The following is a 57,671-nucleotide window of genomic DNA, read 5'->3' on the forward strand; positions in this document are numbered from 1 at the left end:
GTTATCTATGCTCCTGGGGATGCGTTCTCTTGCCGCCGCACTGCAACTTAAAATCTATTGGGTATATTATCCCTCTTAAAAATAGTTTTTAAGAAAAACAATAATTGTTCATTCGCATAATAAGTGCAAATAACAATTCAATTTTTCCGATCTACGAATATTCCCTTTATCCCTACGAGTTCTCTTTAATGAATAATCTCTTACCAGAGAAATCGATTAATATTGCGTATTTATTAAAGAAATTATTCCCGATTAATCCATCAGTATTTAACTGATTAAATTCCCCATCAACCAATACCGAATTCAACTTGATTCCCTTCGCGCCCATTTCGTCAAGTTGAAACGTCGATGCAACGCACCCTTCATTATCCATCTCTTGAACCACAGCCTGGCAAGAAATGTTAGCTGGAGGAGACTTTAACCTTTCTTTCCAAAAAATCGAAACCGATGCGCCAGTATCCAATACCATGTTGTAGCTCTTAAAGTTTTGTGAAACTTTGACCGCAATGCCTTCTTTAGTCAGTCTCAACGGTAATTTTATCCAACCCTCATCCACATTGACCCCCAATGCTTGTAAATGATCAGAAACTGATAATTTCCGGCTTTTATAATCAATAAGAACAACCTTTTCCTTGAATAAATCAAGGCCAATTACCATCGAAGACGGAAGATGATTATCTCCCATTAATGTCATCCCCCATGGTGTTAACGAAACTCCTGTCACATCCTTAAACACCATGCCATTTATCGAAAGCTGTGGAATATTAAATTTGTCATTTAAAAAAATCTTACCCGTAAGGTCAGTAGAACGCGCTTTTTCAGGTTCGATAACTAAGCCGGAAATTTTCGACATCAGGTTTTTAGATAAATGGAGACCTATAATCGAACCCGTATCGATCATAAGATTTTGAGTTTTCCCATCAATTTCAAGATTTGCTATCGGTAGAGAAAATTCATCAAATTGAAAATTTATATGCATGACTTTTTCAGAAGCCACGGAGTCTGTGACAAACAATGACATCATGGAAGAAAAAGCAACAAATGCAGTCACCTTGATATGTTTACTTAGAGAAAAATGCATGGGGGTTCTCCACTTCTGCGTTCATACTGAGATCAAAAACCCTATCCGCCATTGCGATCATTGTCGGACGATGGGCTACAAATACCCTGGTAATTTTTAGTTCTCGGATTGAGTCATTAATTTTTGCTTCGTTATCGATATCCAGATCACTCGTTGCTTCATCAAGAAATAATATCTTTGGACGTTTGTACAATGCCCTGGCAAGAGAAATACGCTGCCGTTGTCCGCCTGACAGCGCGCTGCCCATATCTCCAACCATGGTTTCATATTTCATCGGCATCTCTTCTATTTCAGTGTGAATTGAAGCAAGACGAGCACACTCATATATCCATTCATAGTCAGGCTTAACGTCGAATGAACTAATGTTATCCAAGAGCGATCCTGCAAATAATCTGTCCTCTTGTAAGACACAAGCAATATGGCTACGGTAGGCCCCAAGCCCTAATCTCCGCACATCAACTCCGTCCAAATAAATAAAGCCACTTTCTGGCGATACTAATCCACCGATTGTTTTAAGAAGTGTCGATTTACCACAACCTGACGGCCCGACTATAGCGATACTTTCACCAGCCTTGATAGACAGAAAAACATTCTCAAATATAGCGGGTTCGCCATCACCATAACGATAACTCAGACTTTTAATTTCAATGCTTCCTGAAATTGTTTCAGAACACGATAGAACAGCCTCCCCTTCATGATGTTCAGGTTCGGCTAAAGCCACTTCTGACAGTCGTTCGCTATGCATATCGATCAAGCGAAGTTTAATAATCGAGTCAACCACTCGTATGGTTCGATTTACGTACATATCAGAGTAAATTAAGAAAGCAAACAGCATACCTGTGGTTAAAGCACCGCCATCAATCAATTTAGCCCCTAACCACAATATGGATACGGAAGTAAGACCAATTAAAAGCTGTGCCGCTGTCTGCGTCACCAAGTCAATTTTAAAGAGGTATATTTTTGCATTGGTTTCATCAATAACAAGATTGAGCCAGTCAGATCGTCTGCGATCTGCTAAGTCAAAAATTTTAACGCAAGTGATGCCACGAACTGTTTCAAGGAAATGTGACTGCTGCTGAGATTCATGAGCTATCGCCTCGAGATTAGCAGAACGATAGGCTCGAAAAAGAAAGAATTTTAGCGAGGCGTATAAAATGGATATCGAAATTACCACTACAGCAAGGTAGCCATTATAAACCCACATTAAAAAGAAAAGCCCAATCACCACGACAATATCTAAGAGTGAAGCTATCATATCCGCAGTGAAGGCATCTTGTACTACCGACAAAGAGTTAAATCGCGAGGTGACGTCACCGATATGACGTTTTTCGAAGTATGAAGTAGGTAATCGGATCATATGACTAAAAAGTCCAGAGCTCCATTGAATACCCAAAGTATACTTAATCGACATAACAGACCATGAACGCACAATACTAAGTAAAGCTCTGAATATTAATAAGCCAATAATTCCGCACACAATCACAGAGACAAGATCAATATCGCTAGACCTCAAAGCCATATCTATAGTGAATTGAGCTGCCATCGGCACGGCCATAGCAAGAAGTTCAATACAAAATGATAAAGCCAATACTTGAACTAAAGCCCGAGATAATCCAGAAACGTTTTTAAACATATCCAGCAATCGAATTGTTTTCTTTTCAGTACGTTTCTGAAAGTCTTTATTTGGCCAAAGCTCAAGTGCGACACCCGTAAATTTTTTAGATAACTCATCGACAGAAATTCTTCTCTCGCCTTTTGCCGGATCATGAATAATGGCCCCCCGGCGTGAAAATTTCTTCAATACAACAAAGTGATTAAAGGACCAATGCAAAATACAAGGCGTTTTTACCTGACTTAAAGAATCAAGATCAGCGCGAATTGGACGAGAAGCTAATGAGAGACGATCAGCTAATACGATAATATCGCGCAGGTTCATACCTTTTAAAGACACCTGATAGTATTTGCGGAGCGCTTGCAGATCCATGTTAAGTCCATAATAACCTGCAATCATAGCGACACAAGCGAGTCCACATTCCGTAGCTTCTGTTTGCATCACAACAGGAAGACGGTGCTTGAATGCTTCAAAGTAGCCTTTCATTGTGACATTCATACATCATCTCCAGATTTACCTTGAGTCGCGACATGAATTCTTTTTAGAGGTAATAAAATCCATTCGTAGATTGGCCTTTTTCTGATAAAAATATCTGTTTCGACCCCCATTCCGGGCCGTAAAGGATGCATATTTCCAGCTAAGAGTACACCGTCGCCTTTGGGGCGGATATGAACTTGAAAATACCGTTTCTGTTGCCGATTATTCTCATCCCTTATTCCTAAACTCCCTTCAACTGAAGTCGTGGAAATTGCAGTAACAATACCATCATGCTGCCCAAACCACTGGTATGGATAGGCATCAAACCGTAATTTTACAGATTGTCCTTCTCGCAACTCTCCAATAACTTCAGAGGTGGAAAAGATTTCTACTTTGGGGCGGCCCGAAGTAGGTACAACACTCGCTAATTCTTGGGACGAGCGAATTCTTTTGCCAACTAATCCAGTAATTCCCGTTAACTTACCGTCAATTGGAGACGTTATATAGAGTTCCCTTCGTTCTTCCGTAGAGACTAAGTCTTGATCTAGCCGCGCAATATCTCGACGTAACGTTTCACGTGAGGTTTCAAGTCCAATGTGGATTGTTGCCAACCTCGCCATGATATCGATAGATTCACCTTGCAACTTAACCTTTTCTCGTTTGTAAGCCGCCAGTTGAACAGAAGCAGTATAATAATCAGAGCGGCGTTCTATATGATCTATTTCAAGTGCTATTCCTTTCCCAACTAATTTATTGAAAAGCTGAGCTTTGTCAAATAGCCATGCGACTTGTTCAGTTGATTTTGTGATCAAGTTGTCTAATTCTAGAATCTCCGCTTCCTTATTCTTAAGACGCTGGGTAAGAAAATCACTTTCCTTATCAGACGCCTCTGATTTCAGCATGATCTCTCGTTCAATTGCCGTCTTCTGTGACTTTAAGGCAGAAGTAATTTCATGACTTGTACGCCCATATTCGGTTTGAGTTTCCATGTTAACGATAAAAATAACATCTCCAGCGCGAACTTCTTTCCCTTCAACAGCAAAACTACGAACAATGGTTCCATTACCCGCTGCTTCTATTCTCGCCACCGCAGGCTCGTAAATAATTTCCCCTATTAGACGAACCTTCTGTGTGTAAGTCCCCATTATCATGAACACAACAAGGCTGACAACAATAACAAGCGCTATTATTGTCCAAACTGAGGCACCTACAGGCATAATAACCCGTGGATTTCCTAACCAATGATGAGTTCTGTGTTCTATTGCTTCGGATCTGAAAATAGAGTTTTTATTTGGCAATCTAAGGCATACCTCACATTGAAGTAAAATATTCAGCAAAAGTCTTTTATTGAATTACCGACCAATCGCTTTCATAATTCGATCTTCCTCTATACCCATATTGAGAAGATGAGCAGAAACACGACCAAGCAGGCTTCTCATAGAATAACAATATACTGACTTGCGTTTAAATCGCTCTTCATTCGAGAAACGATTAACTATACGTCCACCAGCACAAACTTTTGCCCAAATACAGTCTTCGCATTCTGTTGGCAGAGATTCCCCTATAGACGAATATTCCTGAAACTGTGGGCTATTTAATACTTCAGATAGGCTGATTTCAGAAATGTGACCAATGATGTCGAAAATACGGTCAGATGTTGATCTCAAGGTATCATCGACACGGACAGAACCATCTGAACCAATAGTAAACGCATATATCCCAGCTACGCTTGGGTTATGCCCCAAAAATCCCGTATTTTCCGCGCCAAGAAGACTGGCAATATGGGTATTGAAAAGACGTACAAAAATCTTAGGGTTATTGTCATTCACCCACTCGTCTAATGCCTCGTTGAGGAAACGCCCAACGCCAACCGGATCAACCTGGGCATCAGTGTAACAGTCGTCTGGGACTAGAAAATCAAAGCCATAAACGCCCAGGTTATCAACAAAGTGTCGATATATTTCAGCACCACTTGCTTTAGCATTCGCGACACACAAAATACCCGGTTCTGACGGAAGCCGGCCTTCTTGATAAGCTTCTTGAAGTTTACGGAGACCTTGCACAGTACCTTCGTAAGTACTACGCCCTTTTCTATCTAAACGATGACGATCGTTAATATGCTTCGGTCCATCAATGGAGACACTCACACTGACAGAATATTTTTCGAATAAAGATATCCATTCATCATCAATAAGGATGCCATTAGTCTGTAATGCAAATTTGATATTAGCACCATGGTAATTACCTGAGGCTAGTCGCTCACACATACTGGCAAACTGCTGCTTTTTCATCATAAGAGGTTCTCCTCCATGAAAATCAATTTGCAGAGTATCAATATCATATTCTTGACTTCCCCGCTGAAAGAAATCCACCAGGTAATCAATATTCGCATGAGAGATCCTAGCGGGACTATCATTAGCCACCGAATTTCCTTTATTGAATACGTAGCAATAGTCACAATTGATATTACATCGCTCGCTTATCTTTAATATTACTTCAAGATGTTGAATTTTTTTCTTAACTAATGAATTAACCATCACTCGAAGCTCCATTTTTTACTTTGTTAGACTCTATGCCAGTAATACGAAAATGGCAGGTTAAGTTCCAACTACGAACGTTGCTCAGATCGAAAGAATCAAATGGGGGCAATTAAGCCCCCTGATTTTAATCCACTGAATTTAAATGCGTTTTGTCCATTTTGCGAAAGCATTCACCCAACCGCCAGAGATTTGGTCGAGCAGATCTTCTGTTAGAGGTTGAGGTTGATTATTTTTAACTTTAGTACCTTTAATTTCAGTTTTAGTTTCTGCGATTTCTTTTTTCAAGCTAGACATAATGACTCCTCCAATGATTTTTTAGATATCAACAGATGATATCCATCGATATTAATTTAAATAAACTTATGAATATTTAAATTATTTTTCTACTTTTTAACGTAAATCCCCATGTAAATGAGGTGTCGAATTTTCCGACATAAGAATTATTGTTCAATTTGACGGAATGGCTAATAAAAATTTTAATTGTTGAGATCAAACTCGCAAAAATAACCTTACATTCATAATATTGATAAAAATAACAAATCCACTCTATAAAACAGAGAAAATAATGGGTCTGCACCACATACAGGAATTTATTAAACAACGAACCGTTTCATCTTGGTTTAATAATAAAGCCTTATACTTCACAATAAGTATTTTTAACTTATTTAAATAATATTTTCTTGCTATTATTATTTCAAAATAGCCTATCTTTATCCTTCGCAATTAAATTATTAAATTGGATATTGTTTTTAAACAAAACAGAACAACCAAATAGATCTGATTAAACTCATATAATCAAAAATGGTGGTCTTCTGAACGGTCTGCAAAGTTCCATTTTTTTATGATAGTGTCCCGCATTTCTACCTATTTTTTCCTACCTACGGTTAATTATTTTTTAACTGATGGTGATTATTTGCATACCAGGAAATATAATCATTACTCGATATCGGTGTCTCAATACCAATCTTATCCACGCCAAAACTGGCAATATAATCATTTATTCTGTCTGCATGCTGACGTATATATTCAATACGTCTCTCGTCTATTTTTTTAGCTTCCTGTAAATTGATCACTTCACTTCTCAGGAGATTGCTCATGGTACGATGAATACAGTCGAGAAGATAACCTTCGATGATCATATAAAAATCATCATCATTATCGTAGTATGCATCAATAGTTGTCGTCACCACGGATAAAATGGCATATGTTTGGCTTAGTTCTAGAAAATCTCCACTATGCTGATTAAGCATGTCGAGATTTATTTTTTTATTGTTACTCACTATTAGACTATTCAGTTTTTCATATAAAAAATTCATATAATCATGCAAAATAGGAAATAAATCATGCTGGAAAGATGTTTTTTCATGTATTTTTTTCATCTTATTGAGAATAATCGTCCCTCCAGCCTTTAGTGATAATACCAAATTATCACCTTCCGAAGTAATCGCGCCAAAATTAGATATTAAATAACTGGATATCTTGTTGACAGTAAATAATCCATGTGCACCACAACGTTCACGACAATTAATTAATATTTCTTGTGTGCGCCATGTACACAGTGACTTAGCAATCGAGATTTCAATAAGTAGCTCATCTGGAAATTTAAAGTTTTTAACTGACGCTGACAATATAACTGAAACTTTTTTTGTTAACTCTCTTAAGTATAACGCGTAAATGATCGTACTCAAAGTATCCCAGGCAATACCCTCTTTGAAATGAGAATAATTAATTATTGGCATAGCACCTGAGTAGCCAAATGTTTGTCGTTTATTTCCATATGCGTTGGTTATATGCAGCGCTGATTTGGCCGCCGTAATTGAGCTCATTGCCATGCATAACTTCCCTGAATGTACTCTATTTGTAATTAACGAGAATCTTTCTCTTAATTTTTTAGCCTGCAATGATATTTTTCCATCTCTGGTTAGGGTTATCATATTGCCAGCGAGGAGTCCTTCAAAAGGAATTTCGACATTATCAAATGAAGTGATTGCGTTATCTAAATAAAATCCTGGTTTATCGCCAAGTGGAGTAATTTTAACACCCGGCGTTAATTTGCCATTTACCGACAAGGGGAGAATAAATGGTAAAATACCATATTTCTTTCCTGATACATTTAGCTGAGCTAAAATTACAGCTATTTTGGGTAGTTCACAAGGTGTAGTATTAGGCATAAATTTATATGCATTTTGGCTTGGTGAATTCAACATGAATACACCTTTTTCCGGGAGATAATTAGCTTGTGTTTCGATAGAAATGAGATCATTACCGTGAGCCAGCTCAGTTGCAAGATATACGCCAATGGCACGACCTGAACAAAGTTTTTGGTAAAGATCTTCAACATAGGGAGTTTGCAATCCTAAGTTCGCAATAGTGCCGATGGCTAAATTAAAATGAATTGACAGCATAGAAACTACAGCACAATCATGCGGGGCTACAAGTTCATGAAGGGCAACTAATTCATTAAATGATTTCGTATGAATATTATTATTTCGAATATATTTAAGCAGTTCTATAAACTTTTTTACTGACGACTGATAACTACCACAAGTGCTTTTAAGTAGTTCTAAAAGGTTATCAGACACTTCTGTATTTCCTATGCCTAAATAAGACGTTAATTTTGATTTTGAATCGGACAATGATCTATTCATATCGATGAAACCTTTATCAGAATAACAATTTTAATAGTGTAATGTAATACACCCGAAACATATACCTCTGTTTTAATAAATTTACTAATAGAAGTAACCTGTTGAAAAAATTTCTTATAGCTCAGTGGAGAAAGCCATATTAAAATATTTTTATCAAGTAAATAGTTCGTTGTCGTTATTCCCTCCGAATAGGAGATTAATCATTTCATCATCATCAAAATTATCTGGATATGAATAGTTTGCCTTAGTATTTGATGATTATAGTACCAGATGGTGGTAATCAGTTTACTAAATAAATAACTGATAAATTAGTCGAGGAGGAGAATGGCTCTGCAATAGAATATTTAATTTAACGATGAAAATATTTACTTTTCAGTAGAATTTTTCTAAACAATATTGATATTGTTTTTTATAGATAAAAATCACCACATTGCTTTTATTAATCACTTAGTTTTAATGAAAAAAATCCCTAGCATTATTTATCAGAATAGACACCTATTATATTAATATGAAGTTGATGCAAAGATTATTTTAATAATCTACACTTCAAACACGTCAGATTTTCTTTATATTATTAACCAGGAGTAAATTATGAAAAAAATGATATCTATGCTATTTATTTTAATTGGTATGATCAGCACCTCCGCATTCTCAGCTGAACCAAATAGTGGTGTTGTTAAAGTTGCAGAAATTAGAACTGATTGGGACAATCCTGCACACTATTTTTATACATTTAGCGGAGTTTTAGCCAGTAACTGTGGAAAACCGAGTTATATTTGGTCAGGTTCAAGTTCTGAAAACATCAATAAGATATTAAGCCAAGCTTACGCACAAGATTTAAGTATTAAAGTTGGTATAGACAACATAAGTTGTAATATAACGACGGTTTATGTTATTAAACAACGGTAATTAATTTTCACATTATTATTAATGGGATTAAAAGATAGATAAGCATTGACTCCCTAACCCTATAATAAAACCCTCTATTGTAATAATAGAGGGTTTTTAATTGACACAAATCATAATAATTATATCATTATTGCTCTCTTATTTTCTATACAAAGATAATTTTCATGAAAAACACACATTGGCTTTAATAAATAAAAATTCAGGTATTATTTATCAGGCAAATCACTTTTTATATTAACAAAAAATTAATGAAAATATTACCTTCATCATCTACACTCCAAACCTACCAAAGTACTTTTATTATTAACCAGGAGTAGATTGTGAAAAAATTTATATCTATGTTGTTTATTCTTATTGGCATGATTAGTACACCTGCATTCTCAGCAAATGTTAATAGCGGGGTTGTCAGTGTTCACGAGATTAAGGCTGACTGGAAAACTGAAACAAATAACTCTGAACTTTATCTTTATACATTTAAAGGAAACTTAGCCAGTAACTGTGGAAAACCAGGTTATCAGTGGTCAAAATCAAGCGATAAAAACATTAATAAACTATTGTATTCAGCTTATATACAGAGATTAGAAATTAGAGTGGGAATAGAAAACACAAACTGTACTATAACTACTGTTATGATAGTTTTAAATTAAAAAATTATATTCAGTTAGATTAAGCATCTGCGATCAAATCCTCTACTACATCGTAGAGGATTTTTTAAATTAACTCAAACAACATTTTCTTTGTAAAATTATCTCAGTGTAACATCTATTTATTCACAATATATTTCAGTGGCAAAACTTGGTGCATTCTCGATAGTGTCGTGAACTGGGCAGGTTTTATTAATAAAATCGACAAAGGCATGAATTTCTTCTTCACTATTATCAGCTTTAATATAAAATTTTGTCACTATTTTAGAGAAACCTAATTTCGCTTGTTTATTTCTACCAGTGAAACCATCCGTATCAAGTTCACCTTCCAGATCAACATGAATATCAATTAAATTAATTTTATGCAGTTTAGCAAAAGCTTTTGCTACGATGCATTTACAGGCCCCCAAAGAACAGAGTAAAGCTTCAACGGGATTCATCCCCTGATCAGTACCCCCTAAATTACGCGGCTCATCTAAATAAAAGGAGAAATCTCTTGATGTACACTCAACTTTCAATCCAGCTACAGATTTTACTTTGGCAGTATATAATTCTTTCGGCATAATCTCACTCCTTATATACCTGTTATCTTTCAAGTTGCCTCTTTGTTGGCTGCACTCTCTCACCCCGGTCACATTATTATAACTTTTAATTTTTCTCCATTTTGTTTTTAAAGTGCTTATCTTTCAACTATTCTTTCCCAACGTGTTCCTCTATGGCTTGGCTGATATTTCCATTTTAATAAATGAGCAATTAATACTGCCATGCGGCTAGCCAACTCACGTTGTTCACTCTTGCCCACGTCTTCGATCTCCTCTGATTATATCAATCTCAGACAATTTACCGGCACGTAATAATGCTGCCTGCTCATTTGCCCAAGCGACCACATCAGTTTCGTAACGAGTGTGAGTCATCATTGCCTCCGCTAGTAGGTCTGTTATGCAGATGGTTTGTATCGTAGCCTGTCAGAAAATGCGCTTTAGGTCAAAAATGAACTTATCTTCAGGACCAGGTGCTCACCCTACTTCGGGCAACATTCCGCTCACTATTCCGATCTGGATTGCGATTACTGCAATACCGCAGGCAAATACCAGCAATAGTGCCAGTTTACCGCCAAATACTCGATAGCGGCGTTCATTTTGCTGACGGGATTTATATGCCAAGAGACTAGGCAATAATAATGCCAAAATTGACAACGCGACTGCGGCATACCCTAACGCCATCACAAAGCCTTTTGGGTAAAACAGCGCGAAAATCAAAGGTGGAGCGAAAGTTAACAAACCCGTCTGCATACGCCCGCTTACATTATCTTTGCGTTTAAATAGATCACCCAAAAAATCAAACAAGCCAAGTGCGACACCGAGGAATGAAGTTGCGAGCGCCAGATTGGCAAACATTTGTACAGCCAGCTCAGTTTTCGGTGAAGCAACAACTTCACGAATGCTGTGTAATAAACCATTCAACCCTGCATTTTCAGCTAAGATATCAACGAATGTCGTGGAATTAATACTACCGAGAGTCGCCAATTGCCAGAAAATATAAGCAAGCAACGGAATTGCGCTGCCGATAATAAATACCCAACGCAACCGACGTATATCTCCATTCATATATTTCACAATACTGGGAACACTGCCGTGAAAACCAAACGATGTGAATATCACAGGAATGGAAGATAATATTAATCCTTGCTCTAATGGCATGGTCAGTAGGTTAATATTCTGAACATGCGGCATCATCATCCCCAACATTAATATCAGGAAAATAATTTTTGCAGTAAAGATAACCCGATTAACCATATCTACTGAACTGGTGCCAATGCAAACAACGCCTCCGGCAATTACCGTAAATAGGGCAACACCGACGGAAGCTGGAAAAGATGAATTAAACCATTTATTAAGGCTGGTCGTCAGTAATTCCCCTGCCCCACTGATATATGCCGCAGTCAGTGCATACATCAAAAACATCATACTGCAACCCGCCAATATTTTACCGCCATAGCCAAGATAACGCTGAGCAAGTGTTCCTAGCCCCGTATCCGGCGACTCAAATTGATAAGCTTCAACCAGCAATAATGCGGTGTAACTCATCACAATCCACAACCCCACCAGCATGATCAAACTGACACCAAATCCCACACCAGCGGTTGCTAATGGCATGGCCAGCATTCCCGCGCCAATGGTCGTCCCTGCTACAATAAAAGTGCTGCCAACAGTACGATTCTTCACGTTTTTTTCCCTTCAAATAAACAGCAAGTGTTTAATAATAGAAAATCAGACAATTTTCTTTTTTTCTTCTTCATCAACAATCTGAGTAAGTTTATTAATAAAAATCTCCTGGAGCCTTTCCCAATATTCATCAAAATCATCAGTACTACGTAGGCAATGGGTCATCACTGCTGCACGCAATACATACACGCTGTGAACTTTATCCCACTCTTCCCGGCTAAAACCGCAACTTTCAACATAATGCCAGGGAGTATCGCCATATTCGCTATAGCCAAGCGACGTGGAAGAAGTCAGAAAATCATTAGTATAAGTACGACCTGTGGCATATGAACAAAGCTCATACATCCTCTTGTTAAGACAGTTGTGATGCCCCAAATCGCCATTATCCCGCTCTTTAAACGTAAAATTGACCATATGGAAATCAGGATGTGGCATAACATGAATTTCAAAATAACGTTTGCCAACAATAAGGGGTTCTGTAGTTAGAAGTTTTTTAATCATCCAATTTGCTGTCACAATGCCGGCAGCAATCACTTTTCCGTATCCACTGATATTAAGTGGAACTAATCGGTGTGAAGCCCAAATTGCAGCGGCGATAGCCCCGGCTTTAGAACCCTCCATAATAGAAGAACCAAGTACCACATGCCGATTAGCCGGTTGATCCAGTTGATCATTAATATCTTCAAAAACATAAGCAGCACGGTAGGAAATCAAGTCAACAATACGTTTATCTTTCATGCATACAGCACCAGCCGCATACTGAATAAATCCAACTTTATGGGGGTCTACAGTAATCGAATCAGCCTGGCACATTGCCTTGAAACTTTGATAAATTTCAGGTTTAGGCCAAATTACACCGTCAGGAATAATTTCCAATTCGCGATAACGGCGGATAAGTTCATCATATTCCATAAACTCACCCTGTTCATTAAGGAACATTGCACTGGCATAACCTGCATAAGCAGCATCAATATGCACATAAAACGAAACGCCATAACGTTCCTCACATTCTTGACGCAATGCAATCACTTCATCAACTCTATCGATAGCTCCGACTTCCGTCGTTCCAACGACTGTCACCATTGCCAAAATCGGTTCGCCCTGTTCTATCAGGCTGAACGTAATTTCACGCATTTTTTCAACATCAGTACGATAATATTCATCTACCGGCAATGGCACGATATGCTCTTGACCAATCCCAAAAACATCCATTGCTTTCATCCATGAATAATGTTTTGACTGCGGAACTAAGACTTTGCCAAATATTCCCTGCTTTATCCCGACACCTCGGCAAGAAAGTTCACGAACTTCTTCGAAAATGCCACGCCTTTTTAATTCATCAGTCAGATCCAAAATATCTGATGACGACATATTTAACAGTTGTTGTTGCGATTTATTCTCAACTAAATCACGGGATTGCGGATGTTGTGCAATGGCAATCGGCATGGTTTTTAAATTACGAGCAACCCATAACCCTTCATAATTGGCGACAGTTCCACCTGATGTAATATGCCCCCAAGCCCGGCGAGTGTCATAACCAAACACCCGGCACAGATCCAATCCGGCTTCAATTTCCAGCTCGGTTGTTGTTGGGGATGACTCGTGAGCACAATTGTTTGGGTTGTACATCATCGCCATAACATACGCGAGACTGGAAACCATCAAGGTGTCAGCATTCATATGCCCCATATAACGGGGGGAAAACCAGGGAACAGAAGTGTTTTTCAATTTGGCAGAGAGTTGGTTCAGAATACCCTCGGTTCGATAAAGGGTTTCTCTGTAATCAGGAGCATAACGATCAACTGAGGTTACTAAGGCTGGATCTTCTGGATGAAAATCAGAACGCCAGTGCATATGCTCACTTACAGCGTATTCCATCATTTCTCTAAAAAAGACTGCATTTTCTGATTTAGGGCCTAAAAACAACGCATCAATATTTAAGTGCGAAGTAAACTGCTTAGTCATAATCACATACCCTTTTCCAACTGACAAAAACGACTGCCAGCAACAGAGAGATTCCGATCTTCTTTACTTATTAATGAAATCACTATCATTCTCTGACAAGCAGGCAGAAACTTTTATGTCACCTGACTTACTAATGGCTGTTCATACCCCATCATTACAGACATTAAGGAAAATCCTATCAGGTGAAAAGACTAGCCATTAACATATCTATAACCGATCATTTGTTAATAGATATAGACCACATTCGTTAAAATATTAACAATTATGTTAAATATAAATTCCAATTTTGTGCGCGAGGGCAAATAACAGATAAAAAAACAAGCCGAAATAATAACTGCCTATTCATTATAGCTCATTAATTATAAGGGTTTTTTCTAACACGAAGCTGTTAATAGGAAGTTTGTTAATAGACAGAATGCAGGGCTACAAAAGTTGAAATAGCCCCGATTCAAAAGGCAGTATTTTCAAGACGATACATTTACCAACATAACCTTGCCGAGAACATCACCGGCTTCCATCATCCGATGTGCATCAGCGGCATCTTTCAGATCAAATACTTTACAAATTAATGGACTGACTTTTCCTGATTTCAACAATGGCCAGACATGTTTTTCTAACTCTCTGGCTATCTCAGCTTTTTCTTCCACGCTGCGAGAACGTAATGTAGACCCTGTATGTGTCAACCGTTTTAACATTAAGGGCATCAGATTAAGATTTTCAGGGTTTCCCTTCATCATACCAATCTGAATAATTCTCCCGAATTTAGCCGCAACTTTATAATTTTTATTGACATAATCACCACCGATTAAATCAACAACCATATCAACGCCCTGCTTGTCAGTAAATTGCAATACCCGTTCAACAAAGTCTTCTTTCCGATAATTAATCACAAAGTCAGCGCCTAAACTATATGCAACTTTAACCTTTTCATCAGAGCCAACAGTGGTAATCACTCTGGCACCAAAGGCTTTCGCTAACATAATGGTGACACTGCCTATTCCAGAAGTGCCGCCATGGATCAGCAAACTTTCTCCTTGTAGCAACTTGCCAGTCTGGAAAACATTAGCCCAGACTGTAAAAAAGTTTTCGGGTAATGCTGCCGCTTGAACAAAATCCAATCCATATATCGGTAAAGCAATGGTGTCATGGACCAGGCAATACTCAGCATAACCACCGCCAGCAACAAGTGCGCAAACCTTATCGCCAATATTCCAGCGTTCACAACCTTCACCTTTGGCAACGACTTCGCCTGCAATTTCTAATCCAGGTAATAACGATGCGTCAGGTGGTGGTGGATAAGACCCCATTCTCTGAAATATATCTGGCCGGTTAACTCCAGCCGCAGCCACTTTAACCAACAGATAGCCTTTTTCTGGTCGCGGTAACGGAACCTGAACCAGATGTAATTTCTCTGGACCTCCAGGCTTAATGATGCTGATCGCTAACATATATTGGGGCAATGAATTAATTTGGCTATGCATACATACCTCTTATTTCTTCTGATGATCCTTTTTATGGATTCTGTTTAATATGATAAGTGGGAGTTGAAGTGCCGTAGAGCGAAAAAACCGTTAAACAATGACCATAACAGAAAATTATTATATGACAAATATGTAAGTAGCTCAGATAAGCTATTACAAGCACTATTGCTGATTTTCCATTTGTTTTTTTCTCGCTAATCGTCTTTATATTAAGCTTGAAAATAAAACCTGTGCACTCCTACTCAACACCAGATTGCAAAAGAAATCAGGATTAACTCGGCTGATCCCATTTCACAAGCGATTACCGCAAAGTGGCAGAAAAACCGTGCTGCGTGTTAGAAGGACAGAATCGCATCACCGACCAGTATGGCTTTTTAAAAAGAGATTGGTGAAAAAACTTTCCTATTTTACAATTCCATGTAAGCTAATTTTTCGAAATTGCAAAATATCACTGAGGTGCTGATGGAGACAACAACAAAAGAATCCAAGAACCGGGTAAAACCGACAAGTGGATTCGATCAGTCTGAACTTATCAAAGCACGCATCACCAATCTTGCTGATCATTTTATTGATGTACTTAGAAAAAAAGATCCAGATAGTCTTTCCCTATTGTTAACTCTACCCGACGACGAATTTTGGGCAGAAATTAAAGGACGAGTCAACTATATTGAAATAGTAGAAACTGTTACACCGGAAAAGAAAAAACACGAAGAATTTATCGAAAACAGGAATGCTTTTCTTGCTCATCTTGGGAAATACGGCGGCGTCTACAAGTCCAGCAAGGTTGCGGATATATTAGGAGTGACTCGCCCGACAGTCAATAAATATGGTGAAAGTCATAAACTCATCGTATTAAATTGGGGAATAGAGAATTTATATCCTGTTTTTCAATTTTCAGTAAATAAAAAAACCTGTAATAAAGGATACTTAAAAGGTATTCCAGAAATACTGGCTAATTTAGGTCCGGTCAGTGGCGTAAAAAAATGCCATTTTTTCATTCGTAAGATTAATACATTTAACCTTGATATAGATCTGGCTGAATCTACAACAGTACTGGATATCCTCAAAAATGGCGCATCCCATGATGAAATTGCTCAATTGGTAAAACTTGCGAGGATTTTTGACGCTTCTGATTCCATATAAAGACCCTTAATCTATGCTTAAAGAGTCATTATTTTACCCTATTCCCTCCAAATACACGCAAATCTCCCTATATACCCATTATCTTTCAAGTTTCCCCTTTATTCCACCTTGCCTAGATAGGTAACCTAGCCAGACCTCCAGCTACCATCAAAAAACGCTGGAGGTCTATTTTTTCACAAAGCGTTTATTTAGGATTTATCCTTATTCAGCTAATATCAAATCGCCGGTTTGATAAATAACATAAACTTTCGTACCCATTCTAACTTCGATAGTACAATGATCATCTTCTGTTAAAGTCATGTTAGTTGACCAGACTTTATTTGATAAAGATGAATACGCTGGCTTACCCTTATTTATTTCTGATTGATAAGCGTTATTCTTTATAGAAACATATTTATTATCCCGGAAATTTTCGTTCGCAAATGTCACTATCAATTTATTTTTAGCCAATTCAACTCTGGCTATAGTTTGTTTTAAGAACATAAATTGTGCATCATCTACTTGTGAAAGATAAATATCCTTCTTCTTATACGATATTCCACTATCATTTATATCTTTAATCAGTTCAGATAAAGTGCTTTGAGTAACATTATCATTTATTTTAGATTGGGATGCATCCGTATATAAACCAGCTATTCTTTTCTTTATATTTTCTTCTGCGAAAGTTGTTTCAAATATTACATAAGTTCCATTAAGTAATCTTGCTTGAATAGCTAATTCATTAGCATCATTTAAATTTTTATTTGTTACCCACGTTGATGGTGGAATAAAGCTGGAGTAATAAGGCTGTCCTTTATTTATTTCCGATATATATTTGTTATCTTTCGTTGCAACATATTTATAACTTTTAAATAATTCATCCTTGAAATTCACTGTTAGACGATTAGAATCGATATTTGTATTTATGATGGTATTTATCAAAAACATCTCCTGTGCATGATGAAATACAGATGACATTTTGTTACTGTCATTGGCCTGCTTGATAGCCTCAAATATATTATCTAACTCGCTCTGGGTTACATTATCATCAATTTCTGTATGATTTTGATCTTTAAATAAATTATTCAATCTTTCCCATAATTTAAAATCATAAACTGTCATGTTATAAACAGTGTATCTCTCTCCATCAAGTCCTACTTCAATTTCAATGAGATCATCTAAGGTAAAATTATGCGAGACTTTAACATTCAAACCACTTTCATCCAATTTTGCGTTGCAATAAAATGGCTTACCATCTTTTATTTCTGCAAGATATTGGCTATTCTTTTTGATGACATATTGATATGGAGTATGCCAATCAAGATCGATAGTAAATTCAAACTTACTCTCACTTAATAATGTTTTACTTATACTCTTCATAAAGTAAGCCAACTCAGGAACATATTTCTGCTGTGGCATCTCTATTGTAATTGAATTTTTATCATCATTTTCCCAAATATTTTTCTCTAATGATGGTAATGTTTTTAATATTTCTAATGTTTTTTCATCAGGTGTAATTCCCCATTTATCAAAAAAACCGGCTAAATTAATATTGGTCAGTTGAGATGAGGATATTATAAGTTGTTGTTTTTTATCATCATTGCTAACAGGCAATGAATCCATTAACCTATAAGCTTGATGAAGCTGAGGGTAAAATCCGTTGCCGAATGTTAGTCTTAACTGCCATAGCATTCCTAACTTTATATTAATATCTTGAGCGTCAAAATTCTTTTCTTCAGCAACTAAATATTCTTTGATTTTAGGATAGTATTTATCAATGAAACTCGCTCTATCATAAAAGCCTTCTTGTACAGCTAAAGAATACAAGTTGACTGTAACCTCAGTCATTCCTGTTCCACCACTCCAGGTATAAGGAGATTGTTGCCTTTGATGACCACTTTCATGCCAAATTCCCCAGCCATTATTGGTCGCTAATAATCGTTGCAGGGCCGCATTGCCATTAAAACCCATATGTCCATTAGTTGCAAACATATATAAACGATCCGCTTCTACATATAATAATTTATTTGGATCAGCCCTGTAGTCTACTTTCCCATCTTCTAATATTCCCGATATGCTATCCTGATGACGAATAAAGTCATCATAATATTTCATTAACGCCTTTGGATCAGTCAGATATTGCTTAGCACTATTATATCTTACAACAATTATTGCTCGTTCACTGCTAAGTTGAACCACAGGTGCATCAGAATATAAATCCATCATATCTTCCCAATCTGTATTATTGGTTTCATTCAATTTAAATGATGGAACTTTCTGTAACTCTGATTGAATAATAATCTTCACATAACCATTATTATTGTTGTTGGTAAAACTGAGTAAACCTTCATTTTTTGAGGTAAATTTATTTAACCCTTCCGTTAACAAATATTTTTCTGGTTTATTAAGTTCAGGAACGCCAATCACTGCATTGATAGAATTATTTGTTTCTCCTTCAACATTAATAATAATTTCCTGTCCGAAAATAGCGTAAAATCCCGTTGGTTGCAGTTCACTGTGTGCAAAAGATCTTCGCTGTATTTTTTTGTATTCATTAGCAGATCCATTACCATGTAAGGTTATCGATTTCTTATTATCTATCATATTATTACTACCTTCTAGTTTGGGTTGGGAACATTGCAAAAATGCAGAGTAATTGAATCACGAATTAATGATTTCGTTTGAAATAATACCACTGTAAAAAAATTACCCAACAACTATAAAAGTAAAGTCGTCCATCAAGAAATGATTCTATAACACCCCAAAATCCCCTATTTCAAATAAAACAACAACTCCTGCGGTAAAGGTACTATCTTCAACTTATAAACTAGGGCCTTTAGATTCGGAATATACCTGTTATCTTTCAAGTTGCCTCTTTGTTGGCTGCGCTCGCTCACCCCGGTCACATAGTTTGCTATGCTCCCGGGGATTCACTCCCTTGCCGTCGCGATGCATCTTGAAATCTATTGGGTATACATAATTAAATCCATTATTTAAATCTCATGACATTGATGAAGCTTCACTAAACATTTTATACTAATACTTCATTGTAGTTATATCCATCCCATTTAAAATAGGATATTCAATATAATCATATAATTTTAATCTGAATTTTATCAACCAATTGATTCCCCTGAATTAAATACCAAAAAATGAGATCCTCCTGGAGAACAAACAATGGCGAAAACAATAAGAAATATATCTTTACTCACAGGTATTATACTTGGCAACTTGACATTATCTCATGCAGCAATTATTCCATCTGGTACACAACTGGCAGTTAACCAAGATATTATTCGTAATAATGGCTCAGAACCCGCATCTCTTGACGTCCATAAAATCGAAAATGATGTCGAGTTTAATATTATTAACGATTTTTTTAGTGGATTAGTCAGTACAGATCGTGATGGCAAGTTAACCCCTGATTTAGCTGCTCGTTGGGAAACCAAAGATAATAAAGTATGGTTATTCCATCTAAGAGAAGGAATAAAGTGGTCTGATGGTTCACCGATTACTGCGCATGATGTGGTTTTTAGTTGGCGTCGTTTAGTTGATCCGCAAATGGCGTCTCCATATGGCAGCTATATTGAAAATATGCATATAGTCAACGCCAAAGATATTCTCTCTGGAAAGAAAAAAACCAATGAATTAGGTGTAAAAGCACTGAATAATCTGACAGTAGAAGTAACGTTAGAACAGCCCGTATCCTATTTTTTACAGATGCTGGCATATCCTATTATGGTGCCAATTAGCCAAAAAGCCGTTGAGAAATATGGCGAGAAATGGACTCACCCAGATGTATTTGTCAGTAGTGGCCCATTTAAATTAGCTGAATGGATCGTCAATGAAAAAGTGGTTGGAGTCAGGAATCAACAATATTGGGATAATGTACATACCGTCATCAATAAAGTCACCTATCTCCCAATATCATCAGAAACAGCAGATATAAATCGATATCTGGCAGGAGAAATCGATATAACAAAGAGCATCCCATCGATTTTATTTAAATCTTTAAAAGCAAAATTAGGTGATCAGGTTCACATTACACCCGCATTAGGTGTTTATTATTATGATCTGAATAACCAAAAAGCACCTTTTAATGATGTTAGGGTCAGGCAGGCATTAAATCTAGCTTTAGATAAAACCATTATAGCAAATAAAGTATTAGGGCAAGGTCAAGAACCTGCTTATAACCATACTCCACCGAACACCGGAGGAATGAATCTAGAGCAACCTGATTATGCATCGTGGACACAACAGTCAAGGATTGAAAAAGCCAAACAGTTATTGAATGAAGCCGGTTACAATAGCAATAATCCATTGAAATTTAACTTGCTTTATAATACATCAGAAGAGCATAAAAGAATTGCGATCGCAGCAACATCAATGTGGAAAAAAAATCTGGGTGTAGATATTGTCTTACAAAATCAAGAGCGAAAAACAATGTTAGATGCAATACGTCAAGGTAATTTTGATATGGTGAGATATGCACGGATTGCTGATTACAATAATCCGGCGTCATTTTTAAATAATTTTGTTACTCATAGTTCCAATAATACATTTTTATACCACAATGAAATTTATGATGATTTGGTGAGAAAAGCCAAAGCAACAAATGATCAGAAATATTTCCAGCGAGCAGAAAATATTCTGGCAAAAGACGTCCCTGCTATTCCTGTGTTTTATTATGTTGGTGCCAGACTGGTAAAACCTTATATTGGCGGATATTATCTGAGTCCACTCGGCTTTATGTCATCGAAAGATCTTTATGTTATTAAGCACTAGTGTGATATTAATGTAGTGTTTTAATAAGCATTAACAATAAAAGGGAAATCAGTGTTCGACTTCCCTTTTAAATGACGATTTATACCCAATAGATTTCAAGTTGCAGTGCGGCGGCAAATGAACGCAGCCAACAAAGCAGCAACTTGAAAGATAACAGGTATATTCATAAGTCTTTATCATTCTATACTAACAAAGTCTACAATAGTATGATCAAAAACATGCACATCTCTTCTAACAGCCATCTCTAGTGCAGCAATATTTCCACCATTAAAAGGGATTTTAATTACTGTCCCGCTACAATCAACTTGATTCCAATCTACTTCCCAATTTACGAGGGATTCCTCTCTCCAATTATCTATCCATGCACGAATTGTTATCGGACTTGGATTATATCTTATCGGAATTCTCACACGCGGCATAATCTTACCCTATAGTATTCATGTGGAATACAGTTGTTTATTACCCATCATTATCAATTTTTTGATGACATGACAAATTAATGGCATAGAAAAATATACTAACTTGCAGTTGGTTGATGTAATTCCTGTTTTTTTAGAAAACAAACCTATCCTGCTAATTAAACAATAGTATAATTATGTAATAAATCAATCATCAATATAAATCTTGGCAAGTGGTTTATTATTCCATTTTATTATTAATGATTTCTCTGCCACAAATTAAACAGGGATAAATCTAAGTGTGGATATTATTTTACAGAATCAAAAAAATAATATTAACTACAATATATCGAGGTTATTTTGATATCGATTGAGATTATATAAGCCAATCTTATTTTACATCGTCGAAAAATCTTCTGATGTTATTAGTCAATGTAAATTCAGGATGTCGTTACGCTATCCGAGTGAGTTAATTCTCACATTTCACTTTATTTATCAAAACATGTCCCACTCCCCCTTGTGCGATCCCTTTTCTATAATACACTTTTAGTTACTGGACAAATGCCCGGCGTTACACGTTTGTCGTAACCAGACCGGAGACAACTTATAGCTGAAACAGGTAGGAATAAAGGAATGTTCAATGGTAATAAAATCAGGTGAACCCCCCGATTTGGTGGCAAAGAAGATCAATACACTCACCATCGATAAAATCACGCAGAGTATCATCATCATTTCAGCCGGCACGATTTTTTACCGACTGCAAGAAGGTGAATATGGAGGCAATGGCGTGTTCTTTAACCACAATGGAGAACATACCCGATACGGGTTAACAAAGGGTTTAAATGGCAGCCTGTATTTAGCCAACTCACCGAGAACGTCGATGAAAGAGGTATTTCAAAACCTGCCGGCTATTACAGACCGAGAGCTAGACGAATACTATATGGCTACATTGGTAACAGAAAAGGACTTGCGCGTTGTGGACATTACCCAGCTTGCGCCGAAAATGCACGTAACCGCCCATCAACTAACCGGAACGGACTACCGGGACACCCAGAAGCTTGCCGCACAGCTATTACCACACGCGAACGAGCTAGCTTACATGTCTAATGTCACACTCGAGCCTTGCATAGTACTTTGGCATAACGATCCGTCAGGTAAAGGCGTGATACGCACCGCTGAGTTAACGGTACTCAGAGATTTTGAGTACGAAGGGCAAATAGCCGAAGACATTCTGGTGAACGATCTGGATATTCCAATAATATGACAGATGCGAAATCTTTTATTGTATTGCGGCGATTATGCGGTGTCTTGAGTACCAAATAACTTAGCCAAGCGAATAATTGCCTGAAGTTTATCATCCGAAATACCCTCTCGCAGTATATCGATGATAGTGAATTCTTGATCCGCCGACAGGCGACAATCCAATACGTCACGTTTCTGCGCGAAAAAGCCGTACTGCATCACACCGCTGAAACGACTAAGGTGAGGCAGAATCTCCGCCATTCCTCTCAGCACACCTTTTTCGCTTTTATTTTCATCCTCTGAGAACTGAAAAGCGGGATAGATGAACTCACCATCATGTTCAAGAGCCAATAATTTACCAGTGTCCTTTTTCTTTTTAACCGTTACCTTGCTAACACCCAGCAGCTTTGCTACTTCAGCAGAACTTAACACCCCACCATTTTCACGTACATTGTCAAAAAAGCGCGCGCGACTACGTACACGGTTGAATAGCCTTCTCTTTTCTGGCGTCAGCTCAGACAGCGCCCACGACGGCATAGCCTGAAATAACATGCTAACGAGAAACTGGTTATCCGGCAGTGCTAACTGACGCTTGATACCAGCATTACCCTGACTACGGATATTATTTGCCAGTTCTTTAACGATATTTTCAAGACGATCAGCCGCTGCATCAGCATCATCGTACTCATGATGAGAAACCGCCGCGTTACTATCGAGCCTGGTTCTCCTATATAAAACTTGCATAATGCACCTCGTGTTAACGACTGACAATACAAAAAATATATACACAATCGTTAACCAATGCAAATCTTATCCATTTGTACCGTGATCAAAAATGTATTCCTATTTCTACCCTTTCCTTATCAACTGATATCACATTGCAACATAACCCATTGGCTATCAAAACCATTACGCTATTGCTGGTATCAAAGAAGCCAACCAATAGATTTCAAGTTGCAGTGCGGCGGCAAGTGAACGCATCCCTAGGAGCATAGATAACTATGTCATAGAGAACTCTGTGACCGGGGTGAGAGAGTGCAGCCAACAAAGAGGCAATTTGAAAGATAACAGGTATATCTATAATTATCCCTGTTTACTTACCTAGACAGAGTAATTTACAGAAAAGCGAATATCAGGTATTGCTCAATTTGCAGTACCAATCTTAAAAAATGTGAGCTTATTGGAGAAATGATGATGAAAAAGGCGATAAAAAATATATCTTTATTCACAGGAATAATAATTGGGAGTTTGACATTATCTCATGCAGCAATTATTCCACCAGACACACAATTGGCAATTAATCAAGAAATTGTCCGTAATAATGGTTCAGAACCTGCTTCTCTTGATGTCCATAAAGTTGAAAGTGATGTTGAATTTGATATTATTAATGATTTTTTTAGTGGATTAATCAGTATAGATCATGATGGAAAATTAAGTCCTAATTTAGCTGCCCGTTGGGAAATTAAAGATAATAAAATATGGGTATTTCATCTCAAAGAAGGAATAAAGTGGTCTGATGGTTCACCGATTACTGCGCATGATGTGGTTTTTAGTTGGCGACGTTTAATTGATCCGCAAATAGCATCTCCATATGGCAGTTATATTGAAAACATGCATATTGTAAATGCCAGAGATATTCTTGCTGGAAAGAAAAAAACTGAAGAGTTAGGTGTAAAAGCATTGGATAACTTAACAGTAGAAGTGACGTTAGAACAACCGCTATCCTATTTCTTACAAATGCTGGCCCATCCGGTTATGGTGCCAATCAGTCAAAAAGCTGTTGAAAGATATGGTGAGAAATGGACTCAACCGAATGTGTTTGTCGGCAGCGGGCCATTTAAATTATCAGAATGGATCGTGAATGAAAAGATAGTTGGAGTCAGGAATCAACAATATTGGGACAATGAACATACCGTTATTAATAAAGTCACTTATCTTGCTATAACATCAGCAACAGCAGCCGTAAGTCGCTATTTGTCGGGAGAAATAGATATAACAAAAAGCATTCCATCAGTTTTATTTGACTCTTTAAAAACCAAATTAGGCAATCAGGTTCATATTTCACCTACATTAGGTGTTTACTATTATGGATTTAATACCCAGAAAGCACCTTTTAATGATGTTAGAGTCAGACAGGCATTAAATTTAGCTTTAGATAAAGATATCATAGCAAATAAGGTATTAGGGCAAGGTCAAAAAGCTGCTTATAATCATACCCCGCAAAATACAAGTGGAATAGATTTAAAACAACCTGATTATGCATCATGGACACTACCAAAAAAAATTAAACAAGCTCGGCAGTTATTGAATGAGGCGGGTTACAATAGAAGCAATCCGTTGAAATTTAATCTTCTTTATAATACATCAGAAGATCACAAGAGAATTGCTATTGCAGTGTCCTCAATGTGGAAGAAAAATCTAGGTGTAGATGCCATTTTACTAAATCAAGAATGGAAAACCATGTTAGATACAATGCATCAAGGTAATTTTGATGTCGTAAGATATGCATGGATGGCTGATTATGATCATCCAGCATCGTTTTTAAATAATTTTGTTACCAATAGCTCTAATAATACCTCATTATATAGTAATGATATTTATGATGACCTGATCCAGAAAGCTAAAGCAACAAATGATCCAACATATTTTCAGCAAGCAGAGGATATTTTGGCAAAAGATATTCCAGCAATTCCTATTTACCATTATGTTAGTGCCAAGCTGGTAAAATCTTATATTGGCGGATATTACACCAGCCCTCTCGGTTTTATATCGTCAAAAGATCTTTATGTTATTAAACATTAACTGGGCAATGCTAGAGTTATTATAGCATTTAAATAAACATTACGGTTTGGAAAAATTTAATCAGTTTCAAACCGTAATAAATCATCCGGTAGTTTAAGTTAAAAACTGCTTTGATAATTCATTCCTAATATTAATTATAGTGATGAGTTATTTTATGAAATGAAAACGATAAAGAATATCAGTTTAAATTGGAATTTCTCATCTACACTTAATGTTGTTAGTCCAAAACAGCATCCTAATAAATCAAATCTTAATCAAATCAGATTAAAATAGTGAGGGGTTGTAATATGGGCATGATTCACGTTACTAACAATATGAAATGTGACACAATTGAAGTTTCAATTAGCTACTGGAGCACTGATTACGCACGATTCACAGTGTCCGACTATTATTTTAATATCACTCCTGGACATTTTAGGGCTGCTTGGTTTGTTGAAGATTCGCGCGGTTATATCATGTCAGTCAGCAGGAAAGGAATCACCGCTTCATATTTCATTTTACCGGATACCAAAATTATTGTCGGAGAACATCGAGTGACAGAAAATGAGTATGTGATAAGTCCTTTATTGGTAAGCTAGTTCACTTAATGTTGTTAGTCCGAAACAACATCCTAATAAATCAAATCTTAATCAAATCAGATTGAAATAGTGAGGGAGTTGTAATATGGGCATGATTCACGTTACCAACAATACGAAATGTGACATAATTGAAGTTGCAATTAACTACTGGAGCACTGATCACGCACAGTACACAGTATCCGACGATTATTTTACTATAGTTCCTGGAGGTTCCAAGGACCCTTGGGTTGTCGATGATTGGCGTGGTTATATCATGTCAGTCAGAAGGCTAAAAATCATATATTCATATTTCGTTTTACCTGATACTAAGATTATTGTCGGAGAACATCGAGTGACAGAAAATGGGTATGTAATAAAACCGTTACTTGTAAGATAGTTCATTGCCTTGATTGAGTATATAAATTATTCAATATGTCTACCATCGGTGACCATCTAAACGGTCACCGAATTCAATAATAAAGCCAGTTATTCAAATACTACACCGGAACAACCGCAGGATTAGCAAGTAATTTCCGTAAATTCCGCATTTCTCTTCCCTGATTGATAGCAACAGCACCCACTAAGATTTTATTTTCTGTACCAATCAAAATGGCTTTATCTGATTGCAAATCACCTTTGATATGCCAATTTTCAGCCTGCATTTTTCCAATCATTTGAATGTTAATGCCCCATTGATCGGTCCAGAACCACGGAGCGCCTAGTTGCGGAGGCTCCAGCCCCATCATGGCATGCGCAGCAATAGTCGCTTGGCGGTTAGCATTTTCCCAAGTTTCGCGGTGCTGGAGTTCACCGGTCAGTGGTTCTCTCTGGAGGCAAACATCTCCGGCTGCAAAAATATCCTGCTCAGAAGTTTGACAATGATCGTCAATGACAATACCCCTATTGGTAACCAAACCCGCATCAACCGCGAGCTTATCCCTGAATTCAGCACCAATACCATAAATAATGATATCCCCGATCACCGTTTCTCCAGTGCTCAACATCAGAACTAATTCCTCCCCCTGCTTTTGCGCGGAAACAATATTGGTATCAAGGAAGAATTGCACCCCTTTTTCTTGATGACGATGCAAAAGATAGTCCTGCAATAACGGAGGGGCGCAACGTGCCATGACACTATCAGCCTGCTCGATAACTGTCACGTTTGCACCCAGTTCACGAGAAGTTGCCGCCAGTTCCATACCAATAACACCACCACCGACGACTAAAACCCGTTTACCTTCTTTCACTGCCTGGCGTAAACGTTGCGCATCATCCAATGTTCTCAAGGTATAAACATTTTCACCCAGTTGATCGAGTAACGGAAACCGCCTGGCTCTCGCCCCCATTGTAAGCAGGAGTTTGTCATACCTGAGCTTGTCACCATTTTCCATAACCACGCAATGTTCCAATGGGACAATATGGCTGACCGGCTGACCTACGCGCAAATCTATCCGGTTATTCAGATAGAATTCTTCAGAGAACAGATACTTCGGTTCTGTTTCCGATTGCGTCAGATACTCTTTTGATAAGGTAGGCCGCTCATAAGGCGCATGATATTCTTTACCAATTAAAATAATATCACCATCAAACTGTTGCTGTCGCAAGGTTGCAGCAGCCATAGCTCCCGCTTGCCCAGCCCCGACAATAATAAAAGTCTGACCTCGCATATTACGCTCCTATTTAAGCCACCGGTTGAGCGCTGACCATAGCCATCCCAGCCAACCATTCCCGAATAGGTTGGTAATAATGCCGTTGTACCTGATATTCACCATAAACAGAAAGCGCTGCAAAAGCCGCAATCCAACAGCGAATCTCCTGTCCCCCTTTACCCCCCTGAATGTCGATGGCTTCATCCGTTAATGCAGCAAGGCGCTGTATATCCCCACTACAAAAAGTATTCAGCAATTCGTCATCCCACTGGGGATTCAATGGAACAGCAACATTTTCGCCACGAACCAGCGCTTCTCCAACCGCAATCACTCGGCTTTGCCGTTTCTGACGAGCCTCTTTTGTTGGATTTCTGCCTGCTATCAAGAATTCCTCAACTTGTGGCGAAGCTTGTCCAATCTGCGATATCGGTGGATCATGTGATAAACCACCAGAACCGAGCAGCAGTACCCGCTGATCGGTAGTAGACAGAAACTGACCCACTGCGCGGCCCAACGCAACTGCACGATGGCACCCAGGTAATGGCCTGGCCGCACAGTTAATAAATATTGGGATGGTTGGATAATGCTGTAAATCCTGACAAAGCAACATCAAGGGTTGAGTAAAACCATGATCAGCTTGCATCCGCCAAGATTGGGCAACATCAATTCCTGCGTTATATAAGGCAGAAATTAATTCTTTCGCTGTGTTTTCAGGAACATTTAGTGGCCCTTTACCAATATCCCAATCCCCCACAGCATTCGCCCTCACGCCAACGCAAAACGCTGGCATGAGATCATAGAAGAAGCCATTAAAATGGTCAGGTGCGAAAATCACAATTAACTGTGGATCATATTCTTTTACCTGTTCAGCCAGTTGCTGAAAAACCTGCCGAACATGCTTTTCTGTCGTCTCAGTTGGAGAACAAAAATCCATCAAAGGCGTGTGTGAGGTACAAATCAACTTAATAGTCATCTGAAATTCCTCTTCTTATCGGGTGACATTACTCCCGCTGTAACCTGGCGAATTCCACGGATACTTAGCCCTGCATCAGCCGTTATCATGACACCGGTTAAAGTGCGATTGTTTGCACGAGAAGCGAGCATGACATACGGGCCGGTGAAATCCTCCGGTTGAGGGGTGAATTGCAGGGGTAAAATCGCACCGATAATTTCCGGGGACAAGCTGTCTATAACGGATTGATCTTGTTGGGATAATGCTACAGGACCTCGAAGATCACTTGGCATACCACAAGGCGCAACCCCATTCACTCTAATAACCGGCGCCAATTCATAAGCTAACTGACGGATCATCCCAACGGCTCCATGCTTGCTGGCGGTATACAGCACACCACCTCCACCAGAAAACCATGACGCACCTGACAACGTAAAAATCATGCTGCCTTCTGATGCGGTCAGGGCCGGCAATGCAGCTTTAGCGCCTAAAATGTACCCTTTCAGATTAACAGCCATTAGTTCATCAAACCCTTTGTCAATCTGTTCTGCTGATGCATCAAGCAAGCTAATTTTGTGATCCCAAATGCCAGCATTACCGACCAAGCAGTCTAGTTTGCCAAAACATCGGACAGTTTCAGTCACTGCCCGCTCATTATCTTCAAAAGAGACAACATTGCCCTGAATCACGCAGACACTTTTACCAAAACAATGCACCAAGGCAGCTGCTTTCTCCGCAGATAATTCCAGTATGCCAACTCTGGCACCTTCAGCGATAAAACGCTCTACCAAAGCCAATCCCAAACCAGAACCGCCACCAGTTAATAAAATGACCTGATCTTCAAGCCAACTCATTATTACTCCTCCGCTACTGTGATATAGATTTTTCCATCCTCAACAACAACAGGATACGTTTTCAATGGTTCTGTAGCGGGAAGACAAAGCGCCTTCCCGGTTTTGAGACAAAAGCTGGCCGTATGCAGTGGACACTCAACTGTCGCATTATCTTCCAGATACCCTTCGGATATAGAGGCATTACCATGACTGCACCGGTCATCAACAGCATAGAACTCACCGTCATAGTGAAAAAGAGCAATATCAGGCGTGTATTCAACCTTACGCGCTTCTCCATCGGGCAGTTCTTCAACAGTACATACAAATAACTGGCTCATCAGAATAAAACACTCAAGTTATGGAAAGTTAAAACCGCCTGGTCTAGGGTAATTTCACGTCGGCAAATTAACCAGCTACCGGTTTCCACATTACGGCGAACACAATCCAACCGCTTGCCGACATAAAAAGCTTCATCTCGCTCTTTTTGTGAACGGTACAACAGATAGTTGGACTGAACATGAAATTGGTCAGGCGAATCAGTTTCAGTAATCACCAAGTTTGTTAATAAATGACGAGTGCGGGACGGCGGTTCTTCTGCCCACGCCATACCGGTTTCCAACCGAGCAATTCGGCGTTCAAGCTGAAATTTATTGTCGTTAAATAACCAAGTTGTTGGTGGTTGGATGCTCTTGCGGCGATCACGGGTTTGTGCATTAACAATCGTGCGCATGGTATAGCTGAGATCTTCTGATAACAGCTCAAGCCAATCACGAAATTGCCATTCATCCAGTAAAGCTGCTTCGTAATACAGAAACTGGCTTATTTCATAATGCAGCTCTGACGTTACCCGCGTTTCTTTATTGATGATTAGTGCTTTCATTTAACCAACTCCTGCCGATAAGCCCGACTCTTTTCCTCTATCTCATCCCAGGTTTCACTGGTGAGTAAGTCAGCCCAGCGTTGATACATGCCTCGGGCCACAGTTTCAGAAAAAACATCGTTGGTCACACCTGGAATTCCATCATTTCGCACCCTTTCTCGTCCCAATCCCATTTCCAGACACAACGTGCTGTTACGAGCTTTGTAGCCTTTAAGTACCTTCTGGATTTCCACCCAATTTTCAGAATCATCTTGTTCCAGAAAACCTGATGGACCAAATGCACGAGTAGTACTGTTTTCAAACGCCTGTTTTACCTCTGGAGAAGCCGCTTTATCTGCAATGCAAAATGCCCATACCTCCACTTGGTCTGGCCCTCGTGGATGCCAAACCCGCATAGTCGCGGTACCGTTCAGCCAGGAAAGTGTCGGGAAAATATTGTTGTGACCCGCAAGACGCAATGCCCGGACTTTCCCCAGACGTTGCTCTACTTCGGTATAGGTTTCACGGTAGTAACGGGCAACAGCACCATCAACCCAAACATTGGCATCCGGTTTTTCTGTCAAGAAAAATCCACAGCCGTGACCATTTTGAGCGAATTGCACCGCATCTTTTGCTGTTTCCCAAACTGGTCGGGCAGTCTGACCAGCACCTAATGCTTTTTCATCGTCCCCCTCTTTTACCCCTAAAACTTGTACAGCAGAGGCATGGCTAAATAAAGCATGGTACTGATCGCCGGCAAACTGCTCAGCCGGGAATTTCCAGTTACAGTTGATGAGCCATTTTTGTACACCGCCAATGACTTCTGTTCCACCCTCACGGCGATCAAGTACACCATCAAGATACCAAGCCATATCACCGAGATAATCAATCAAGGAGGGTGCCGTGGTATCCCAGTTACCGAAAATTAACCCTTTATAACTTTCCACACATGGCACTTCCTGAAGACCCCACTTCTCTTTGCAAAGCCCATGCGGATAAGCTCGCTCTTCCAACGGAACATCAACTAATCGCCCATCAACACCGTATGCCCAGCCATGATAAGGACAAGTAAACGCGCGAGTATTGCCGCTATCCGCGTAACAAACCCGCATAGAACGGTGACGGCATTGATTTAGAAAGGCTTTAACGGAACCCTCTTTCTGGCGGACAACGACAACACTGTCTTCTCCCATATAAGTATTAAAAAAGTCGCCCGGACGCGGGATTTGGCTCTGATGAGCCAGAAATAGCCAACAACGACCAAATATTCTTTCGAGTTCTAATTGGTAGAGTTCAGGATCGATATAAATCTGAGGAGTTACACGACCAGTTCGGGCATCAATCAGGCGGTAGATATCTGAATTTTTGCTCAATGTCATATTATCTGATCCTTATGTAAAAGAAAGGTTGACTTTTTGCCAACATGCAAAATGAATGCTATTAATAGATTAATATTTTGTGAAATACATTGTTTGTTTAATTTAAGACTTTTTTTCGATATATGAGGAAACGGCAATGGAATTAAGACACTTACGATACTTTATTGCAGTAGCAGAAGAATTAAATTTTACTAAAGCTGCGAAAAAGTTGCATACCGCACAACCTTCGTTAAGTCAGCAAATAAAAGATTTAGAAGATTATATCGGATCTACGTTGTTAGAAAGGAACAAACGCAGAGTTTCTTTAACCAAATCTGGGGAAGTTTTCCTACAACAGGCCAGAATTATTCTTGATAACGCAGAGAAAGCCAAAAAAATGGCTCGCAGAGCGGCCCAAGAACAAATTGTGTTAACCATTGGATTTGTGCCATCAGCCGAAGTTAAAGTATTACCTGAAGTTATCCCAATATTTCGTTTTTCTCATCCTGGATCAAAAGTAGAACTCATCAGCTTATTTCAACCAGGACAAGAAGAGAAATTATTACAAGGTGATATTGATGTCGCTTTTATGCGTCCACCAATAGAGAGTGATTATATTGATTTTAAAGTTATTCTTAATGAACCCCTGGTCGTCCTAATGCCAGCTAACCATAGGCTCAGATACTGTGAAAAAATCTCAGTCAATGACTTACATGGTGAAAACTTTATTGCTACTGATCCCATACATTCCGGTATCTTACAACAGATTATAGAAAACTATTTTGCTGAACATAATGTTGTCCCTAACACTATTCAAACAGCTAATAATCTTTTATTAATTTTAAATATGGTCAGTATGAATCTAGGATGTGCAATAGTGCCATTTTATATCACTAGCATTATGACAGATGCCGTTGTCTGTCGGCCATTATCAGGATATTCCCCCACAATAGATATAATAATGGCATGGCGAAAAGACAACAAATCAGAATTATTAGCACATTTAATAGATGTTGTTGAAAACAAATATTTATAAATATAACAGTTATCGTTTTCACATTTAAGGCTAGACATATTAAGTATTAGTGAATATGTCTAGCCACCGTTATATTAATAATGAATTAACTCGAAGAAAATAAAGGAGATATCACGTGTCAATATCGACTAATCTTCAACATAAACCCGTACAACCCGAATTTTGTTCTCTTTGGTCTGCAATTGCTAGTGGTGAAATTCATCTGCATTATATTGATGTAAAAGGGATAAAAACCCGTGTTCTTGAAGCTGGCAATGGCCCTACTCTGATTTTCCTACATGGTATTGCAGGCCATCTTGAAGCCTATATGCGCAATATTCTGCCCCATGCTGCCCATTTTCGTGTGCTGGCAATTGATATGTTGGGGCATGGCTTCACGGATAAACCTGACCATGCCTATGAAATTGCCGATTATGTAGAACACTTACGAGATCTTATAGAAACATTAAATCTGGAGAAAATTCATCTTTCTGGTGAGTCTCTGGGTGGGTGGGTTGCAGCCCGGTTCGCTGCAAAATATCCACAATACATTCACCGTCTGGTGTTGAATACTGCGGGTGGTATGATTGCTGATCCAAATGTCATGGAACGCCTGCGTACTCTAAGCTTGAATGCCGTGAAAAACCCAGATCGGGAAGCGACCCGCAAACGCCTTGAATTCCTGATGGAAGATCCGGCTATCGTGACAGAAGACTTGGTTGAATCCCGTTTTGCTATTTATCGTCAGCCAGATATGTTGTCCGCAATGGAAAGCATCATGTGCCTGCAAGATATGGATACCCGTTTACGTAACCTCCTGACTGAAAATGAACTGATGCAAATTCAGGCTGAAACGCTGGTATTATGGACAACCCACGATCCAACAGCCTCAGTTTCTGTGGGGCAACGGCTTGCCAAACTGATCAAAAACAGCCGTTTTGTTGTTATGGAACAGTGCGGTCACTGGCCTCAATATGAAGATCCAGACACATTCAACCAAATTCATATTGATTTTCTACTCAATGGCAATCAATAACGCCTCTTTCAAACGAGTGATATTCCAATCGGAATATCACTTTTATCGCCTGTTCTGGAGCAACAACCGATGAGTAATGTGATAAACCATCTTAGCGAAACACTGTTTCAATCATGGCGGAATAATCAAGCTATCACTCCCATTTCCGATAATTATCCAGAATTGACATTACACGATGCTTATCTTATCCAGCAAAAATTTATTGTCCGTCGTCTGGAAACCACCGGTGAGCGAATTATTGGTAAAAAAATCGGTATCACTAGCCAGACGGTTATGGATCTATTGGGCGTAGACCAACCAGATTTTGGTATTCTCACCTCAGATATGTATTGCGCAAATAATTCCACTGTGTCCATTAAACAATTAATTGCCCCCAAAGCTGAAGGTGAAATTGGTTTTATCCTGAAACGTAATTTGCGAGGTCCAGGTATCACAATTGCAGATGTGCTGCAAGCGACAGATTATGTCGTACCTTGCATCGAAATTGTCGATTCCCGTATCCGTGACTGGAAAATAAAAATCACAGATACCGTTGCTGATAATGCCTCGTCAGGCTTGTTTATCATTGGTAATGGAACTCGTCTGCCATCAGAAATTGATTTGGCTGCCATCACAATGACGCTGGAAAAAAACGGTAAATTGATTGACACCGGTATTGGCGCCGCTGCACTGGGGCACCCAGCCAATGCCGTTGCTTGGCTAGCGAATATGCTAGGAACGCTGGATATGTCATTGCTCCGTGGAGAAATCATTCTCTCTGGTTCTCTCGCCACCATGGTGCCAATTAATGAAGGTGATCGCTTGAAAATCAACTTACTCGGCTTGGGATCTGCTGGAGTTAATTTCGTCTGACAAGTTAAAAATCCAAATTACCTACCCCAAAAGAGGCGGTAGGTTCAATGACTACGATATTTTAAGACCGATATCCATTTTCATAAAAACCGTGGGGAAGCAAAGGCGTACTTGTAAATTGACTTGCCGCTGCCCTATAAATAGTTAAACCATGTTCTTTCCACAATTGATTCATCACATAAACCAGTTTCGGGTTATGTTCTTCCTCTTCCTCTAATACCCTAGCAATAATATGCGACCACTCCTGTTCCCAGACAGGATAAGTCATTTCGTCTTGCCTGAATGAATAAGCCTGATTAAGCGCAGAAAATTTAGCAGGCTTCGATAAGTCAGTTGTTGAAAACAAAATGCATAACATACCAACCCAATAACATTTAATAATATTTTTACTTTCATCAGCAGGCAAACGTGAAGCGATCTTTTTCATTGCAAACAACGAAGTCACTAAATGAAGAAGCAAAAAATCACCGGGTTTAGCAAGATAAATCAATGTCACGACATAAAATAACTGCGCCCAACTTTCTTCTACATTTTGCGTCTCAATCCAAACCGGCAAACGGTATATTTCTGGGTGACCTTGCATTAAGATACGTGCAATACGATATTGAAGGCTGGATCTTTTTAATTCAGGATGTATTAAATCAGTATCGGCTAACTCTTCATTATCAATCAACGAATTCACCCAATCGGTCAATTCTACTTTTCTCTTTTCCCACAGTGTTGAAATTCTCAATATAGAATCAAAAGCATTCTTATCATTTAGAGAACTATCAATAAAAGCACTCTCTGAATGACAAGGAACATACGAAAATGCCATGTAGGCAAGCCCTTCAATAATCATCCAGGGATGATCGATATCCAATGCCCAACCTAAATGGATTGTACCGTGAGTTAATGCACCCGCCCATCCTGACAAAAGCGTTGGCATATATTCTTGCAATACCTGTTCAATCCCTTTCTTTTTAATTTCTTCTTCAAAATAATCACAGTAAGAAGAATAATTTGTTCGCTTACCCAAGAAATGTTGCCAGTTCGTACTATCTATCACATGCTTTAATGTTTTAGGTGGTTCAAGCCCCATACCATAGGGCGTCGATTTAGCATAATTATCATAATAGTCTTTAATTCTGCTAGCATTGATCCCTAAGCCATGAAGCGCTATAACGGCATGTTTAACGTGATTAGTAAGATGGCCATTAAATTCAATATGATATGAACGATCATTAAGTAATTTGTTTATCATTTCTTACCCCATTATTAATTATATTCTTATTTTGACTCAGTCGTTTTTCTAGTGAGATAAATCCCGACTAATACAAGCAATACTCCAACAACCCTCGCTAACCCGGGAGTAATCCCCTGATATAGCCTATGGATTTCAAGATGCATCGCGACGGCAAGGTTTTGCTCATTAAAACACCTTCAAAAGATCATTAATTATAAAACCGAAAAAACACTCATTTAGTAATTTGGATATTTAATCAAAAAAATTTCTTTAAACTTAATTTCAGGGGAATAAACCTTTTCATGCCATTTGTCTTTTTCGATTGGCTCTATTGCCGATAATATTACAAACATTAATGAACAAATTGCAACATTTTACCAAATACCACAACGCCTTGCTTTCTCTCAGCGCCAAGAAAACCAAGAAGTATGTCTTACCCTACTTAAAACTCTCACCAAATTCAAACTACTGATATTGAATACCGTCTTGTTATGACAACGACCAAACATCAACTTTGTGCCACGTAATAATTTAATGTGATAATTTCTTATAGATAGGATAAACAAGTAATACATTTTCTCAAATAAATTGCAGAAAACTATTATAGCTCTTACCAGAATCATAAAGAGATGCTAAAGTTGAGCCATATCAATATTTCTAACGAGCATGCCATATGATCCAGGAAAAACGTGTTATTCGTCGAATCCAGTCCGGTGGTTGTGCGATCCACTGCCAGGATTGCAGCATTAACCAGCTGTGCATCCCCTTTACCCTGAATGAGCACGAGCTTGATCAACTCGATAATATCATTGAGCGTAAAAAACCCATCCAGAAAGGACAAACTCTGTTTAAAGCAGGCGACGAGTTGAAATCTCTTTATGCTATCCGTTCTGGAACAATTAAAAGCTACACCATCACTGAAGAAGGTGATGAACAAATTACAGGTTTCCATCTCGCTGGGGATTTGGTGGGTTTTGATGCCATCCTTAATACTCAGCATCCAAGTTTTGCACAAGCCCTGGAAACATCAATGGTCTGTGAGATCCCATTCGAAACATTAGATGACCTGTCTGGTAAAATGCCTAATCTCCGCCAACAAATGATGCGCCTGATGAGTGGCGAAATTAAAGGCGACCAAGAAATGATACTGTTACTCTCCAAGAAGAATGCTGAAGAACGATTGGCTGCATTTATCTCTAATCTTTCCCGCCGTTTCGCTCAGCGCGGTTTCTCACCAAGAGAATTCCGTTTAACCATGACCCGCAGTGATATTGGTAATTATCTTGGTTTAACCGTTGAAACAATCAGTCGTCTGCTCGGACGTTTCCAAAAAAGCGGAACTCTCGGCGTAAAAGGTAAATACATCACTATCGAAAATATGGATGCATTATCTGACTTAGCCGGAAAAAAATCTGTTTCAATTTCCTGATTTTAAGCCAGATCATCTTATTTTGTTGATCTGGTTCACCACTAACCTGTCCGGTTTGCTTATATTGGTTTATCTTTAATATTGAAGAATGTTTTGTCTAGCCTCTGTGAGGAACCATTATGGCAAACTATCAAAACCTTTTAGTTGCAATTGACCCAAGTCAGGATGATCAACCGGCATTAAGACGTGCAGTTTATATCGTGCAACGTAACGGTGGTCGGATTAAAGCCTTTTTGCCTATTTATGATCTATCCTATGAAATGACTACCTTGCTTTCCCCTGAAGAAGCTAGTGCTATGCGTCAAGGTATGATCAACCAGCGTATTGCCTGGCTTAAACAACAAGCTTACTACTATCTGGAAGCCGGCATTGATATTGAAATAAAAGTGATATGGCACAATCGGCCTCACGAAGCGATTGTTCAGGAACTCATTGCTGATAAACATGATTTGCTTCTGAAGATGACACACAAACATGACAAGATGGGATCTTTGATTTTCACCCCACTTGACTGGCAGTTATTACGCAAATGCCCATGTCCGGTATGGATGGTAAAAGATCAGGTATGGCCGGATCAAGGCGCTGTTCTGGTCGCAGTTAATCTATCTGATGAAGAGTCATACCATCATGAGTTGAACTTGAAACTCGTCAGAGAAACCCAAGACCTGGCAAATCAGATAGTGAAAAACCCAGAAATTCATTTGGTCAGCGCTTATCCTGTAGCACCGCTGAATATTAGTATTGAACTACCGGATTTCGACCCAAGCGTTTATAACAGCGCACTGCGTGGTCAGCACCTTATCGCCATGAAAGGACTTCGCCAGAAATTCTGCATTGATGAAAAATATACTCACGTTCATGAAGGGCTACCGGAACAGGTTATTCCTAGAATGTGTGATGAAATGAGTGCGGGTATCGTTGTTCTCGGTATTCTTGGCAGAACTGGGCTGTCTGCTGCTTTCCTGGGAAATACCGTAGAACATGTGATCGATCATCTAAAATGTGACCTTCTGGCAATCAAACCAGATGGTTTTGAATGTCCAATTAAAGCAGCCAAAGAATAAAAGAATGATAGCAATCCCTTTAGTGATGAAATCCAAAACAAATTTTCCGTTCTGGATTTCATCGCCAAATAAACGGCTCAGGCAGTGTCACACCAAGGATCTCCTCCCGCGCTATACGCCAGAAAAGATGGATACTGGCTTTCACTTGATGAGTTTCTTTCCCCAGCGCCTTAAATATCAAACCACATTGATTAGGTAAGCGGCTAGCACCGCTAGCTATACCCGTTTCAGCATCATATTGCGGGGTTATGCGCGTCAGAATACGATCGTGATGAACTTGAGGTGTCAGCAGGATTACGTTACCAAACACATGAAATGGCCCCATCACCCCTACGTTATTCAGCGGTTGTTTTTTAGGTTCCAGTACATAACGTTCTGCAAACAATATCTTGTCATCGAAATCAATCGCCGTAATACGTGATGAGTAAACATCAAATTTAAATCCCTGATCCGCTGGGTGATATTTACGGCCAGACATGATTATCTCAGAATAAATCAGCGTGGCCGTCGGGTGGATAACTATCTGAGTATCAGTGATAAACCGAGAACCACTATGCGGTATCACCGGATCGGGCATCATTTCCAGATAGCCTCCCTGCTCTATCTGGATAGTTTGTGCCTGCGCCGCGTAATTATTCACCATCGAATGAATCTTGGTAGCCGATTGGGTAGTAACATGCCCAAACGCATCCTGAGCAACATGAATGTCCAGCGCTAACCTATCTCCTTGCAATATGCATCCTGAGGTGGAGATCATAAATATACACGGCATCTGGGGTAGTGCCTCATCCCAATACAACGCTCGCTGCACCAGATAAGGAACCTGACGCTCCATCTGAGCCAGAATACTGCGCTCACCACGCCGGGCAAACCCCAATCGAAGATAGCCATTTTTACCCACATCACCGCTTGCCATCTGCGGAGGTTCATCCTGAAACAATGCAAGTTCCGGGGCGTTCACACCAAGCTCATGAACGCGTTGATGTGCTTCATTGGCGTTTTGCAGCAAGCCAGTAGACGTCATTGTGTCGCCTGTAGCGCATGAGTAAACAGAAAATCACGCATGATCATATCTACTAACGCTTGAACCCCCTCACCGGTTTTACAATTAGTGAGGATATAAGGACGCTGACCGCGTACTACCCGAGTGTCACTCTCCATCACCGCCAGGCTAGCACCGACATAAGGAGCCAAATCGATTTTATTGATCACCAGAATATCAGCCTGGACCAAACCAGGGCCGTTCTTACGTGGGATTTTCTCCCCTTCGGCCACATCAATCACATAAATATAAAAGTCTGCCAGTGCCGGACTAAAAGTCAGGGTCAAATTATCACCACCACTTTCAATCAACACAACGTCGCTGTCAGGAAAGCGCGCTTCCATTTCCTCCGCCGCAGCAATATTCATACTGGGATCTTCACGTACTGCGGTGTGAGGGCAAGCACCAGTTTCTACACCAAGTATTTTCTCTTCATCCAAAATGCCTTTCAGTGTCCGCTTGACCTGTTTAGCATCCTCAGTAGTAACAATATCGTTGGTGATAATCAGTGGTTTTATTCCGCGCTGGATCAAGATAGGTGTGATAACTTCAATAATAGCGGTCTTACCTGAACCGACTGGGCCACCAATACCAATACGGGTAATTTTTTTCACAGGAATTTCCTCACACGATTAAGACGTAGTTTAAAGCGATATCAGGATCAAGTTAGTTACTGAATAGCCGGGTAAAAGCATTAACATGCAATGCTGCCAGTACATCAGTCACGGGTGCATAAGATGTCATCTGCTCAATTCCCCCTTTCTCCGCCTCGTCACAAAACAGCTCAATATCCTGATTCAACAAGAACAAAATACGTTGAATCTCAATATGGGTAACACGCATTAGACGTATAGCCGCACTGAGTATTGTCATGGCAACACCATATTGATGCATAACGATCACTTCACGCGGAGTCGCGCCTAATGCGCTCATGACCACCGCCAAGGTAATCGGATAGGTGCCGGCAGCAATATCGCTCTTTATTTGTGCCAGCCACCATGCAATCAATGACGTACCCGTTACCTCAACAGCCATTTCGGCTAATTTTTTCCCCATCCGCGTTACCATAGTGCGACCTTCTTCATTCAATTTGCGGTTAAACACCGCCCAATCATGGGAGATAACGGCGTCATGTTGTCCACTATTCAATGCCTGACAAGCAGCGACGACTGCACGACCATCACCGCTAACGGCCTGTAACAGCGCCGTTCGGGTAAACTCGCTGAGCGTCGCCACGTCATATACGATCTTACTTTGAATAGCTGACTCCAAACCATTTGAGAAAGAAAACGCACCAACAGGCAACACTGAATCCGCAAATTGCATGATTCTGATTAAGCGCAGAGCATTCATTTCAGTTTAATCACATGCTGGTTGAGAAATGTGTTATCGACATGAACGTGTGTTGCGGAATCCTCTGCCCCACCAAATAATAAACGTGCCTCGGAGTTGTTAAGAGAAGGCAAGATCTCTTCGCCTTTGACAAAAGAATAAGGCAATGCATGAAAACCATGAGTTTTCATAACTGAATCCATCACCTTAGTTGATACTGTCAGCGGAATATAAATCTGGTTATTTTTAATCACTGATTTCCAATGTTGATTACCCAAGGCGTGACCAAGTTCAAAACTGGTTTTCAGTATCGTTTCTGAATCTACTGACAGTAATGACTTCAAATGAATAACCATCACATCACGTAAACTCATCTGTACAATAACAGCCAGCCCTTTGGTTTCATCCCACAATAAAATATCGCCATCAGATAATACCTGATGACGGTCAAGAGAAATCCCCAAATCCAACCCATTAAGCGTGGATTTACGGCAACGGCTTTTTTGCGCTTCCCATTGCGAAAGTACTAAGATATCCGGCGAGATCCCTTGCAAGCGATCTCGCCAGAAAACATCTTTTTTGGCATTACCCAGAATATGTTCAATAATAATCATTAGATAATCCTCTAAACGCGTGGATCGGTTAATCGGGCCAGAAAAATATTCTCTGACCAGACAGTAAAAAATAGATTAACTGAAGAAATAGCGCTGATTAAGTGCGACTGTCCTGACCGGTTTCACTGTGGCATATTCACCATTCACCTTGACAGCAAAGGTTTCAGCATCCACTTCAATAGTTGGCGTTTCGGCATTACGTACCATATCTTGCTTGGAAATAGCCCGGCAATTACGTACCGCCATGACCTGGCGCGCCAAATCAAGCTGTTCTTTTATCCCCTGTTCCATTGCCGCTTGGGATACAAAAGTTACACAAGTTTCTTGAAGCGTTTTGCCTAATGCACCAAACATCGGACGATAAAATGTCGGCTGTGGTGTCGATAATGAAGCATTCGGGTCACCCATTACCGCCCAGTTAATCATGCCGCCTTTGATAACCAACTTAGGTTTTGCGCCAAAGAAACGCGGCTCCCATAACACAAGATCAGCCATTTTTCCCACTTCGACTGAACCAAGTACGTGGCTTATACCTTGCGCAATCGCCGGATTAATCGTAATTTTGGCGACGTAACGTAATACCCGGAAATTATCGTTATCCGCTGCATCTTCTGGTAGCTTACCGCGTGCTGCTTTCATGGCATGGGCAGTTTGCATCACTCGCAACCAATTTTCTCCCACCCGCCCCATTGCCTGGGAGTCACTGGAAAACATCGACAATACCCCCATGTCATGCAAGACATTTTCCGCGGCAATGGTTTCCGAGCGCACACGGCTTTCAGAAAAGGCAACATCAGCCGGCACATTGGGATTCAGGTTATGGCAAACCATAATCATATCAAACAGTTCTGCTTGACTATTGATACCGTAAGGCAACGTGGGATTAGTGGAGCTGGGTAACACATTCATCTGGCTGGCAACTTTAATAATATCTGGTGCATGCCCGCCACCAGCGCCTTCCGTGTGAAAAGTATGAATGGTGCGCCCTTCAAAAGCATCAATGGTATCCTCAACATAACCACCTTCATTCAAACTGTCGGTATGTACCGCCACCTGAATATCCATTTCATCTGCCACTCGTAAAGCATTACGCAATGCAGAGTTGGTTGCTCCCCAGTCTTCATGCACTTTCAGCCCGACAGCTCCGGCCTTAATCTGCTCCACCAGTGGCATAGCCACCGCAGCATGGCCTTTTCCCAAAATACCTACGTTAACCGGTAAGCCTTCAAAAGCACGCAACATTCGGTGAATATGCCACGGACCCGCGGTGACAGTAGTACCGTTAGTACCATCAGTGGGACCAACACCACCACCAAAGAAAGTCGTCACACCATTGGACAAAGCATGTTCAGCTTGTTGGGGCGAAATAAAATGAATGTGGGTATCAATGCCCGCCGCCGTGAGAATCAGATGTTCACCAGATATCGCATCCGTACTGACGCCAACCACCATACCGGGGGTCACTCCATTCATCATACTGGGATTACCACTTTTACCTATCCCGACGATGCGACCATCTTTTATACCGACGTCAGCTTTAACTACCCCTTGACGTGCATCCAAAATAGTGACGTTGGTAATCACCAAATCCAAGACATTTGCGCTGGTCATACGATTATCTGCACCCATGCCATCACGCAGAGATTTACCCCCGCCGTAGACCGACTCCTCGCCATAACCGCGCAGATCTTTTTCAATTTCAACAAACAGATTGGTATCACCCAAGCGAATCTTATCACCGATAGTTGGACCAAAAAGACCCACATATTCCTGCCGAGAAATGGTTGGCATAGTTTATTCCTTTATTCGAAAGATCTTACGATGTTCGTCAACCCTACTCGATAGTTTTATACCCCGTTAGCTAGCCCGGCGTACAACAATGATTTTTTCTACATGCTCACCGGTAGCAACAGTGCCTTTACCCACCCAGCCATCAACTAAGTTATTAAATCCATAAACATTTTGTTTCCCACCAATCGGGATCAGTGACACTTCAATTTCATCTCCGGGTTCAAAACGGATTGCGGTTGTGGCAGTGATATTGAGTCGTTTACCGAACGCAGACGCGCGATCAAATTGCAGAGCGTTGTTCACCTCAAAAAAATGAAAATGAGATCCCACCTGAATAGGGCGATCACCTGAATTACGAACTTTCAATTGAATAACCGGACAATCTTCATTAAATGAGATTGGGTCTTTAGCAAGGATATATCCCCCTAACGGAGTGATATCTTCTTTATTATTATTTTTCATTAGAAAATCTCTACGTTATAGACGTGAATCAAGACCATAAATTAATATTCTGTCTGGATAACTTTTCCTGCTATTTATAATCTACTCTGAAAATTATTGAATAGGATCATGTACAGTCACCAAACGACTGCCATCAGTAAATATTGCTTCAACCTGCACATGTGGAATGAGATCAGCCACACCATCCATAACATCTTCTTTAGTTAGGACGTGCCTGGAATCATTCATGACTTCTTCTAACGTTTTACCCTCTCTAGCCCCTTCCAAGGCAGCGGTGGTAATAATAGCGACAGCTTCAGGGTAATTGAGCTTTAAGCCGCGAGACTTACGCTTTAATGCAACATCAGCCAGTGTATATACCATGAGTTTCTCAATTTCTCTTGGCGTTAATTGCATAAAACCCCCTAATAATTGGTTATTCCATACAGTTACAATTTTATGTCAAAATAATTCTGAATACTGGGTCATATATCCTTTAGAAAAAAGTTTTGACATAAGAATCATATTATGTCAATTAAGATATTCTCCTTAAAACAAGTTAGTCCTCTTACCTCTTATTTAAGTTTATCCAAGGTAATATTACAAGTTGACTATTATTATGGTTTAGCAGAAGACCGTACATTATTGCGTACAGCGGATACTAACTGTTTTTTCTCTTAGAAATCACCCGCAAGCGGGTTTAATATCAATAGGTTTCTTATTATGCATAAAAAACGCGCACTTTCTCTTCTTGTTGTTCTGGTTGCTGCCAACATACTTGCCTGGATTTGGGCATTTATTGCTTTCCGTCATCATGCGGTAATGATGGGAGCAGCTCTGTTGGCTTACGGTTATGGTCTACGCCATGCGGTAGATGCCGATCATATCGCCGCAATTGATAACGTCACCCGTAAACTGATGCAGCAAGGCAAATCATCCATTGCGGTCGGCGCTTTCTTTTCCCTGGGACACTCTACCATTGTTATTCTGGCCTGCCTCGCCATTGTCCTGACCTCAATGGCTTTTAAAGATCAGATGGGTTGGGTCCATGATTATGGCGGCATTATTGGTACCTTAGTTTCTGCCTGTTTTCTGCTAGCAATAGCGCTGATTAATTTACTGATACTGAAAAGCGTCTATCAGAAGTTTCAGGAGATCAAACGAGGAAGAATTCTGGCTAAAAGTGATTTAACCGGACTAGAAGCAACGCCAGGAGGAATAATGACCCGCTTGTTCCACTCAGTCTTCCGATTGGTGAACAAAAGCTGGCATATGTATCTGGTTGGCTTTCTATTTGGGTTAGGTTTCGACACAGCTACCGAAGTTGGTCTGTTAAGTATATCCGCTGTTGGCTCTCTTAGTGGGCTTCCGTTGTGGTCAATAATGGTATTTCCTGCCCTATTTGCCAGTGGTATGGCGCTAATCGACTCACTGGATAATTTTGTTATGGTGGGGGCTTATGGCTGGGCTTTTTCCCAGCCAGCGCGCAAGATCTACTACAATATGACTATTACCGCTGCCTCCGTCGCCGTAGCGTTGTTCATCGGTGGGCTGGAAGCGCTCGGGCTTATCGCTGACCAGTGGGATTTACACGGCATTTTCTGGGACACCATTGGAGCATTGAATGACAATATGGGTAACGTTGGTTTTTGGGTCGTTGGAATTTTCATTTTGTTCTGGACATTATCAGTGATGAATTATCGCTGGCGGGGATACGATACGCTGGAGATTAAGTAACAAACACGAAATTCTTTACATGTGTGCGGTGTATTACACCCAGAAATGTTGTTATGCTCGCTACCCAATGATAGCATTTGTGTTACTGATGATATCGTTGTGAGAAAGGCTATGCATAAACAAATGAAACAGACAGTAACCCTTCGCTTAGATGAAGGACTCAAAGCACGTATTAAAGCATTAGCTGACACGCAAGGCATTTCTGCCCATTCGCTCATGGTCCGTTCAATCGAAAATGAAATTGATGTACTGGAAGCCAGACAACAATTTTTACGTGATGCCGAAAGCGCCTGGTTAGAATATGAAGCTACCGGCTTGCATTTGACTGGCGATGAACTTTCTGACTGGTTGGATGCTATCACACGTGGCGAGGATAATAAGGAATTACCTGAATGCCATCGGTAATAATCACTCCAGCAGCTGTAAGGGATATAAATCGTCTTGTTGACTTTTTACGTCAACGCGATGCAGTTGCTGCAAAATCAGTACTTAGTATTATCAGCAAACATATCCGTGCAATGAAATCTAACGTTCTAGCTGGACGGCCAACAGAAGTTTATCCACTCTTTGAATTAATTATCTCTTTTGGTGGCACAGGCTATGTATTGCTATACAGAGAAGCCCCCGGAAGTAATACACGTTACATTTTGGCTATCCGTCACCAGCGAGAAATCAACTACAAACATTAACCCTTTTACAAGATTAGAAACTATCCATTAACGCTGTCTCTTAATCGAGAAATCTAACTAAGAGACAGCAATTGCATCAAGATCTATACCCAATAGGTTTCATTATCGCTGGCGGGGATACGATACGCTGGAGATTAAGTAACAAACACGAAATTCTTTACATGTGTGCGGTGTATTACACCCAGAAATGTTGTTATGCTCGCGACACAATTCTACTTAAGGTAGGTTGCGAACGAATTTTTGAGGACACTAAGCATCGTCCACTAGATCAGCATCAATATCACAGTAAAATATTGACTTTATTCCCCTAATAAGGAATTTATTTTGATAAGTTAGAAAATATTGATTTTAATAGATTACCATTTAAAGCTCTAACATTAGAAAGAGTAAAGTGACCATCTATCTGGAGTGTGCAATAAAGAGCACCCTATGTACGTAATGGAATACTTTCGGAGTGTAAGAATATGTCTTATACTATAGAATGTTAATTATCTGAATGAGGTGTATTATGGTATCGCGTACAATGACGGTAGATACCGGCGAAGAATTACGTGGTTTTGTAGAAAGCCTAGTTGAATCAGGTTATTACAAAACTAATAGTGAAGTCGTTCGGGAGGGATTACGGTTATTACAGGAAAAACAAGCTGAGTCCAAACTTGAAGCACTTCGTCAGCTAATTGATGAAGGTGATAACAGTGGAGAAGTTATAGAGTGGGATCTCAATACTTTCCTTACACGTATGAAAAATAAAACACACAATGTCCAGTAAAACATTTTTTCTAAAGCCTAAAGCTGAACAGGATTTAGAGGCTATTTTTGAATACAGTTATCAAGAATTTGGCCTAGAAAAAGCGTATCAATATATCAAGAGTTAGTTAAATAATCTAGTCAACTTCAATAGGGAAATTTTGATTATAACCATAGATAATTTTTTGTATTTCTTTAGCAATATTAGGTGGGCGAAAGTCCTCACTAGAACTTAATAGTGCTTGCAAACTCCACCAATTCATATCTTTTAGGGTACGTATCTCTTTTTCGGTCATACAATTATCTTCTTTATCACAAATGTCCTCATATACCAAAAAATATCTCTCGTGACTTAGAAATTTCTCACCTTTCCATTCTAAAACTACGTTTCTAGTCCAAATCCATTCAGGTGTAAACCTTAGGATAAGACCAACCTCCTCACTTAACTCTCTATTTAATGCTTGCTCAAAGGACTCTCCCTCTTTTAGACCACCACCAGGAGTAACCCAAAACTCAATCAAATCCGCATTAATATTGTCTTTAATTTCTTCAAAACTAAATTTAAAAAGCAGTACTTCCTGTTTACTATTGATCAATAATGCCCTAGCGGAATTTCTTATTTTCATTTAATTTCCCCTAAATTACACATGCCTGAGAAGCTTCACGATTTTGTTTCCTTTAATAAAAACGTTGATCGTGTCTCAGGCATAGCGTTCCCTTCTTAAGTAAATCTCAGGTTAAATTAAAACCCCACAAAATAACGTGGGGTTTGTAGTTATAACGATAAAAAATCACAGTGCACGCAGGATTGCTTCTACGCTTGCTTTCGCATCACCAAACAACATCTGGCTATTGTCTTTAAAGAATAGTGGGTTCTGCACACCAGCGTAACCTGTGTTCATCGAGCGTTTGAACACAACAACGTTCTGGGCTTTCCAGACTTCCAGCACAGGCATACCAGCAATCGGGCTGTTTGGATCTTCCTGTGCAGCCGGGTTAACGGTGTCATTAGCACCAATGACCAGTACGGTATCGGTATCAGAAAAATCATCATTGATTTCATCCATTTCCAGAACAACGTCGTAAGGGACTTTTGCTTCCGCCAACAGCACATTCATATGTCCTGGCAAACGTCCTGCAACTGGATGGATACCAAAACGAACCTTAATCCCCTTTTCACGTAGTTTGGCGGTGATGTCATGTACTGGGTACTGTGCCTGTGCAACAGCCATACCATATCCCGGAGTGATAATGACAGAAGTTGAATTTTTCAGCAGCTCAGCAACTTCTTCAGCCGTGGTTTCGCGGTATTCTCCCATCTCCTGATCATCACCAGTTGAAGAACCATCAGTACCAAACCCTCCGGCAATTACACTGATAAAAGAACGGTTCATTGCCTTACACATGATGTAAGACAGAATCGCCCCCGAAGAACCTACCAACGCACCCGTTACAATCAGTAAATCATTACTCAGCATGAAACCAGCTGCCGCTGCCGCCCAACCAGAATAGGAGTTCAACATTGAAACCACTACCGGCATATCTGCCCCACCGATAGAAGCCACCAAGTGCCAACCAAACGCCAGTGCAATTGCAGTCATAATTAACAGCGTGAATACTTGTAAACCGATACTTTCCGTTTTCACAAAAGTCACTAGCAATACAAAAGAGATAACTAATGCTGCAAGATTTAATTTATGACGATTTGGTAGCATCAGCGGTTTAGAAGAAATTTTTCCACATAATTTACCAAATGCGACAACAGAACCTGTGAAGGTAACTGCACCGATGAAAACCCCCAAGAATACTTCTGTCAGATGGATATTTTCCATTATCGGTTCAGCAAAACTATCGTGAGCAATAAAGCTGTTAAAACCGACTAATACGGCTGCTAAGCCGACAAAACTGTGTAAGATTGCAACCAGTTCCGGCATTTCAGTCATTTCAACTTTATTTGCCAGGCGAATACCAATAACCGCGCCGATCACCATAGCCAGAATAACCCAAACAACACTGCCGGTATCTGGCCCAAAGATAGTCGCAATCAATGCAATTGCCATCCCGGTAATACCAAAAATATTCCCACGTTTGGAGCTTTCATGACGAGACAAGCCTGCAAGACTAAAAATAAATAAGATAGCGGCAACAATATATGCCGCTGTAACTACTCCACTCGACATAAATTACCCCTTAGTCCTTACGAAACATTTTCAGCATGCGTTGAGTCACAGTGAAACCACCGAATATATTAATGCTGGCAATTAATATAGCGATAAATGAAAAGAAACTGACCCATCCACCATCACCAATTTGTAATAACGCACCAACGACAATAATCCCCGAAATCGCATTGGTTACCGACATTAGCGGTGTATGCAAGGCATGGCTGACATTCCAGACCACGTAATAACCCACCACACAGGCCAATGCAAATACAGTAAAGTGAGACAAAAACTCTTTTGGCGCAACATTAGCTAACCAACCAAACAGGATAATAGCCAGTGCCAACAGACCATATTTCAACCAAGGTGAAGTAGGTTGAGGTTTTGGCTTTTCTGCTTTGACAGGCGCTATTTTTTCCTTCAACTGGGCAGAAACCTGAATGGGCGGCGCTGGCCAGGTTATTTCTCCTTCTTTTACTACCGTCACGCCGCGAATAACAACATCGTCAAAATCAATATTGATTTCGCCATTTTTCTCTTTACACAGTAACTTGAGCAAATTAACCAGATTGGTACCGTATAGTTGTGAGGATTGCGTTGGTAAACGGCTTGGCAAATCTGTGTAACCAATAATTTTCACCCCATTGGCTGTCACAACCAACTTGTCTGCCTGCGTTAATTCACAATTACCACCCGTTTGAGCTGCCAGGTCAACAATCACGCTACCCGGCTTCATAGATTCAACCATCTCTTTGGTGATAAGACGTGGAGCCGGTTTTCCAGGAATAAGAGCCGTGGTCACAATAATGTCAACTTCTTTTGCCTGTGCAGCAAAAAGCGACATTTCAGCTTTGATAAAAGCTTCGGACATGACTTTTGCATATCCGTCACCACTGCTAGCCTCTTCTTCAAAATCCAGTTCCAGAAATTCTGCCCCCATGCTCTGAACCTGTTCTTTTACCTCGGGACGGGTATCAAATGCACGAACAATAGCCCCCAGACTACCCGCAGCACCAATAGCAGCCAAACCAGCGACACCCGCACCAATAATCATCACTTTGGCTGGCGGGACTTTTCCGGCTGCCGTGATCTGACCCGTAAAGAAACGACCAAATTCATGAGCTGCTTCCACTATTGCCCGGTAACCTGCAATATTCGCCATAGAACTTAGTGCATCCAGTGACTGTGCTCTGGAAATACGCGGTACTGAATCCATAGCCAGAACCGTTACTTTGCGATCAGACAGCTTTTGCATTAACTCAGAGTTTTGTGCCGGCCAAACAAAGCTGACCAACGTACTCCCTTCTTTCATTAATGCAATCTCGTCATCATCAGGAGCATTGACCTTTAAAATGATATCTGAGCACCAAATATCATGACGATCAGAAACTTCAGCTCCTACCTGTTGGTAAGCACTATCTCCGAAGCTGGCCAATAACCCTGCTCCATTCTCAACAACGACATTGAATCCCAATTTCAGCAGTTGCTCCACAGTCCCTGGCGTAGCTGCAACACGTGCTTCATTGGTAAGTCGCTCTTTCGGTACACCAATACGCATAATGTCCCCTTCTTAAGGCTTAAGATTAATGACGATTATTGCTTGTTGAGGTCAATTTATCGACTAAATTAACTTTATTACTGCCATTAGCAAAATCTATCAACGAATATTTTAATAACCAACGGAAAATCCTATCGGTGATCCATCACTAATTGAGTAAAAAAAATAGCTAAATAGTATTACCAAAATAAATTGCAATTTTAACCAGGTCACTCGTTATGTTGATGAAAACTTATGGTGTCATATTCTATAAATTTGTATTCATTCATACTGATAGCATAAATTCGTGGGACATTAGCTATTATTACATGTAATAATTGTGGGCTATGTGATACACGACGATGTTCAGCAAGTTATAAATATTTAATGCGCAAGGCGAAAGGATTTTTTTATGAAGCTGAAAACAACGATCATCGCAGTTGCGGTGCTCTCATTAACTAGTATTACCACTGCTCAGGCAGCCCAGGAATTATCCCCGGAGAAAGCAGCAGAACTGAAACCATTTAAACGTATTACAGTTACAGGTCCTTTTAATGCTATTTATGAAGCTGCCGATGCCGTTTCCCGTCGGGCAGATAAAATGGGCGCAGATGGATTCTATATCCAAAGCCTTGACGATCTAAATAATAGCGGCAACCTGCGCGTTGTAGCTGATCTGTATCACAAAGATGCAGAAAAAGCTGATAACTCAACTAAATATCGGATATTTCGCGGTATTAAAGAATTACCCAAAACAGAAGCAGTTACACTAGAGCCATTCGATACCGTAACCATCAGTGGTTTTTACGCCAGTGAACCAGATTTAAATGAAGCCATTGCGAAAGAAGCAAAGAAAAAAGATGCTGATTCTTTCTTTATTGTGCGTCAGTTCTCAACCAATGATGGCGGCAATCAAACGGTTACAGCTTATGTTTACAAAGCAGATGCCCCAAAACGCCAAATTCAAGCTAATGAAGCCGTTATCCCGGCTGATTCAGACTCAGGACGTGCTGCACTGGCCGCTGGCGGCGAAACGGCTAAGAAAGTGGAAATTCCAGGTTTAGCCTCTTCAACGTCAACCAGTAATTCTGTTGGTCGTTTCTTTGAAACTCAGTACTCTAGAGGTGAGCGTTACACTGTCACTCTCCCTGATGGTACAAAAATCCAAGAATTGAATAAAGTTAGTGCTGCTCAGATGGTGCCTTTTGACTCCATTACCTTCTCAGGTTACTACAACAGCATGACTGATGTTTCCTATGAAGTTGCTAAACGTGCGGCAGCTAAAGGCGCTAAGTATTATCATATTACCCGTGAATGGCAATCCACGGGTGGAACCTCTACTATCAGTGCAGATCTGTTCAAATAACGCTGGATTATCCTAAGAAAAAGGCACACATGATAACCATATGTGCCTTTTTTACTGAAGGATAACAAAATTTTTAGCTAGCAGATTCTAATTTCAGACGAATACAATCAATGGCGTTTTGTATAGTTACCATTTCTTCCGCTTCTGAATCATCAATCGTTATCCCGAAATGTTCTTCCAGAGCCATAATCAGCTCTACATTGTCTAACGAATCGGCGCCCAATTCTTCAAATGTCTGTGTGGTAAGAATCTGGGCTTCGGGGATTCCAAGTTGTTCTGAAACAACACTTTTAACATGATTCTCTAAATTTTCCACGCTATTATTTTCCTAATTTACTAATACACGGGGAAACTTATTGTTTCCCCATTTATACCCGTTATCTTTCAAGTTGCCTCTTGGTTGGCTGTACTCCCGGGGACTCGCTCCCTTGCCGTCGCGATTCACCTTGAAATCCATAGGGTATATTATTGATAAGATTAGATATTTACACAACAGTTAGGTGCATGAATGCCCCGGAGAATCGAGCACTTTCCGGGATATAACATAAAAGACTTTGATCTTTTTTCAGTTTACCCGAATTAACCAGCTCTTCCAGCATGACATAAATAGAAACCGCCCCAGTATTCCCTTTAGTAGTTAAGTTAGTAAACCAACGACCTTGATCAATACTAAAATTAATATCATCAAGACCTGCTGACATTTTCATACGGAAATATTCAGATGATATATGAGGTAAGAACCAATCAATGGAGTCTGCTGATAAATTACGCTTTTCTACCGTTCTTCTCAGAGGTTCACTAAGCGTATATTTAACGACTCGCTCATTTAAGTGTCTAACATCTTGTTTGATACAGAAAACAGAATAAGCAAGCCAATCAGCCGGATTCATTTGCGACCAACCTTTTAAACTGCCATCTGTTAACTTTTCTGCACCAGAATACATACATGTATCTAGCTCATTAGCAAAAGAGTACATGTCTATCCAATCAATTCGTAACGAAATACCATCAGCCCGCGGTTTATTTTCGAGCAAAACAGCACCAGCACCATCTGAAAGCATCCAGCGCAGAAAATCTTTCTCAAAAGCAATTTCAGGACGCAGTTCCAACTCTGCAACCCGAGCGTCACTTTCATTCTGAAAATTACGCGCATGTAGTACAGATGAAACGGTTTCCGATGCTGCTGCAACCGCATTATTTGTCGTTCCCGAGAGAATAGACAAATAAGCATATTTCATTGCTGTCATGCCAACCATGCAAGAGCCTGAAGTTGAAACAATTTCGCAGGGTTCATTTTTGAGTTCACCATGAACCATAACAGCATGACCAGGTATAATCTGATCTGGGATAGCTGCACCTGCTGCCAGACTTTGCATATCATCTAAAGAAAAATGTTCATCGACCAAACCTTTTATTGCTTCAGCCGCCAGTTGAGCACTTGAATAGGTTGCCTCACCAGTTTCCGGGTCCAATGCATAATGGCGGTACTTGATACCATTATTACGCAGTACTATATGGCGAGATCTTGATGGTTTATTACCAACAAAACCAAGGACAGATTCCATTGTGTCATTATCGATTGGATTTCCCGGCATAAAGGCGGAAACTTTAGTGATATAAACGTTATTACTCATTTACTTATCTATCTCCTTTATTATCATAGCGGGCAGAACCGGATGGTTGTTCATAGTATTTTTGTAATTCATTAAGACGTTTTTTAAGTAATATTGTAAGTAAACGGCGAACAACGATTGAAATGGGCAAAACCACTAACACCATCAATACCAAATAGATCACAAACAGAGTCAATAGAGAACGCCTTACCCACTTTCCTCGTTTACCTACACGATGAATAAACCCGGACCAAAATCTAAATCCTCGATGTATAGAACGCTCACCGAAAATAAAAGATTTATCTACAAATACCGCCCCTAAACCTTTCAACATTGGGGCATCATCTTTCTCTTTATCCGCTTTAAGAGCTGCTACCAACGCATGTCCAAAACGTTTAGCTCCTTGAACATCTTCCTTTGATACCCCAGCCGGCGGTACACTAGAAAAAGGTTGTTTTTTTCCTGTCATTAGCCATAACGGGGTTGTGAACAATGTTATAAAAAAGTTCGTTTTATCAACAAAAACCACGTTGTCGCGTAAATACGCTCCACTTTCGTGTAAAAATTTTTTGACCGTTTCCTGGGCTATCAACCACATGTTTCGACAAGCTATAACCGTCACTACCGGCTTACCGTTAAGTAACCGTTTTCCTTCTTCGCTCTTAAGAAATGCTGTTATTGGAAGAGATGGTGACAAATACCAAACTTGGTAGCCCAATATCACCAAATCAAAAGGTTCTTCATCTTCCAAATGTAAAGGTGCTATTTCGGGTGGATGTAACTGCACTGTTTCAGGAAAAGCATTAATAAATTTAGAAAACGACCAGGGAAATTCATATTCTGGAATCGGTTTCAGAACGACTTCACGAATGTATATCTCATCAGATTCATGCAGAGGTGCGATTAAGCTCTTCACCACCTCGATCAATTGACCACTTTGAGAATACGACACCACCAGAACACGTTTCATATGTTCTAACCTTATGAATATTTAATACTAAGCCATTCATCGGCGCTTAAAAGATAATAATTTGAATAACAATAACCCCTAACCATCTGGAAATTTTTTTTTACATATGTGCATATGATCATTCCTGAAAATTGAAAATACAGCCAAAAAAAATGAGCTAATAAATGATAGGTTAATATTTTCACAAACAATATAAATCAAAGTAGTCGTTGTCAACATGATTTTCTAATTTTTATATAATAATAGTATTATGTCACATTGGCGAACATTAATTTGTCACCACTAAGAATAGTTAACGAAAAATATATTAACCCCAACCCAAAATTAACAAAGTCAATTAAAGCAAAAGATAAAACAACAGATAAATCAATAACTTTAAATTTAATGGAAATAATAATTTTATTAATTGGCAATGTTTAATGGATTAACTGAACGATTTGATATATAAACTAAGAGTTATTATTACCAGACAATAACATCGCATAGCAAAATAAAAGTTAAAGCAAAAGAACTTATTTGACGTAATGATTTTTGTTAAATTTTGATATTGATTAAAAAAATTAAAATAAAAATTACTTAATTAGTAATAGCATCACTATACTTTACACTTGTCATTTATTTCCCTTAGTACAATAAGCAGAATTATAAAAATTACTGACATAAGTTTATAAGAATAAATTGTATAGCATTACACTTTACCATCGCCAATCAGTGCATAAATTTTGTAGTTATTTGCATAGAAAACCATTGCATCCGCCACATACCCTCCGTAGAATCGCCCTCTATTTCTAGGTTTAACCAGTCTGTTTTCCGTTCTGTACAGCTTGGACGCGCTGAAAACCCAATACTTAATTCATCTGTTATGATCAGGGTAACGAACTGGATAACAATGCAGTTTAGTGATTTTAGGAACATATCTTTGGAAAAAAAACTAGGTCTTACAGCTCTTACTGCTCTGGTACTCAGCTCTATGGTCGGTGCTGGTGTTTTCAGCTTACCGCAGAATATGGCTGAGGTCGCCAGTCCAGCCGCGTTAATGATCGGTTGGGTAATAACAGGTGTCGGTATCCTGTTTCTGGCTACTACACTGTTACTTCTCTCCCGTATTCGCCCAGATCTTGATGGAGGAATTTTCACTTATGCCAAAGAAGGCTTCGGGGAATTAATCGGCTTCTGTTCTGCCTGGGGATATTGGTTATGTGCAGTAGTTGCCAATGTTTCCTATCTGGTTATCGTTTTCGCCGCACTGAGCTTTTTTACTGATAAAGAGAATGTAGTCATTTTAGGTGACGGTAATACTTGGCAATCTTTATTAGGAGAATCTATTTTACTTTGGTTAGTACACTGGCTGGTACTTCGCGGCGTTCAAACCGCAGCCGGAATCAATAAACTGGCAACAATGGCAAAATTATTACCTTTAGGTGCTTTCATCATTCTTGCTGCGATAGCATTTAAGATGGACGTTTTTAGTCTTGACTTTAAAGGTATTGGCTTGGGTGTTCCTGTCTGGCAACAAATAAAAGATACCATGTTAATTACCCTTTGGGTTTTTATTGGTATCGAAGGTGCTGTTGTGGTCTCAGCCAGGGCGAAAAAGCGGACAGATGTTGGTATTGCGACTATGCTGGCTGTTGTTGCAGCATTAGGAATCTATATATTAGTCACCCTACTCTCCCTTGGATTAGTACCTCGGCCTGAGTTAGCAGAAATGCGCAATCCATCAATGGCAAATCTGATGGTAGGACTTGTTGGTTCCACCGGTGAAATCATTATTGCTACAGGATTGATTATTTCCGTTTGCGGCGCTTATCTGAGCTGGACAATCATGGCGGCTGAAGTGCCATTTATCGCGTCCCAACATGGTTCTTTTCCAAAAGTTTTTGGCTTGCAAAACAGCAATAATGCGCCATCATCTTCATTATGGTTGACGAATGGTGCCGTACAACTCTCTCTCGTTTTTATCTGGTTAAGTGGAAGCAATTATAATTCATTACTGGCAATTGCATCAGAGATGATTTTAGTACCCTATTTCCTAGTTGGTGCATTTTTATTAAAGGTCGCTTTTAATCGCAGTAGTAAAGGGTTATTACTGATTGCCAGTGGTGCTTGTATTTATGGCATATGGCTGCTCTATGCATCTGGTCTGATGAATTTACTATTGTCTGTTGTTCTCTATGCCCCGGGAGTTATTGTTTTCCTGTATGCACGTAGTCAAAATCCACAGAAAGATAGTCTTTCTTTGACTGAAAAATTAGCTATCGCCGTATTGTTGATAAGCACGATCCCTGCAACTTGGTTATTAATTAAATAACTTTATCTATTTTAAGCTATTATCATCTTTTGATGGTAGTAGCTTATCGTGTTTCCATATAGCACTATTTCTTTAGTGTTTGTTTTTAAATGTATGTTGTAACTAATTACGTTAATATAATCTATACCTGATTGGTATGGTTCTTTGGTTAATTCTTGTCGAGTTCGAAAATTGCCCACCGTGTGGTTCGAATACGATCTTGCCATCAGTAAGAATAACCGTCGCAAACATAGCGAAGCCGTGTAAAAGGCGCATAATGATATCTGGCTTTAGGATACCTATTTTGTCCTATCAGAATCGCCTCTGCCAGGGACATTCGCGCCGAAACAGACGCAGTTTGGATACCCTGACAGAAACCGGATATTGCTCTTAGTTATTCAGTTTGTCGGCCCAATCCGCAATCACATCTGCCGTTTCGATTGGCTTCTCAGCGGGCAGCGCATGGCTGGCCCCTTCGATCACTGCGACAGTAACACGGTTACCGAACTCGTCCTTTGCCTCCATTCGAGACTCTTTAGGTCGAAACGGGTCAGACCCCGCCTGTAGATCGAGGATCGGC

At 39.7% G+C, this 57,671-nt stretch carries 52 protein-coding genes and 1 pseudogene (1 of these 53 running past the window's edge); 18 read left to right on the plus strand and 35 right to left on the minus strand.

Annotated features, from left to right (window positions below):
- Nucleotides 1-172: 172 nt before the first annotated feature.
- From AM629_RS04230 to AM629_RS04250, 6 genes are all read right to left on the minus strand, one after another.
- The gene (locus AM629_RS04230) at nucleotides 173-1,081 is read right to left on the minus strand and encodes a pepsin/retropepsin-like aspartic protease family protein (protein ID WP_054476430.1); all 909 of its coding nucleotides are present in this window, start codon (nucleotides 1,079-1,081) and stop codon (nucleotides 173-175) included.
- Entirely contained in the window at nucleotides 1,062-3,191 is a 2,130-nt protein-coding gene (locus AM629_RS04235) for a peptidase domain-containing ABC transporter (RefSeq protein WP_054476432.1), read from the minus strand. Before AM629_RS04235 ends, AM629_RS04230 begins: the two co-directional genes overlap by 20 nt.
- Nucleotides 3,188-4,387, minus strand: coding sequence for an HlyD family secretion protein (locus AM629_RS04240; protein ID WP_235525393.1), 1,200 nt, complete (start codon nucleotides 4,385-4,387; stop codon nucleotides 3,188-3,190). The genes AM629_RS04235 and AM629_RS04240 overlap by 4 nt, the downstream gene beginning before the upstream one ends.
- 135 nt (nucleotides 4,388-4,522) lie before the next feature.
- Nucleotides 4,523-5,707, minus strand: a complete 1,185-nt coding sequence (gene xyeB, locus AM629_RS04245; RefSeq protein WP_054476436.1) for a cyclophane-forming radical SAM/SPASM peptide maturase XyeB — start codon at nucleotides 5,705-5,707, stop codon at nucleotides 4,523-4,525.
- A 141-nt stretch (nucleotides 5,708-5,848) separates the two neighbouring features.
- Nucleotides 5,849-6,004, minus strand: coding sequence for a XyeA family cyclophane-containing RiPP triceptide (gene xyeA, locus AM629_RS21870; RefSeq protein WP_072161803.1), 156 nt, complete (start codon nucleotides 6,002-6,004; stop codon nucleotides 5,849-5,851).
- Between the two features lie 590 nt (nucleotides 6,005-6,594).
- Nucleotides 6,595-8,292: an acyl-CoA dehydrogenase family protein gene (locus AM629_RS04250; RefSeq protein ID WP_235525394.1), complete on the minus strand. Its 1,698-nt coding sequence runs from the start codon at nucleotides 8,290-8,292 to the stop codon at nucleotides 6,595-6,597.
- A 657-nt stretch (nucleotides 8,293-8,949) separates the two neighbouring features.
- On the opposite strand from AM629_RS04250, the gene AM629_RS04255 reads away from it, so the two are divergent.
- Entirely contained in the window at nucleotides 8,950-9,267 is a 318-nt protein-coding gene (locus AM629_RS04255) for a hypothetical protein (protein WP_054476439.1), read from the plus strand.
- Nucleotides 9,268-9,587: 320 nt separating this feature from the next.
- On the plus strand, nucleotides 9,588-9,914 hold the full coding sequence (locus AM629_RS04260) for a hypothetical protein (protein WP_054476440.1): 327 nt from the start codon (nucleotides 9,588-9,590) through the stop codon (nucleotides 9,912-9,914).
- A 119-nt stretch (nucleotides 9,915-10,033) separates the two neighbouring features.
- Here the strand turns inward: AM629_RS04260 and AM629_RS04265 are convergent, their stop codons facing one another.
- From AM629_RS04265 to AM629_RS04285, 5 genes and pseudogenes are all read right to left on the minus strand, one after another.
- Nucleotides 10,034-10,474, minus strand: a complete 441-nt coding sequence (locus AM629_RS04265; RefSeq protein WP_054476442.1) for an OsmC family protein — start codon at nucleotides 10,472-10,474, stop codon at nucleotides 10,034-10,036.
- A gap of 122 nt (nucleotides 10,475-10,596) precedes the next feature.
- Nucleotides 10,597-10,825 (minus strand): annotated as a pseudogene (locus AM629_RS04270) (DUF29 domain-containing protein); the annotation flags it as partial.
- Between the two features lie 102 nt (nucleotides 10,826-10,927).
- Entirely contained in the window at nucleotides 10,928-12,136 is a 1,209-nt protein-coding gene (gene tyrP / locus AM629_RS04275) for a tyrosine transporter TyrP (RefSeq protein ID WP_054476444.1), read from the minus strand.
- Nucleotides 12,137-12,181: 45 nt separating this feature from the next.
- Nucleotides 12,182-14,101 carry a pyridoxal phosphate-dependent decarboxylase family protein gene (locus AM629_RS04280; RefSeq protein WP_054476447.1) on the minus strand — a complete coding sequence of 640 codons (1,920 nt, stop codon included), beginning with the start codon at nucleotides 14,099-14,101 and terminating at the stop codon, nucleotides 12,182-12,184.
- Nucleotides 14,102-14,565: 464 nt separating this feature from the next.
- Nucleotides 14,566-15,582: an NAD(P)H-quinone oxidoreductase gene (locus AM629_RS04285; protein ID WP_054476449.1), complete on the minus strand. Its 1,017-nt coding sequence runs from the start codon at nucleotides 15,580-15,582 to the stop codon at nucleotides 14,566-14,568.
- A 438-nt stretch (nucleotides 15,583-16,020) separates the two neighbouring features.
- Between AM629_RS04285 and AM629_RS04290 the strand changes: the two genes are divergently transcribed.
- Nucleotides 16,021-16,725 (plus strand): hypothetical protein, encoded by a 705-nt coding sequence (locus tag AM629_RS04290; RefSeq protein WP_235525395.1) that lies wholly within the window; start codon nucleotides 16,021-16,023, stop codon nucleotides 16,723-16,725.
- Nucleotides 16,726-16,926: 201 nt separating this feature from the next.
- Here AM629_RS04290 and AM629_RS04295 read toward each other — a convergent pair whose 3' ends face one another.
- Nucleotides 16,927-19,308, minus strand: a complete 2,382-nt coding sequence (locus tag AM629_RS04295; RefSeq protein ID WP_054476453.1) for a M60 family metallopeptidase — start codon at nucleotides 19,306-19,308, stop codon at nucleotides 16,927-16,929.
- Between the two features lie 573 nt (nucleotides 19,309-19,881).
- On the opposite strand from AM629_RS04295, the gene AM629_RS04300 reads away from it, so the two are divergent.
- On the plus strand, nucleotides 19,882-21,489 hold the full coding sequence (locus tag AM629_RS04300; RefSeq protein WP_054476455.1) for an ABC transporter substrate-binding protein: 1,608 nt from the start codon (nucleotides 19,882-19,884) through the stop codon (nucleotides 21,487-21,489).
- A gap of 176 nt (nucleotides 21,490-21,665) precedes the next feature.
- Here the strand turns inward: AM629_RS04300 and AM629_RS04305 are convergent, their stop codons facing one another.
- Nucleotides 21,666-21,908, minus strand: a complete 243-nt coding sequence (locus tag AM629_RS04305) for a hypothetical protein (RefSeq protein WP_054476456.1) — start codon at nucleotides 21,906-21,908, stop codon at nucleotides 21,666-21,668.
- A 619-nt stretch (nucleotides 21,909-22,527) separates the two neighbouring features.
- Between AM629_RS04305 and AM629_RS04310 the strand changes: the two genes are divergently transcribed.
- Nucleotides 22,528-23,151, plus strand: coding sequence for an RES family NAD+ phosphorylase (locus tag AM629_RS04310; protein ID WP_054476458.1), 624 nt, complete (start codon nucleotides 22,528-22,530; stop codon nucleotides 23,149-23,151).
- A 32-nt stretch (nucleotides 23,152-23,183) separates the two neighbouring features.
- On the opposite strand, the gene AM629_RS04315 is transcribed toward AM629_RS04310, so the two are convergent.
- Complete coding sequence (locus tag AM629_RS04315) at nucleotides 23,184-23,873, minus strand: hypothetical protein (RefSeq protein WP_072161804.1); 690 nt, start codon at nucleotides 23,871-23,873, stop codon at nucleotides 23,184-23,186.
- A 447-nt stretch (nucleotides 23,874-24,320) separates the two neighbouring features.
- Between AM629_RS04315 and AM629_RS04320 the strand changes: the two genes are divergently transcribed.
- Both AM629_RS04320 and AM629_RS04325 read left to right on the plus strand, forming a co-directional pair.
- Nucleotides 24,321-25,931 (plus strand): ABC transporter substrate-binding protein, encoded by a 1,611-nt coding sequence (locus AM629_RS04320; protein ID WP_083451871.1) that lies wholly within the window; start codon nucleotides 24,321-24,323, stop codon nucleotides 25,929-25,931.
- A 287-nt stretch (nucleotides 25,932-26,218) separates the two neighbouring features.
- The gene (locus AM629_RS04325; RefSeq protein ID WP_054476463.1) at nucleotides 26,219-26,509 is read left to right on the plus strand and encodes a hypothetical protein; all 291 of its coding nucleotides are present in this window, start codon (nucleotides 26,219-26,221) and stop codon (nucleotides 26,507-26,509) included.
- A 476-nt stretch (nucleotides 26,510-26,985) separates the two neighbouring features.
- Here AM629_RS04325 and hcaD read toward each other — a convergent pair whose 3' ends face one another.
- The 6 genes from hcaD to hcaE are packed head-to-tail and all read right to left on the minus strand — an operon-like array spanning nucleotide 26,986 to nucleotide 32,160.
- On the minus strand, nucleotides 26,986-28,155 hold the full coding sequence (gene hcaD / locus AM629_RS04335) for a phenylpropionate dioxygenase ferredoxin reductase subunit (RefSeq protein ID WP_054476468.1): 1,170 nt from the start codon (nucleotides 28,153-28,155) through the stop codon (nucleotides 26,986-26,988).
- 13 nt (nucleotides 28,156-28,168) lie between these two features.
- Entirely contained in the window at nucleotides 28,169-29,110 is a 942-nt protein-coding gene (locus AM629_RS04340; protein ID WP_054476470.1) for a 3-carboxyethylcatechol 2,3-dioxygenase, read from the minus strand.
- Nucleotides 29,107-29,943: a 3-phenylpropionate-dihydrodiol/cinnamic acid-dihydrodiol dehydrogenase gene (gene hcaB, locus AM629_RS04345; RefSeq protein WP_054476472.1), complete on the minus strand. Its 837-nt coding sequence runs from the start codon at nucleotides 29,941-29,943 to the stop codon at nucleotides 29,107-29,109. Before hcaB ends, AM629_RS04340 begins: the two co-directional genes overlap by 4 nt.
- Nucleotides 29,944-29,945: 2 nt before the next feature.
- Nucleotides 29,946-30,260 carry a 3-phenylpropionate/cinnamic acid dioxygenase ferredoxin subunit gene (gene hcaC, locus AM629_RS04350; RefSeq protein ID WP_054476473.1) on the minus strand — a complete coding sequence of 105 codons (315 nt, stop codon included), beginning with the start codon at nucleotides 30,258-30,260 and terminating at the stop codon, nucleotides 29,946-29,948.
- Nucleotides 30,260-30,802, minus strand: coding sequence for a 3-phenylpropionate/cinnamic acid dioxygenase subunit beta (gene hcaF / locus AM629_RS04355; protein WP_054476475.1), 543 nt, complete (start codon nucleotides 30,800-30,802; stop codon nucleotides 30,260-30,262). The genes hcaC and hcaF overlap by 1 nt, the downstream gene beginning before the upstream one ends.
- The gene (gene hcaE / locus AM629_RS04360) at nucleotides 30,799-32,160 is read right to left on the minus strand and encodes a 3-phenylpropionate/cinnamic acid dioxygenase subunit alpha (protein WP_054476477.1); all 1,362 of its coding nucleotides are present in this window, start codon (nucleotides 32,158-32,160) and stop codon (nucleotides 30,799-30,801) included. The genes hcaF and hcaE overlap by 4 nt, the downstream gene beginning before the upstream one ends.
- Nucleotides 32,161-32,296: 136 nt before the next feature.
- On the opposite strand from hcaE, the gene hcaR reads away from it, so the two are divergent.
- The 3 genes from hcaR (at nucleotide 32,297) to AM629_RS04375 (ending at nucleotide 35,042) form a co-directional block, all read left to right on the plus strand.
- Nucleotides 32,297-33,175 carry a DNA-binding transcriptional regulator HcaR gene (hcaR, locus tag AM629_RS04365; RefSeq protein WP_054476479.1) on the plus strand — a complete coding sequence of 293 codons (879 nt, stop codon included), beginning with the start codon at nucleotides 32,297-32,299 and terminating at the stop codon, nucleotides 33,173-33,175.
- Nucleotides 33,176-33,290: 115 nt separating this feature from the next.
- Entirely contained in the window at nucleotides 33,291-34,190 is a 900-nt protein-coding gene (locus tag AM629_RS04370; protein WP_054476482.1) for an alpha/beta fold hydrolase, read from the plus strand.
- A gap of 69 nt (nucleotides 34,191-34,259) precedes the next feature.
- Nucleotides 34,260-35,042 (plus strand): fumarylacetoacetate hydrolase family protein, encoded by a 783-nt coding sequence (locus tag AM629_RS04375; RefSeq protein ID WP_054476485.1) that lies wholly within the window; start codon nucleotides 34,260-34,262, stop codon nucleotides 35,040-35,042.
- A gap of 61 nt (nucleotides 35,043-35,103) precedes the next feature.
- On the opposite strand, the gene AM629_RS04380 is transcribed toward AM629_RS04375, so the two are convergent.
- Nucleotides 35,104-36,285 carry a questin oxidase family protein gene (locus AM629_RS04380; protein WP_054476487.1) on the minus strand — a complete coding sequence of 394 codons (1,182 nt, stop codon included), beginning with the start codon at nucleotides 36,283-36,285 and terminating at the stop codon, nucleotides 35,104-35,106.
- 655 nt (nucleotides 36,286-36,940) lie between these two features.
- Between AM629_RS04380 and AM629_RS04385 the strand changes: the two genes are divergently transcribed.
- Nucleotides 36,941-37,696, plus strand: a complete 756-nt coding sequence (locus AM629_RS04385; protein ID WP_054476488.1) for a fumarate/nitrate reduction transcriptional regulator Fnr — start codon at nucleotides 36,941-36,943, stop codon at nucleotides 37,694-37,696.
- Between the two features lie 119 nt (nucleotides 37,697-37,815).
- Complete coding sequence (gene uspE, locus AM629_RS04390) at nucleotides 37,816-38,760, plus strand: universal stress protein UspE (RefSeq protein WP_054476491.1); 945 nt, start codon at nucleotides 37,816-37,818, stop codon at nucleotides 38,758-38,760.
- 58 nt (nucleotides 38,761-38,818) lie between these two features.
- Here uspE and AM629_RS04395 read toward each other — a convergent pair whose 3' ends face one another.
- The 7 genes from AM629_RS04395 to AM629_RS04425 all read right to left on the minus strand — a co-directional run bounded on the left by AM629_RS04395 (nucleotide 38,819) and on the right by AM629_RS04425 (nucleotide 44,397).
- Entirely contained in the window at nucleotides 38,819-39,784 is a 966-nt protein-coding gene (locus tag AM629_RS04395) for an urease accessory protein UreD (protein ID WP_054476492.1), read from the minus strand.
- Nucleotides 39,781-40,416, minus strand: coding sequence for an urease accessory protein UreG (gene ureG / locus AM629_RS04400; protein WP_054476494.1), 636 nt, complete (start codon nucleotides 40,414-40,416; stop codon nucleotides 39,781-39,783). The genes AM629_RS04395 and ureG overlap by 4 nt, the downstream gene beginning before the upstream one ends.
- 52 nt (nucleotides 40,417-40,468) lie before the next feature.
- Entirely contained in the window at nucleotides 40,469-41,155 is a 687-nt protein-coding gene (locus AM629_RS04405) for an urease accessory protein UreF (protein WP_054476496.1), read from the minus strand.
- On the minus strand, nucleotides 41,152-41,748 hold the full coding sequence (locus tag AM629_RS04410) for an urease accessory protein UreE (protein WP_054476498.1): 597 nt from the start codon (nucleotides 41,746-41,748) through the stop codon (nucleotides 41,152-41,154). Before AM629_RS04410 ends, AM629_RS04405 begins: the two co-directional genes overlap by 4 nt.
- A 75-nt stretch (nucleotides 41,749-41,823) precedes the next feature.
- A complete protein-coding gene (locus AM629_RS04415) occupies nucleotides 41,824-43,539 on the minus strand; it encodes an urease subunit alpha (protein WP_054476500.1) in 1,716 nt (571 codons plus the stop codon).
- Between the two features lie 66 nt (nucleotides 43,540-43,605).
- Nucleotides 43,606-44,001 (minus strand): urease subunit beta, encoded by a 396-nt coding sequence (locus AM629_RS04420; RefSeq protein WP_054476502.1) that lies wholly within the window; start codon nucleotides 43,999-44,001, stop codon nucleotides 43,606-43,608.
- Between the two features lie 93 nt (nucleotides 44,002-44,094).
- Nucleotides 44,095-44,397, minus strand: coding sequence for an urease subunit gamma (locus AM629_RS04425; protein WP_054476505.1), 303 nt, complete (start codon nucleotides 44,395-44,397; stop codon nucleotides 44,095-44,097).
- Between the two features lie 306 nt (nucleotides 44,398-44,703).
- On the opposite strand from AM629_RS04425, the gene AM629_RS04430 reads away from it, so the two are divergent.
- The 4 genes from AM629_RS04430 to AM629_RS04445 all read left to right on the plus strand — a co-directional run bounded on the left by AM629_RS04430 (nucleotide 44,704) and on the right by AM629_RS04445 (nucleotide 47,175).
- On the plus strand, nucleotides 44,704-45,717 hold the full coding sequence (locus AM629_RS04430; protein WP_054476506.1) for a HoxN/HupN/NixA family nickel/cobalt transporter: 1,014 nt from the start codon (nucleotides 44,704-44,706) through the stop codon (nucleotides 45,715-45,717).
- A 111-nt stretch (nucleotides 45,718-45,828) separates the two neighbouring features.
- Nucleotides 45,829-46,122 carry a CopG family ribbon-helix-helix protein gene (locus AM629_RS04435; protein WP_054476507.1) on the plus strand — a complete coding sequence of 98 codons (294 nt, stop codon included), beginning with the start codon at nucleotides 45,829-45,831 and terminating at the stop codon, nucleotides 46,120-46,122.
- The gene (locus AM629_RS04440; protein ID WP_054476509.1) at nucleotides 46,110-46,406 is read left to right on the plus strand and encodes a type II toxin-antitoxin system RelE/ParE family toxin; all 297 of its coding nucleotides are present in this window, start codon (nucleotides 46,110-46,112) and stop codon (nucleotides 46,404-46,406) included. The genes AM629_RS04435 and AM629_RS04440 overlap by 13 nt, the downstream gene beginning before the upstream one ends.
- Nucleotides 46,407-46,914: 508 nt before the next feature.
- Entirely contained in the window at nucleotides 46,915-47,175 is a 261-nt protein-coding gene (locus AM629_RS04445) for a type II toxin-antitoxin system ParD family antitoxin (protein ID WP_054476510.1), read from the plus strand.
- Between the two features lie 115 nt (nucleotides 47,176-47,290).
- Here the strand turns inward: AM629_RS04445 and AM629_RS04450 are convergent, their stop codons facing one another.
- From AM629_RS04450 to pntA, 3 genes are all read right to left on the minus strand, one after another.
- Complete coding sequence (locus AM629_RS04450; protein ID WP_054476512.1) at nucleotides 47,291-47,779, minus strand: NUDIX hydrolase; 489 nt, start codon at nucleotides 47,777-47,779, stop codon at nucleotides 47,291-47,293.
- A 165-nt stretch (nucleotides 47,780-47,944) separates the two neighbouring features.
- Complete coding sequence (gene pntB / locus AM629_RS04455) at nucleotides 47,945-49,333, minus strand: Re/Si-specific NAD(P)(+) transhydrogenase subunit beta (RefSeq protein ID WP_054476514.1); 1,389 nt, start codon at nucleotides 49,331-49,333, stop codon at nucleotides 47,945-47,947.
- Nucleotides 49,334-49,343: 10 nt separating this feature from the next.
- Nucleotides 49,344-50,873 (minus strand): Re/Si-specific NAD(P)(+) transhydrogenase subunit alpha, encoded by a 1,530-nt coding sequence (gene pntA, locus AM629_RS04460; RefSeq protein ID WP_054476516.1) that lies wholly within the window; start codon nucleotides 50,871-50,873, stop codon nucleotides 49,344-49,346.
- A 391-nt stretch (nucleotides 50,874-51,264) separates the two neighbouring features.
- Between pntA and ydgH the strand changes: the two genes are divergently transcribed.
- Nucleotides 51,265-52,218, plus strand: coding sequence for a DUF1471 family protein YdgH (ydgH, locus tag AM629_RS04465; protein ID WP_054476518.1), 954 nt, complete (start codon nucleotides 51,265-51,267; stop codon nucleotides 52,216-52,218).
- Nucleotides 52,219-52,291: 73 nt separating this feature from the next.
- On the opposite strand, the gene stlE is transcribed toward ydgH, so the two are convergent.
- The 3 genes from stlE to stlC form a co-directional block, all read right to left on the minus strand.
- A complete protein-coding gene (stlE, locus tag AM629_RS04470; protein WP_054476520.1) occupies nucleotides 52,292-52,534 on the minus strand; it encodes a stilbene biosynthesis acyl carrier protein StlE in 243 nt (80 codons plus the stop codon).
- Between the two features lie 169 nt (nucleotides 52,535-52,703).
- Entirely contained in the window at nucleotides 52,704-53,852 is a 1,149-nt protein-coding gene (gene stlD, locus AM629_RS04475; RefSeq protein ID WP_054476522.1) for a beta-ketosynthase StlD, read from the minus strand.
- Between the two features lie 4 nt (nucleotides 53,853-53,856).
- Nucleotides 53,857-54,801, minus strand: coding sequence for a stilbene biosynthesis aromatase StlC (gene stlC / locus AM629_RS04480; protein ID WP_054476526.1), 945 nt, complete (start codon nucleotides 54,799-54,801; stop codon nucleotides 53,857-53,859).
- 919 nt (nucleotides 54,802-55,720) lie between these two features.
- Here stlC and AM629_RS04485 point away from each other — a divergent pair.
- Entirely contained in the window at nucleotides 55,721-57,112 is a 1,392-nt protein-coding gene (locus tag AM629_RS04485; RefSeq protein WP_054476640.1) for a basic amino acid/polyamine antiporter, read from the plus strand.
- Between the two features lie 369 nt (nucleotides 57,113-57,481).
- Here AM629_RS04485 and AM629_RS04490 read toward each other — a convergent pair whose 3' ends face one another.
- Nucleotides 57,482-57,671 carry the final stretch of an alpha/beta fold hydrolase gene (locus AM629_RS04490; protein ID WP_054476528.1) on the minus strand. The gene runs 656 nt beyond the window's last position, so the window shows 190 of its 846 coding nt (coding positions 657-846); the start codon falls outside the window, past its right edge — the gene reads right to left on this strand; its stop codon occupies nucleotides 57,482-57,484.

The organism is Photorhabdus heterorhabditis, from assembly GCF_001280945.1.
GTDB classification, from domain to species: Bacteria; Pseudomonadota; Gammaproteobacteria; order Enterobacterales; family Enterobacteriaceae; genus Photorhabdus; species Photorhabdus heterorhabditis.

What these genes read in the sequence shown, in the direction of transcription:
- AM629_RS04230 (WP_054476430.1), bottom strand. Translation starts at nt 1,081, where the DNA reads ATGCATTTTTCTCTAAGTAAACATATCAAGGTGACTGCATTTGTTGCT.
- AM629_RS04235 (WP_054476432.1), bottom strand. Translation starts at nt 3,191, where the DNA reads ATGAATGTCACAATGAAAGGCTACTTTGAAGCATTCAAGCACCGTCTT.
- AM629_RS04240 (WP_235525393.1), bottom strand. Translation starts at nt 4,387, where the DNA reads ATGCCTGTAGGTGCCTCAGTTTGGACAATAATAGCGCTTGTTATTGTT.
- xyeB (WP_054476436.1), bottom strand. Translation starts at nt 5,707, where the DNA reads ATGGTTAATTCATTAGTTAAGAAAAAAATTCAACATCTTGAAGTAATA.
- xyeA (WP_072161803.1), bottom strand. Translation starts at nt 6,004, where the DNA reads ATGTCTAGCTTGAAAAAAGAAATCGCAGAAACTAAAACTGAAATTAAA.
- AM629_RS04255 (WP_054476439.1), top strand. Translation starts at nt 8,950, where the DNA reads ATGAAAAAAATGATATCTATGCTATTTATTTTAATTGGTATGATCAGC.
- AM629_RS04265 (WP_054476442.1), bottom strand. Translation starts at nt 10,474, where the DNA reads ATGCCGAAAGAATTATATACTGCCAAAGTAAAATCTGTAGCTGGATTG.
- AM629_RS04280 (WP_054476447.1), bottom strand. Translation starts at nt 14,101, where the DNA reads ATGACTAAGCAGTTTACTTCGCACTTAAATATTGATGCGTTGTTTTTA.
- AM629_RS04285 (WP_054476449.1), bottom strand. Translation starts at nt 15,582, where the DNA reads ATGCATAGCCAAATTAATTCATTGCCCCAATATATGTTAGCGATCAGC.
- AM629_RS04295 (WP_054476453.1), bottom strand. Translation starts at nt 19,308, where the DNA reads ATGATAGATAATAAGAAATCGATAACCTTACATGGTAATGGATCTGCT.
- AM629_RS04300 (WP_054476455.1), top strand. Translation starts at nt 19,882, where the DNA reads ATGGCGAAAACAATAAGAAATATATCTTTACTCACAGGTATTATACTT.
- AM629_RS04305 (WP_054476456.1), bottom strand. Translation starts at nt 21,908, where the DNA reads ATGCCGCGTGTGAGAATTCCGATAAGATATAATCCAAGTCCGATAACA.
- AM629_RS04310 (WP_054476458.1), top strand. Translation starts at nt 22,528, where the DNA reads ATGGTAATAAAATCAGGTGAACCCCCCGATTTGGTGGCAAAGAAGATC.
- AM629_RS04315 (WP_072161804.1), bottom strand. Translation starts at nt 23,873, where the DNA reads ATGCAAGTTTTATATAGGAGAACCAGGCTCGATAGTAACGCGGCGGTT.
- AM629_RS04320 (WP_083451871.1), top strand. Translation starts at nt 24,321, where the DNA reads ATGATGAAAAAGGCGATAAAAAATATATCTTTATTCACAGGAATAATA.
- AM629_RS04325 (WP_054476463.1), top strand. Translation starts at nt 26,219, where the DNA reads ATGGGCATGATTCACGTTACTAACAATATGAAATGTGACACAATTGAA.
- hcaD (WP_054476468.1), bottom strand. Translation starts at nt 28,155, where the DNA reads ATGCGAGGTCAGACTTTTATTATTGTCGGGGCTGGGCAAGCGGGAGCT.
- AM629_RS04340 (WP_054476470.1), bottom strand. Translation starts at nt 29,110, where the DNA reads ATGACTATTAAGTTGATTTGTACCTCACACACGCCTTTGATGGATTTT.
- hcaB (WP_054476472.1), bottom strand. Translation starts at nt 29,943, where the DNA reads ATGAGTTGGCTTGAAGATCAGGTCATTTTATTAACTGGTGGCGGTTCT.
- hcaC (WP_054476473.1), bottom strand. Translation starts at nt 30,260, where the DNA reads ATGAGCCAGTTATTTGTATGTACTGTTGAAGAACTGCCCGATGGAGAA.
- hcaF (WP_054476475.1), bottom strand. Translation starts at nt 30,802, where the DNA reads ATGAAAGCACTAATCATCAATAAAGAAACGCGGGTAACGTCAGAGCTG.
- hcaE (WP_054476477.1), bottom strand. Translation starts at nt 32,160, where the DNA reads ATGACATTGAGCAAAAATTCAGATATCTACCGCCTGATTGATGCCCGA.
- hcaR (WP_054476479.1), top strand. Translation starts at nt 32,297, where the DNA reads ATGGAATTAAGACACTTACGATACTTTATTGCAGTAGCAGAAGAATTA.
- AM629_RS04375 (WP_054476485.1), top strand. Translation starts at nt 34,260, where the DNA reads ATGAGTAATGTGATAAACCATCTTAGCGAAACACTGTTTCAATCATGG.
- AM629_RS04380 (WP_054476487.1), bottom strand. Translation starts at nt 36,285, where the DNA reads ATGATAAACAAATTACTTAATGATCGTTCATATCATATTGAATTTAAT.
- AM629_RS04385 (WP_054476488.1), top strand. Translation starts at nt 36,941, where the DNA reads ATGATCCAGGAAAAACGTGTTATTCGTCGAATCCAGTCCGGTGGTTGT.
- uspE (WP_054476491.1), top strand. Translation starts at nt 37,816, where the DNA reads ATGGCAAACTATCAAAACCTTTTAGTTGCAATTGACCCAAGTCAGGAT.
- AM629_RS04395 (WP_054476492.1), bottom strand. Translation starts at nt 39,784, where the DNA reads ATGACGTCTACTGGCTTGCTGCAAAACGCCAATGAAGCACATCAACGC.
- AM629_RS04405 (WP_054476496.1), bottom strand. Translation starts at nt 41,155, where the DNA reads ATGAATGCTCTGCGCTTAATCAGAATCATGCAATTTGCGGATTCAGTG.
- AM629_RS04410 (WP_054476498.1), bottom strand. Translation starts at nt 41,748, where the DNA reads ATGATTATTATTGAACATATTCTGGGTAATGCCAAAAAAGATGTTTTC.
- AM629_RS04415 (WP_054476500.1), bottom strand. Translation starts at nt 43,539, where the DNA reads ATGCCAACCATTTCTCGGCAGGAATATGTGGGTCTTTTTGGTCCAACT.
- AM629_RS04420 (WP_054476502.1), bottom strand. Translation starts at nt 44,001, where the DNA reads ATGAAAAATAATAATAAAGAAGATATCACTCCGTTAGGGGGATATATC.
- AM629_RS04425 (WP_054476505.1), bottom strand. Translation starts at nt 44,397, where the DNA reads ATGCAATTAACGCCAAGAGAAATTGAGAAACTCATGGTATATACACTG.
- AM629_RS04430 (WP_054476506.1), top strand. Translation starts at nt 44,704, where the DNA reads ATGCATAAAAAACGCGCACTTTCTCTTCTTGTTGTTCTGGTTGCTGCC.
- AM629_RS04435 (WP_054476507.1), top strand. Translation starts at nt 45,829, where the DNA reads ATGCATAAACAAATGAAACAGACAGTAACCCTTCGCTTAGATGAAGGA.
- AM629_RS04440 (WP_054476509.1), top strand. Translation starts at nt 46,110, where the DNA reads ATGCCATCGGTAATAATCACTCCAGCAGCTGTAAGGGATATAAATCGT.
- AM629_RS04445 (WP_054476510.1), top strand. Translation starts at nt 46,915, where the DNA reads ATGGTATCGCGTACAATGACGGTAGATACCGGCGAAGAATTACGTGGT.
- AM629_RS04450 (WP_054476512.1), bottom strand. Translation starts at nt 47,779, where the DNA reads ATGAAAATAAGAAATTCCGCTAGGGCATTATTGATCAATAGTAAACAG.
- pntB (WP_054476514.1), bottom strand. Translation starts at nt 49,333, where the DNA reads ATGTCGAGTGGAGTAGTTACAGCGGCATATATTGTTGCCGCTATCTTA.
- pntA (WP_054476516.1), bottom strand. Translation starts at nt 50,873, where the DNA reads ATGCGTATTGGTGTACCGAAAGAGCGACTTACCAATGAAGCACGTGTT.
- ydgH (WP_054476518.1), top strand. Translation starts at nt 51,265, where the DNA reads ATGAAGCTGAAAACAACGATCATCGCAGTTGCGGTGCTCTCATTAACT.
- stlD (WP_054476522.1), bottom strand. Translation starts at nt 53,852, where the DNA reads ATGAGTAATAACGTTTATATCACTAAAGTTTCCGCCTTTATGCCGGGA.
- stlC (WP_054476526.1), bottom strand. Translation starts at nt 54,801, where the DNA reads ATGAAACGTGTTCTGGTGGTGTCGTATTCTCAAAGTGGTCAATTGATC.